At 68.0% G+C, this 57,671-nt stretch carries 49 protein-coding genes and 4 pseudogenes (2 of these 53 only partly in view); 22 read left to right on the forward strand and 31 right to left on the reverse strand.

The genetic code is table 11. The features are described from left to right. The 4 genes from AC3EO7_RS16865 to AC3EO7_RS16880 form a co-directional block, all read right to left on the reverse strand. Positions 1–662, reverse strand: the 5' end (the start) of a protein-coding gene (locus tag AC3EO7_RS16865) for a DHA2 family efflux MFS transporter permease subunit (protein ID WP_431970166.1). 943 nt of this gene lie to the left of the window's left edge; only the first 662 of its 1,605 coding nucleotides appear in the window; it begins with the start codon at positions 660–662; its stop codon lies beyond the left edge, outside the window. Then, entirely contained in the window at positions 659–1,828 is a 1,170-nt protein-coding gene (locus AC3EO7_RS16870) for an NAD(P)/FAD-dependent oxidoreductase (RefSeq protein WP_431970165.1), read from the reverse strand. Before AC3EO7_RS16870 ends, AC3EO7_RS16865 begins: the two co-directional genes overlap by 4 nt. Before the next feature lie 59 nt (positions 1,829–1,887). Beyond that, on the reverse strand, positions 1,888–2,925 hold the full coding sequence (locus AC3EO7_RS16875) for a type III polyketide synthase (RefSeq protein ID WP_431970164.1): 1,038 nt from the start codon (positions 2,923–2,925) through the stop codon (positions 1,888–1,890). Positions 2,926–3,295: 370 nt separating this feature from the next. Then, entirely contained in the window at positions 3,296–4,495 is a 1,200-nt protein-coding gene (locus AC3EO7_RS16880) for a site-specific integrase (protein WP_435591697.1), read from the reverse strand. A gap of 308 nt (positions 4,496–4,803) precedes the next feature. Between AC3EO7_RS16880 and AC3EO7_RS16885 the strand changes: the two genes are divergently transcribed. After that, complete coding sequence (locus AC3EO7_RS16885; protein ID WP_435591698.1) at positions 4,804–5,664, forward strand: TIGR03619 family F420-dependent LLM class oxidoreductase; 861 nt, start codon at positions 4,804–4,806, stop codon at positions 5,662–5,664. Between the two features lie 87 nt (positions 5,665–5,751). Here the strand turns inward: AC3EO7_RS16885 and AC3EO7_RS16890 are convergent, their stop codons facing one another. After that, a complete protein-coding gene (locus AC3EO7_RS16890; protein WP_431970161.1) occupies positions 5,752–6,963 on the reverse strand; it encodes a pyridoxal phosphate-dependent aminotransferase in 1,212 nt (403 codons plus the stop codon). Positions 6,964–7,054: 91 nt separating this feature from the next. Here AC3EO7_RS16890 and AC3EO7_RS16895 point away from each other — a divergent pair, with 91 nt between their 5' ends. After that, positions 7,055–7,630 carry a winged helix-turn-helix transcriptional regulator gene (locus AC3EO7_RS16895; RefSeq protein WP_431970160.1) on the forward strand — a complete coding sequence of 192 codons (576 nt, stop codon included), beginning with the start codon at positions 7,055–7,057 and terminating at the stop codon, positions 7,628–7,630. Here the strand turns inward: AC3EO7_RS16895 and AC3EO7_RS16900 are convergent. The 4 genes and pseudogenes from AC3EO7_RS16900 to cynR all read right to left on the reverse strand — a co-directional run. Next, a pseudogene (locus AC3EO7_RS16900) lies at positions 7,627–7,758 on the reverse strand (nucleoside deaminase); the annotation flags it as partial. The gene AC3EO7_RS16895 and the pseudogene AC3EO7_RS16900 sit on opposite strands and share 4 nt — an antisense overlap. Positions 7,759–7,838: 80 nt before the next feature. Continuing rightward, complete coding sequence (gene cynS, locus AC3EO7_RS16905; protein ID WP_431970159.1) at positions 7,839–8,309, reverse strand: cyanase; 471 nt, start codon at positions 8,307–8,309, stop codon at positions 7,839–7,841. A 67-nt stretch (positions 8,310–8,376) separates the two neighbouring features. After that, on the reverse strand, positions 8,377–8,955 hold the full coding sequence (locus AC3EO7_RS16910; protein WP_431970158.1) for a carbonic anhydrase: 579 nt from the start codon (positions 8,953–8,955) through the stop codon (positions 8,377–8,379). A gap of 198 nt (positions 8,956–9,153) precedes the next feature. Continuing rightward, complete coding sequence (cynR, locus tag AC3EO7_RS16915) at positions 9,154–10,038, reverse strand: transcriptional regulator CynR (protein ID WP_431970157.1); 885 nt, start codon at positions 10,036–10,038, stop codon at positions 9,154–9,156. A 109-nt stretch (positions 10,039–10,147) separates the two neighbouring features. On the opposite strand from cynR, the gene AC3EO7_RS16920 reads away from it, so the two are divergent. After that, positions 10,148–10,900 carry an ankyrin repeat domain-containing protein gene (locus AC3EO7_RS16920; protein WP_431970156.1) on the forward strand — a complete coding sequence of 251 codons (753 nt, stop codon included), beginning with the start codon at positions 10,148–10,150 and terminating at the stop codon, positions 10,898–10,900. Between the two features lie 151 nt (positions 10,901–11,051). Continuing rightward, positions 11,052–12,602, forward strand: a complete 1,551-nt coding sequence (locus AC3EO7_RS16925; RefSeq protein WP_435591699.1) for a hypothetical protein — start codon at positions 11,052–11,054, stop codon at positions 12,600–12,602. A 490-nt stretch (positions 12,603–13,092) separates the two neighbouring features. Here AC3EO7_RS16925 and AC3EO7_RS16930 read toward each other — a convergent pair whose 3' ends face one another. After that, the gene (locus AC3EO7_RS16930) at positions 13,093–13,569 is read right to left on the reverse strand and encodes a MarR family winged helix-turn-helix transcriptional regulator (RefSeq protein ID WP_431970154.1); all 477 of its coding nucleotides are present in this window, start codon (positions 13,567–13,569) and stop codon (positions 13,093–13,095) included. 88 nt (positions 13,570–13,657) lie between these two features. On the opposite strand from AC3EO7_RS16930, the gene AC3EO7_RS16935 reads away from it, so the two are divergent. Further along, positions 13,658–13,981: a rhodanese-like domain-containing protein gene (locus AC3EO7_RS16935; RefSeq protein WP_435591700.1), complete on the forward strand. Its 324-nt coding sequence runs from the start codon at positions 13,658–13,660 to the stop codon at positions 13,979–13,981. Positions 13,982–14,171: 190 nt separating this feature from the next. Here AC3EO7_RS16935 and AC3EO7_RS16940 read toward each other — a convergent pair whose 3' ends face one another. After that, positions 14,172–14,567, reverse strand: coding sequence for a hypothetical protein (locus tag AC3EO7_RS16940; RefSeq protein WP_435591701.1), 396 nt, complete (start codon positions 14,565–14,567; stop codon positions 14,172–14,174). 104 nt (positions 14,568–14,671) lie between these two features. Between AC3EO7_RS16940 and AC3EO7_RS16945 the strand changes: the two genes are divergently transcribed. The 3 genes and pseudogenes from AC3EO7_RS16945 to AC3EO7_RS16955 all read left to right on the forward strand — a co-directional run bounded on the left by AC3EO7_RS16945 (position 14,672) and on the right by AC3EO7_RS16955 (position 16,369). Next, the gene (locus AC3EO7_RS16945; RefSeq protein ID WP_435591702.1) at positions 14,672–15,127 is read left to right on the forward strand and encodes a MarR family winged helix-turn-helix transcriptional regulator; all 456 of its coding nucleotides are present in this window, start codon (positions 14,672–14,674) and stop codon (positions 15,125–15,127) included. A gap of 152 nt (positions 15,128–15,279) precedes the next feature. Next, positions 15,280–15,879, forward strand: a pseudogene (locus AC3EO7_RS16950) (serine hydrolase); the annotation flags it as partial. A 37-nt stretch (positions 15,880–15,916) separates the two neighbouring features. After that, complete coding sequence (locus AC3EO7_RS16955; protein ID WP_435591703.1) at positions 15,917–16,369, forward strand: winged helix-turn-helix domain-containing protein; 453 nt, start codon at positions 15,917–15,919, stop codon at positions 16,367–16,369. 36 nt (positions 16,370–16,405) lie between these two features. Here AC3EO7_RS16955 and AC3EO7_RS16960 read toward each other — a convergent pair whose 3' ends face one another. From AC3EO7_RS16960 to AC3EO7_RS16975, 4 genes are all read right to left on the reverse strand, one after another. After that, a complete protein-coding gene (locus tag AC3EO7_RS16960; protein WP_431970148.1) occupies positions 16,406–17,212 on the reverse strand; it encodes a hypothetical protein in 807 nt (268 codons plus the stop codon). Continuing rightward, entirely contained in the window at positions 17,209–17,625 is a 417-nt protein-coding gene (locus AC3EO7_RS16965; protein ID WP_435591704.1) for a hypothetical protein, read from the reverse strand. The genes AC3EO7_RS16960 and AC3EO7_RS16965 overlap by 4 nt, the downstream gene beginning before the upstream one ends. Before the next feature lie 31 nt (positions 17,626–17,656). Beyond that, positions 17,657–21,985, reverse strand: a complete 4,329-nt coding sequence (locus AC3EO7_RS16970) for a CHAT domain-containing protein (RefSeq protein WP_435591705.1) — start codon at positions 21,983–21,985, stop codon at positions 17,657–17,659. A 214-nt stretch (positions 21,986–22,199) separates the two neighbouring features. Next, entirely contained in the window at positions 22,200–22,535 is a 336-nt protein-coding gene (locus AC3EO7_RS16975; RefSeq protein WP_435591706.1) for a winged helix-turn-helix transcriptional regulator, read from the reverse strand. Between the two features lie 142 nt (positions 22,536–22,677). Here AC3EO7_RS16975 and AC3EO7_RS16980 point away from each other — a divergent pair, with 142 nt between their 5' ends. Next, positions 22,678–23,496: an NAD(P)H-binding protein gene (locus AC3EO7_RS16980; protein WP_435591707.1), complete on the forward strand. Its 819-nt coding sequence runs from the start codon at positions 22,678–22,680 to the stop codon at positions 23,494–23,496. Beyond that, entirely contained in the window at positions 23,493–23,891 is a 399-nt protein-coding gene (locus AC3EO7_RS16985) for a pyridoxamine 5'-phosphate oxidase family protein (RefSeq protein ID WP_435591708.1), read from the forward strand. The genes AC3EO7_RS16980 and AC3EO7_RS16985 overlap by 4 nt, the downstream gene beginning before the upstream one ends. A gap of 32 nt (positions 23,892–23,923) precedes the next feature. On the opposite strand, the gene AC3EO7_RS16990 is transcribed toward AC3EO7_RS16985, so the two are convergent. Further along, on the reverse strand, positions 23,924–25,168 hold the full coding sequence (locus AC3EO7_RS16990; protein ID WP_435591709.1) for a peroxiredoxin: 1,245 nt from the start codon (positions 25,166–25,168) through the stop codon (positions 23,924–23,926). Positions 25,169–25,818: 650 nt separating this feature from the next. Here AC3EO7_RS16990 and AC3EO7_RS16995 point away from each other — a divergent pair. The 4 genes from AC3EO7_RS16995 (at position 25,819) to AC3EO7_RS17010 (ending at position 29,601) form a co-directional block, all read left to right on the forward strand. Next, a complete protein-coding gene (locus AC3EO7_RS16995; RefSeq protein WP_435591710.1) occupies positions 25,819–26,763 on the forward strand; it encodes a coiled-coil domain-containing protein in 945 nt (314 codons plus the stop codon). 50 nt (positions 26,764–26,813) lie between these two features. Continuing rightward, positions 26,814–27,440 (forward strand): maltokinase N-terminal cap-like domain-containing protein, encoded by a 627-nt coding sequence (locus AC3EO7_RS17000; RefSeq protein ID WP_435591711.1) that lies wholly within the window; start codon positions 26,814–26,816, stop codon positions 27,438–27,440. Between the two features lie 69 nt (positions 27,441–27,509). Beyond that, a complete protein-coding gene (locus AC3EO7_RS17005) occupies positions 27,510–28,109 on the forward strand; it encodes a DUF308 domain-containing protein (protein WP_431970139.1) in 600 nt (199 codons plus the stop codon). A gap of 91 nt (positions 28,110–28,200) precedes the next feature. Beyond that, on the forward strand, positions 28,201–29,601 hold the full coding sequence (locus AC3EO7_RS17010; protein ID WP_435591712.1) for a S8 family peptidase: 1,401 nt from the start codon (positions 28,201–28,203) through the stop codon (positions 29,599–29,601). Between the two features lie 68 nt (positions 29,602–29,669). Here AC3EO7_RS17010 and helR read toward each other — a convergent pair whose 3' ends face one another. Then, positions 29,670–31,871, reverse strand: coding sequence for an RNA polymerase recycling motor ATPase HelR (gene helR / locus AC3EO7_RS17015; RefSeq protein WP_435591713.1), 2,202 nt, complete (start codon positions 31,869–31,871; stop codon positions 29,670–29,672). Positions 31,872–32,732: 861 nt separating this feature from the next. Between helR and AC3EO7_RS17020 the strand changes: the two genes are divergently transcribed. From AC3EO7_RS17020 to AC3EO7_RS17035, 4 genes and pseudogenes are all read left to right on the forward strand, one after another. Next, on the forward strand, positions 32,733–34,118 hold the full coding sequence (locus AC3EO7_RS17020; protein WP_435591714.1) for a three-helix bundle dimerization domain-containing protein: 1,386 nt from the start codon (positions 32,733–32,735) through the stop codon (positions 34,116–34,118). Positions 34,119–34,315: 197 nt separating this feature from the next. After that, entirely contained in the window at positions 34,316–35,071 is a 756-nt protein-coding gene (locus tag AC3EO7_RS17025) for a hypothetical protein (protein WP_435591715.1), read from the forward strand. Positions 35,072–35,184: 113 nt separating this feature from the next. Then, positions 35,185–36,408 carry a DUF418 domain-containing protein gene (locus AC3EO7_RS17030; protein WP_435591716.1) on the forward strand — a complete coding sequence of 408 codons (1,224 nt, stop codon included), beginning with the start codon at positions 35,185–35,187 and terminating at the stop codon, positions 36,406–36,408. A gap of 9 nt (positions 36,409–36,417) precedes the next feature. Further along, positions 36,418–36,604: pseudogene (locus AC3EO7_RS17035) on the forward strand (tylosin resistance protein TlrC); the annotation flags it as partial. A 166-nt stretch (positions 36,605–36,770) separates the two neighbouring features. On the opposite strand, the gene AC3EO7_RS17040 reads toward AC3EO7_RS17035, so the two are convergent. The 3 genes from AC3EO7_RS17040 to AC3EO7_RS17050 all read right to left on the reverse strand — a co-directional run bounded on the left by AC3EO7_RS17040 (position 36,771) and on the right by AC3EO7_RS17050 (position 38,607). Then, positions 36,771–37,460 (reverse strand): 2-phosphosulfolactate phosphatase, encoded by a 690-nt coding sequence (locus AC3EO7_RS17040; protein WP_435591717.1) that lies wholly within the window; start codon positions 37,458–37,460, stop codon positions 36,771–36,773. Positions 37,461–37,503: 43 nt separating this feature from the next. Next, positions 37,504–38,046 (reverse strand): SMI1/KNR4 family protein, encoded by a 543-nt coding sequence (locus tag AC3EO7_RS17045; protein WP_435591718.1) that lies wholly within the window; start codon positions 38,044–38,046, stop codon positions 37,504–37,506. A 126-nt stretch (positions 38,047–38,172) separates the two neighbouring features. Next, complete coding sequence (locus AC3EO7_RS17050) at positions 38,173–38,607, reverse strand: ester cyclase (protein ID WP_435591719.1); 435 nt, start codon at positions 38,605–38,607, stop codon at positions 38,173–38,175. A 186-nt stretch (positions 38,608–38,793) separates the two neighbouring features. On the opposite strand from AC3EO7_RS17050, the gene AC3EO7_RS17055 reads away from it, so the two are divergent. From AC3EO7_RS17055 to AC3EO7_RS17065, 3 genes are all read left to right on the forward strand, one after another. Next, complete coding sequence (locus AC3EO7_RS17055) at positions 38,794–39,621, forward strand: alpha/beta fold hydrolase (RefSeq protein ID WP_431970130.1); 828 nt, start codon at positions 38,794–38,796, stop codon at positions 39,619–39,621. A gap of 83 nt (positions 39,622–39,704) precedes the next feature. After that, complete coding sequence (locus tag AC3EO7_RS17060; protein ID WP_435591720.1) at positions 39,705–41,066, forward strand: serine hydrolase domain-containing protein; 1,362 nt, start codon at positions 39,705–39,707, stop codon at positions 41,064–41,066. A gap of 163 nt (positions 41,067–41,229) precedes the next feature. Continuing rightward, positions 41,230–41,901 (forward strand): DNA alkylation repair protein, encoded by a 672-nt coding sequence (locus tag AC3EO7_RS17065; protein WP_431970128.1) that lies wholly within the window; start codon positions 41,230–41,232, stop codon positions 41,899–41,901. Positions 41,902–42,102: 201 nt separating this feature from the next. Here the strand turns inward: AC3EO7_RS17065 and AC3EO7_RS17070 are convergent, their stop codons facing one another. Continuing rightward, entirely contained in the window at positions 42,103–43,140 is a 1,038-nt protein-coding gene (locus AC3EO7_RS17070) for a fused (3R)-hydroxyacyl-ACP dehydratase subunits HadA/HadB (protein WP_435591721.1), read from the reverse strand. Positions 43,141–43,512: 372 nt separating this feature from the next. Between AC3EO7_RS17070 and AC3EO7_RS17075 the strand changes: the two genes are divergently transcribed. Further along, positions 43,513–45,165, forward strand: coding sequence for a hypothetical protein (locus AC3EO7_RS17075; protein ID WP_435591722.1), 1,653 nt, complete (start codon positions 43,513–43,515; stop codon positions 45,163–45,165). A gap of 55 nt (positions 45,166–45,220) precedes the next feature. Here AC3EO7_RS17075 and nuoN read toward each other — a convergent pair whose 3' ends face one another. The 10 genes and pseudogenes from nuoN to nuoE all read right to left on the reverse strand — a co-directional run. Further along, entirely contained in the window at positions 45,221–46,840 is a 1,620-nt protein-coding gene (gene nuoN, locus AC3EO7_RS17080; RefSeq protein WP_435591723.1) for an NADH-quinone oxidoreductase subunit NuoN, read from the reverse strand. Next, complete coding sequence (locus tag AC3EO7_RS17085; protein WP_435591724.1) at positions 46,837–48,459, reverse strand: NADH-quinone oxidoreductase subunit M; 1,623 nt, start codon at positions 48,457–48,459, stop codon at positions 46,837–46,839. Before AC3EO7_RS17085 ends, nuoN begins: the two co-directional genes overlap by 4 nt. Beyond that, positions 48,456–50,342 (reverse strand): NADH-quinone oxidoreductase subunit L, encoded by a 1,887-nt coding sequence (gene nuoL / locus AC3EO7_RS17090; RefSeq protein WP_435591725.1) that lies wholly within the window; start codon positions 50,340–50,342, stop codon positions 48,456–48,458. Before nuoL ends, AC3EO7_RS17085 begins: the two co-directional genes overlap by 4 nt. A 1-nt stretch (position 50,343) precedes the next feature. Next, complete coding sequence (nuoK, locus tag AC3EO7_RS17095) at positions 50,344–50,643, reverse strand: NADH-quinone oxidoreductase subunit NuoK (RefSeq protein WP_036536861.1); 300 nt, start codon at positions 50,641–50,643, stop codon at positions 50,344–50,346. Further along, on the reverse strand, positions 50,640–51,461 hold the full coding sequence (locus AC3EO7_RS17100) for an NADH-quinone oxidoreductase subunit J (protein ID WP_431970227.1): 822 nt from the start codon (positions 51,459–51,461) through the stop codon (positions 50,640–50,642). Before AC3EO7_RS17100 ends, nuoK begins: the two co-directional genes overlap by 4 nt. 8 nt (positions 51,462–51,469) lie before the next feature. Beyond that, on the reverse strand, positions 51,470–52,069 hold the full coding sequence (nuoI, locus tag AC3EO7_RS17105) for an NADH-quinone oxidoreductase subunit NuoI (protein ID WP_435591775.1): 600 nt from the start codon (positions 52,067–52,069) through the stop codon (positions 51,470–51,472). Continuing rightward, a pseudogene (gene nuoH / locus AC3EO7_RS17110) lies at positions 52,064–53,359 on the reverse strand (NADH-quinone oxidoreductase subunit NuoH); the annotation flags it as partial. The gene nuoI and the pseudogene nuoH, both read right to left, overlap by 6 nt. After that, positions 53,352–55,862, reverse strand: a complete 2,511-nt coding sequence (locus AC3EO7_RS17115; protein WP_431970225.1) for an NADH-quinone oxidoreductase subunit G — start codon at positions 55,860–55,862, stop codon at positions 53,352–53,354. The gene AC3EO7_RS17115 and the pseudogene nuoH, both read right to left, overlap by 8 nt. Before the next feature lie 23 nt (positions 55,863–55,885). After that, positions 55,886–57,211 carry an NADH-quinone oxidoreductase subunit NuoF gene (nuoF, locus tag AC3EO7_RS17120; RefSeq protein ID WP_435591726.1) on the reverse strand — a complete coding sequence of 442 codons (1,326 nt, stop codon included), beginning with the start codon at positions 57,209–57,211 and terminating at the stop codon, positions 55,886–55,888. After that, a protein-coding gene (nuoE, locus tag AC3EO7_RS17125; protein WP_431970122.1) for an NADH-quinone oxidoreductase subunit NuoE crosses the window boundary here: on the reverse strand, positions 57,208–57,671 show its 3' portion. It continues 247 nt past the right edge of the window; only the last 464 of its 711 coding nucleotides appear in the window; its start codon lies off the right edge, out of view; its stop codon occupies positions 57,208–57,210. The genes nuoF and nuoE overlap by 4 nt, the downstream gene beginning before the upstream one ends.

The following is a 57,671-nucleotide window of genomic DNA, read 5'->3' on the forward strand; positions in this document are numbered from 1 at the left end:
ATCGTTGCGGTACCGACCCAATCTGCTCGACGCGGCCGCAGATCGCGCGATTCCGCCATGTAACGCCACGCAGCGACGAAGGCCAGGATTCCGATTGGCACATTGATGAGGAAGATTGCCTTCCAGCCCATCGTGTCCACGACGATTCCGCCGATCAGTGGCCCTGCGGCGGCCGCACTCGCGAGCACGGCCCCGTACACGGCGATCGCACGTGCCCGGCTTCGGGGCTCGACGAACGTGGCGGCGATAATCGGCAACGATATGCCGAACAGCATGGCCGCACCGACACCTTGAACACCGCGGGCCAGGTTCAGCGCCAAGATCGACGGGGCCATCGCACAGGCCACCGACGCGGTGGTGAAGACGACGACGCCGCCCAGATACAGCCGCTTGCGTCCGATCCGGTCACCCACCGTCGCGGCGATCAGCACCATCCCGGCGATGGGCAGGGTGTATGCATCGACCACCCATTGCAGCGACCCGAGCGTCGCGGTGAAGGTGGACTGGAGTTCCGCCAGCGCCGTCGCCACGATCGTGAGATCGAGCAGCAGCATGAACGTGCTCAAACACACCGCTGCGAGGGTGATTCGAGCGCGACGAGAGACCGGCAGGGCCGGCCGATCGACCACCGGCTCACGCAGTTCTTCTTTGAGATGGGTCACCAATGGGCTCCTCTACCCTCGTTCGGGGCCACCGCGCGTTTCATGGCGGGGTTCGGCAGTCGGGTCAACCGGGCGATCCCGCTGACCACCCAGGGCGCGCTCGCGGCGATCGCGAGAAGCTTCGATTGGTAGCGCGGCGACACCAATGCCTGAGAGAGCCAGGTTGCTTGCCGGATCCGGTATCGGACGTCGCGCGCCAGTCGTGCCTGGTACCTGTCCGCGTCGTATCCCCGGTGCCATGCCGCGACTGCCAGGCTCGCGCTGTGCAGCGCGATCGACATCCCGTCACCCGCGAACGAGGGAATCACCGCACCCTGATCGCCGAGCCGCCAGACGCCATCGGAAGTTCGCGCGATATAGCCGTACGGAATGGACGACACGGCGTGCATCTTCGGATGAACCGGATCAGCACCAGCCAACCGCTCCGCGATTGCCGGGTCGATACTTCCGAAGTCCCGATCCCATCCCGGTCCCGCCTGCGCCTTGTCGAGCAGCAGACAGACGTTCGTCTCCCCGCCCTCGACCGGGTTGATCCCGCAGTAGCCCCCTGGTACGAAGACCAGCTCGACATGGTTGCCGAGTGCGCCGGACTGTGCGGGCGTGAGCTTCCAGTGTTGTTTGAATCCCGCCAACCCGGATTGCACGCCCTTGCCGCATTCACGGGTCCATCCGCGTAGGTCGTGCTTTCCGGTAGCGAGGAAGATCTCGCGGCCATCGAAACTCTGCTTGTCGGTCTCGACGCTCCATCGGCCGACCTCACCTGTCAGCTTGCGCGCGCGGATGCCGCGGTGCACATCGACGCCCTCCTGCGCGGCGCGGCCGATCAACTCCTCGTCGAGGATGTGACGTGACAGGCCCAGCGCACGGAACGGAAGCCGTACGTCGACGTTGTGCTGGCGGCTACGCAACCGCACGCCGTCCATCGGCACCCCACCGAGCCCGTCGGGATCGACGCCGAGCCGATCGAGGTACGTCAGCGCCTCACGGCTGAGGAACTCGCCGCACACCTTGCCGAAGGTTCGGGCCTCCTTTTCCAGTAGCGCAACCCGCGCGCCGCTGCGCGCCAGTCCGATCGCGACCGCCGACCCGGCAAGGCCGCCGCCGACGACGACAGCGTCGTATCGACCGGTGGCGGCCGACCGGGAAGGCCGTGGCTGACGGACCATCTTCGGCTCGAGTGTGTCGCCAGGTGCCTGAGACAAGTAGCTATTCACAGCGTGTCCTCTCAGGCGATATGGAACAGCATGGTCTCGGCCGTGAGGCCGGGGCCGAAGGCCATCCCGCACCCGCGCTTGCCGCTATTGGCTCCGTCGCCGGCACTCATCATCTGCTGGAGGACGAAGAAAATGGTTGCGGATGACATATTCCCGTACCGATCGAGAATGTCTCGTGAGTGCCGGAGGTCGGTGGACCCGAGCTCCAGGGCCTCTTCGACCGAATCCAGGATGAGCCGTCCACCGGGATGGACTGCCCACAGATCGATCGAATCCGTCTGTGCACCATTGAGAATGATCTGGGTGTTCTCGGCGTTCAGCGCATCCTTCAGAGCTCCCGGCACACGACGGGACAGGACCATGTCGAACCCGGTGTCGCCGATATGCCAAGACATCTGATCGTGCGTATCCGGCACTACCAACGCGGTAAAGGAATCGAGGCCGATACCCTGTTCCTCGCTGGTGATCAGCGCTGCGGCGCAACCGTCGGCAAACAGCAGCGACGAGATGGACATCTCGAGGTTCTTGGGCATCTGCAGGTGAAGTGAGCAGAGTTCGAGGGAAAGCACCAGCACCTTTGCGTTGGGCTCGGAGCGAACGATGTGGTTCGCGAATTTCAAGCCGTTCACGCCGGCGAAGCACCCCATGAAACCGACGGTCGTGCGCTCCGCGTTGGGATTGATGCCGAACCGTTTGATCAACTCGAGGTCCAGACCCGGGGAGAAGAATCCCGTGCAGGTGATGACGACGATGTGCGTGATGTCGGCGGCGATGTCGTCGATCTCCAGTCCGGCCACGGCCCTGGCGGCGAGGTCGGGGGCAGCCTCCTTGTACGCGGCCATTCTGGCCGCGGTGCTGACCCCGTCCGGATCGGAGCCGTAGAACTCGGACGGCTGATCCAGCACCGAGTAGCGGCTCGAGATCTGACACTGCGGAATGACCTTTTCCAATAACAGCCTGTGACGCTTCAGCTGGGTCACCTCGAGGAGGTTGTCACACAGCAGTTGATGGACTTCGTTCGTTGGAACAGCGGTGGAAATCTTGTTCACGTACGCAGTCGTCATAATTTCCTTCAATCGAGACCGAACCCGCCGGAAGCTTTGCCGCCGGACTGGTGGCGTTCCCGTCGAACACCTGGCATGAATAATTCCTCAGATACCTGCCAGCAAACACCACCCGTAGGGGTGGAAACATGCTCACCCCGGGTGGGCGGCTTCCACGCTCGGGTAGGCGGGCCAACTAGTTGTCGGGCGCAACCAATCGGCGCGTTCTAGATGATTAGTTATCCAGTCTATCGATATTTCAACTATGCCCGCGTCGGAACGAACTCGACAATCTTTTCAAGTTCTGTGCGCTGGTTGCCGGACTGGCCGACAGGCGAACCGCACACCGCTTCGCCCGCGCCGAGTCGGTTACCTGTCACAGACCGAGTTTGGTGACGGCGTTGTCTTCCAGCGGGTTCGCCGTGCGGATGTATCCGTGCACGGTGCGGGGATTTGACCAGCGCCCCTGGCGCATGATTTCGCGGTCGCTGGCGCCGCCGAGGGCGGCTTGGGTGGCGAAGCCCGCGCGTAAAGAGTGTCCGGAGAAGAGGTTCGGGTCGAGGCCCGCGCGGGCGGCGTAGCGTTTCACGAGTTCGGCGACGGCGCGCCCCGACATCGGGCGGTCGCCGATGCCGCCGTGGCGGGTGATCGTGGGAAACAGCGGCAGGTCCGGGTGTTCGGCGAGGGGAGTGCCGGTGAAGCCGTGGCAGCGGTGGATTCCGTCATTCGCCATGGGTGTCGTGCAGTGGTCGCGGAGAGCGAGTGGTCCTGCGGCCGTGTGGATTTCGAGGAGCTCGAGCCAGGCCGCGCAGGCGCAGACGGGGCAGGTGCGCGGGCGTTGTCCGCGCGGTAGTGCCACACGCTGTTCGGCGGCGCCGGTGGGGTCGGTCTTGGTGGTCGGCAAGTGCACGAGCAGGATCGGTTCGCCGGTGGCGTGATCCGTGCTCACCCGGACGTCGGCGACCCGCAGGCTCGCGAGTTCGCTGCGGCGCAACGCGCCCGCGAAGCCGATCAGCAGGGCGAGGGCGTCGCGGCGGCGGGCAGGTTCGGTGGGCCAGCCGGGCTCGGGCAGGCCGGCGAGCAACTGGTCGAGGGTGTGCAGCAGGACGGGGCGCTTCCTGGTGGGCGGTGTGCGGCGGGTGCGCCGGATACCGCGCAGGGTCAGGCGGACCACGTCGGAGCGGGTGGGGGAGGGCAGTCCGTTGGCGGCGTGCACGGCGGCGATCGCGGCCGATTTGCGTTCCAATGTGGCGGGGCCGAACGCCCATTCGCCGTTCGGGCGTCGCGCGTCGGCCGCGGCCGCCAGATACACCGCGACATCGAGCGCGTCGGCCGGAAGCGCCTGCCGCCCTTCGGCCGCGCACCACCCCGCCCAGGCGATCCAGTCGGTGCGGTAGGCGCGCAGCGTGTTCGCCGACTGCGACGCCTCCAGGTACCGGCGCAGCGAACCGGCCTGGACGTCGTCGAATCGCTCACGCACCACATGCAAGGCGGCCGGGTCGACCAGCACGCTGCGCACGCCACGACGCAGCTCGGTGCGCACCGCTTCCGGCACGGCCACGACGCTGTCGCCCACTTCCGCTCCTCACTGCCCCGGGTCGGCAGCGCACAGAACGTAATGGCGCCGACCGCATTCGAGCCCAGACTATGCGCTGGCGGAGAGCTGGTCGCGCACCCGGACGCCATGTTGCGGTCGTGGACAGCGGTGGCGCGGTTCCTACCGCGCGACTCGGTCGGAGTCGCGACAACCCGATGTCGGGTCGGGAATTTTTCTCGAGCACGGCAAGGTTCTCCCCGCGGACGACCGCCGGACCCGGCGATATACACCGGAGCCGGTATCAGCACTGAACGGCGACACGGACATCGCGCCGGAAGGGATCGAATATGAAGTTCGCGGTCAGTTACAGCAGCGCCCATTTCGGGGCCGATCCGGACCGGATCATCGACTACGCGCGCCACGCCGAGGCCTGCGGATTCGAGGGCCTGTACCTGCCCGAACATCTGGTGCTGTTTCCCGGCGCGAAGATGCACACCTTCGAGGTCCCGCCCACGCTGCCGTTCCTCGACCCGCTCGACACCCTCGCCTACGTCGCCGCGGCGACCGAGCGGCTGCTGCTCGGCACCGGCGTGCTGCTGCTGCCGTACCGGCACCCGGTGGTGCTCGCGAAGCAGTTGGCGACCATCGACGTGCTGTCCAAGGGCCGGATGCGTTTGCTGACCGTGGGATTGGGCACCCTGCCCGAAGAAGCGGCGGCCACCGGTGTGGAATTCCGCGCCCGCGGACGACGCGCCGACGAAGCGATCGATGTGCTGCGGCTGCTGTGGGCGGGTGGCGAAGAAGGCGTCAGCTACCAAGGCGAGTTCTTCGCCTTCGATGATCTCGTCCAGTACCCGAAGCCCTACCAGGCCACGACATTGCCGATTCACGTCGGCGGATCGAGCCTGCCTGCCGCGCGCCGAGCGGGTCTGCGCGGCGACGGATACTTCGCGGGCGGCATGCTGGTCCCGCAAGAGCGCAAGGTCCAGTGGGATCTGGCGCGCTCGACGGCCGAGGAAGCCGGGCGGGACCCGGACGCGCTCGAATACACCCGCTGGAGCGGCATCGATATGACCGACGAACGGCTCGCCGCCTTCGCCGCGCAGGGCGTCACCCGTGTCGTCGTCAGCGCCACCGCGTCGGACCCGAACGAACAACTCGACGAACTGTCGTGCTTCGCCGAACAATTCGGTGTCGCCCGCGTGTGATCTCTGCGCTCGGCCGACGTCTCGTCGGGCAGGTTCGGCCGAGCATCAGGCGAATCCCGCTGCGAAACAGCGGCATTCGCCCGACGATCACTGGCGGTAGGTGGCCAGGAAGCGGCCGATGCGTTCGATGATCGCTTCGAGCTCGTCGGCGTGCGGGAGGGTGACGATGCGGAAGTGGTCGGGTCGTTTCCAGTTGAAGCCCGTGCCCTGCACGATGTGCAGCTTCTCTTGGAGCAGCAGATCCAGCACGAATTGTTCGTCGTTGTGGATCGGATACATATCGAGGTCGATGCGCGGGAAGGCGTAGATCGCGCCCTTGGGTTTGACGCAGGAGACACCGGGAATCGCGTTCAGCGCTTCCCAGGCGCGGTCGCGTTGCTCGCGCAGCCTGCCGCCGGGCAAGGTGAGGTCGGTGATGCTCTGATGCCCACCGAGCGCGGCCTGAATCGCTTGCTGCGCAGGCACATTCGCGCACAGACGCAGCCCGGCGAGCATCGTCAGACCTTCCAGGTAGTTCTCGGCGTGCTCGGTGGGACCCGACACCACCAGCCAGCCGGACCGGAATCCGGCCGCCCGGTACGACTTGGAGAGCCCGGAGAAGGTCAGACACAGCAGATCGGGGGCGAGCGCGGCGGTGGCCGTGTGGGTGAGATCGTCGTAATGGATCTTGTCGTAGATCTCGTCGGAGAACACGACGAGATTGTGGCGGCGCGCGATCTCGAGGACCTGGCGCAGCACCTCCGGCGAATAGACCGCGCCGGTCGGGTTGTTCGGGTTGATGAGCACGATCGCCCGGGTGCGGTCGGTGACTTTGGCGGCGATATCGGCCACGTCGGGAAACCAGTCCGAGGACTCGTCGCAGACGTAGTGCACCGGCCTGCCACCGTTGAGCGTGGTCGCCGCGGTCCACAGCGGAAAGTCGGGCGAGGGGACGAGCACCTCGTCGCCGTTCTCCAGCAGGGCGGTCATCGCCATCATGATCAGCTCGGAAACCCCGTTGCCGAGGAACACTTCCTCCACGTCGACATCGTCGACACCAAGGGTTTGGTAGTACTGCACGACCGCCCGCCGCGCCGACAACAGGCCTTTCGACGACGAGTAACCGCTCGAGGCGGGCAGCGTGCGGATGATGTCCTGCAAGAGCTCCGCGGGCGCTTCGAAGCCGAACGGCAGGGGATTGCCGGTGTTCAGCTTCACGACGTGGTGGCCCTCGGCCTCCAGCCGCGCGGCGTGCTCGGCCACCGGGCCACGGATCTCGTACGACACGCCCGCGAGCTTGCTCGACTGCTTGACCTGCATGAACATCCCTTCTGAGTGCGGTTGCCGCACACACTCTACTTGGTTTTTCCAAGTATGCACTTGGATTTTCCAAGCGATTCGATACAGTGGCATGGTGCCACGTCGAAGCTATGCCCACTTCTGCGCCGTCAGCCGCGCACTCGATGTCGTCGGCGACCGGTGGACGCTGCTTGTGGTCCGCGAACTGTCGTCGGGTCCGCGCCGCTACAGCGATCTGTTCGCGGACCTGCCGGGCATCAGCACCGACGTGCTGGCCGCCCGGCTCAAGGACCTCGAGCGCGACGGCATCCTCACCCGTCGCCGCGTCGGTCCCCGCGCGGCGACCGCCGTCTACGAACTCACCGAGGTCGGCCTCGGCCTGCGGCCCGTGCTCGCCGCGCTGTCGGCTTGGGGCGCACCGCTGCTCGGCGAGCGTGGCGCCACCGATGCCGTCCGCGCGCACTGGTTCGCCCTGCCGCTGGGCCGCGCGGTCGCCGACCTGCTCCCCGAGGGGGTCGTCACTGTTCACATCGGCGAGACCACGTTCCACTACGTGGTGACCGGCGCGGGCATCAGCCACCACGACGGCCCCGCCGAGGCCCCTGACCTCGAACTCCACCTCGACTTGGCCGCCGCGACCGAGGTGGTCATGGGCACGCGCTCACTGGCCGAGCCTGCGAAGCGTTAGCTGCCGGTCGGGGCGCCCGCGACGCGCCGCTCGCCGCCGTTGCGTTCCTGCCAGAGGCGATAGACGTCGACCGCTTCGTCGTGCGGCGCGTAGCGCATGGGCAGGCGGCGCTGGTCCCACGGTCGCGAAGGGCCGCCCGCCCTCGGTGACGTTGCGGCGCGCGAGACCGATGGTGCGCTGTGTGAAATCCATTGCTACTCCTCGCTTCTCAGAACGGTTTGGTGGGCAGATACTTGCCGTCGAGGGTGATCACGGCGCGTTCGCCGCCCTCCGGGTCGGCGACCTTGCGCACGTCGAGCTTGAAATTGATCGCGCTGATGATGCCGTCGCCGAACTGCTCGTGCACCAGTGCTTTGAGGGTTGTGCCGTAGACCTGCAACATCTCGTAGAAGCGGTAGATCGTCGGATCGGTCGGGATACCGCCGGGAATGGACCCGCGAGTCGGGATCGTCTGCAGCAACTTCGCCGCGTCGTCGTCCATGCCCAGCAGCTCGGCGACCGCCGTGGCGGCCTCGCGCGGAAGGGCGTGCTGGCCCAGCACCGCGGCGGTGACGAAGGCGACCGACAGCCCGGCCGCGTCGGCGAGCTGCTGCCAGGTGAGATCTTTGGTGATCTTCGCGTCCACCGCCGCGGCGGCCAAAGCTTGGCGGGCGGTGGGATCGAATTGTGCGTGCACCATAGTGGGTTGTTCCTTTCTGGTCGACCGGCCCGGCAAGTCCGGACCGCTTCGGTTTTCGCGTGGGAGGTCAGGCAGCCGGCACGTTGCCGGAATCCGAGCCGTCGAGGACGGTGATCGCGCCGGTGCCGATGTCGAATACCCATCCCTCGACGGTTAGGCCGCCCGCCGCGACCGCCCGGGCAACCTGCGGGTGACCCGCCAGGTTGGCCAGCTGTGCGAGGACATTCGCTCGCACGAGCGCTGGAACGGAGACGCCGAGGGCGGTGGAGCCCGCGTGCCGCAACCACTCGGCGAGCATCGGAGTCCTGCTCAGATCGCGACCTTCGGCCAGGGCGGTCATCGCGCCGCAGCCGGAATGGCCGCACACCACGATGCGCGAGACACCCAGCACGGCGACGGCGTACTCGATGCTCGCCGTCACCCCGTCGGTGTCCGAGTAGGCGGGAACCAGATTCCCCGCGGTGCGGATCACGAAAAGCTCGCCGGGCTCACTGTTCGTCACCAGCTCAGGAACCACACGCGCGTCGGAACAGCCGATGAACAGCGTCTCGGGACGGTGCCTCGTCGCCAAACGGGCGAACAGATCCGCCTTGGACGGGAAGACATCGCGTTGGAAACTCGCGACGCCGGCGGCGAGGTCGTGCATGGATCGCTCCCTTCGGTAGGGCCTGACGAATCCACCATGCACAACCTGCGGCTATAGCGTCCAAGACGCAGTTCCCATGCTTGCGATTGTTCACGCCAATAGTTGAAGGCTGCGCGAAGATCGACCGGCGTTCGCACCGTCCTCATTGCGCGCCGAATGGACTGCGTGGCAGATCGATTCGGAGGGAGGTCGCCGCGTTCAGTTCGACCGGGCGGCGTCCTTCATGAGCGCGGCGAACGCTCGCGCGGCGGCCGACTGATAGGCGGTCCCGCGCCGCAACAACTCCACGGTCCGGGTGGGCAACCCGGGCGCCAAGTCGATCGGAACCAGTTCGGCGTGCGCGCGAGTGATCGCATCGGGCAGCACGGTGGCCAGCGAACCGCGGCGCACGAACTCGACCAGCGCTCCGATGGAATTGGCTTCCACCGCGATGCTCGGCGTGCTGCGGCTTTCCTCGAAGTAGGCATCGATGTGCGTCCTGGTCGCGAAATCGCGCGTGAGCAGCGCCAGCGGAAACCGCGCCAGCCGCGCGACCGGCAGCGGCTTCGCGCGGCCGGCCAGGGCGTGGGTCGATCCGACCACCAAGCTGAGGCGTTCGGCGAACAACGCGACGCCCTCGACCCCGGCGGCATGGGCGCCCGCGAAGGCGATACCGAGATCGACACGGTCGGCGAGCAAGTCGGCCTCGATCCGGTCCTGGGTCGTCTCGACGACGGTGAGCGTCACACCCGGGTACGCGGCATGGAACTCGTGCACGAGCGGACCGATGAAGTAGGCGGTGAACGTCGGCGTCATCGCCACCCGGAGCTGGCCGCGGGACAGATCCTGCACATCGTGGATCGCGCGCTCACCGGCATCCAGATCGCGCAGGGCGAGCCGGGCGTGATGCGCGTACGCCTCCCCGGCCTCGGTCAGCCGCACGGCGCGACCGGAGCGATCGAGCAGCTGCACGCCGAGCGCGCGCTCGAGCTGCCTGACCTGCTGCGACAACGTCGGCTGTGACACGTGGAGGAACTCCGCCGCACGGGTGAAGTTGCCGTGATCGGCGACCGCGAGCAGATACCGGATGAGGCGCAGCTCCATGAACGAACTATAGACGCGCTCTATCGCAACCATGGGACCTCTGTATTGGGCACTATCGCGATTCCTGGGCATGGTGGGGATATCGGCAACCCGAGTCAGGAGTTCTCCATTGATCCAGCGTTCCCACCGAATCGTGCTGGCCGCGGCCGCACTGGCTTTCTCGATCGCGGCCTGCACGGCCGATCCTCCCGGCGACCGGACCGTGCAGCCGCCGGTCGACCCGAGGAGTACCTCCGCTGCGGAGCCGTCCCCCGTGCGCGCTCTCCGCGACCCCGCACTCGGACCGCAGCTGGTGCGGGCGGCCGCGGCCGACGACGCCGAGAAGGTAGGCGAGCTCATCGCCGGTGGGGCCGACATCGAGTTCCGCGGCGACCACGATCGCACTCCGCTCATCGCGGCCACGAAGAACCGGGCTTCCGCCGCGGCGCGGGCACTGATCGAGGCGGGTGCCGACGTCAACGCCAAGGACGACATGGAAGATTCGGCCTACCTCTACGCGGGCGCCGAAGGCATCGACGACATCCTCGAGCTCACCCTGCGCCACGGCGCCGACGTGCACAGCGTGAACCGCTACGGCGGCACCGCCTTGATCCCGGCCAGCGAACACGGATACCTCAGCACGGTGCGGCTGTTGATCGACGCGGGCGTCGAAGTCGACCACGTCAACGAGCCGGGCTGGACCGCGATGCACGAGGCGATCGTTTACGGAGACGGATCCGAGCGCTACCAGCGGGTCGTGACCGCCCTGCTCGACGCGGGCGCCGACCCCTCGATCCGCGACGCATCCGGACGCACCGCTCTCGACAATGCCCAGCGGCGTGGGCAAACCGGGATCGTCTCGATCCTCGAGGCCCGTCGTTGACCGATTTCGTCGACCTCGAGAACTTCTTCGCGGGCCTGCGCCATGGCAATTCACGCCGCGGGGGAGATGTGGGCGTGCACAAACCCTCCCCATTGTCGTATGGTGTCGCGGTGACTTTCTCTAACGGAAAGGGCGCCGCGCGCCCCTGCCGGTGACCCCCGGCGAGTGGCTGGTCTCCGACGACATCGATGACCAGACCACTTTTCTCGCCCACGCAATCAGTCTCGCTGCCCTGCACGGGCCAGGCCCATGGCCTGCGGAAGGCCGTCCGCTGCCGGACGATTCACCTGACGAGCGGAAGCTCCTGAACTCGACCGTCCTCGATGGTGTGCAGACCCATCACGCCACGGCCCCGGCCGAGCCGGACGTCGCCGCTGCCGCCGTCGCTACGATCACCGATATCGTTGCCGCGCCGAGTGATTCGGCACTGGCCGCATTGCACGATCAGTTGGCCGAGCGCTCAGCGCTCGCGCTGGCCGACGCATTGGTTCGTGAGCTGCGCGCTGCCACGTTGCCGCGCGACGAGGTGCGGTCGGTGGCGCGGTGGCTGACCGAACACGGCACCCGCCGCAATGCCGTGGCGCTCGGCATCGTCATCCTCGGAGTGACCGGCGACGAGCGAGACCGCGAATTGCTGCTGACATTGGGGACTCTGGGCGATCTGACGCTGTATGCGGTGGTAGCGCTGGGCAATTCGCAACCGGATCGGCATCGCGCGGTGTACCAGCTCGCTCGCCGCGTCGACGGATGGGGACGAATCCACGCCGTGGAGCGGTTGGCGAGAACCACCGATCCCGAGATCAAGGCATGGCTGCTGCGAACCGGCTTCCGCAACGGCGTGATGAACGAATACCTCGCCCATCTCGCCGCCACCACCGGCGATCTCCGCGGCGCGCTGCTCGCCTCCGAGGTCGGCGACGAACTCCTCGACGGCGCCGCCGACATTCTCGCCGCGCTGGCCCTCCACGGCGGACCAGCCGCGGACATCCGGCACTACCCCGACGCACTGCCGGTGCTGATCCGGTTCGCCGAGTTGCTCGCCACCGCTGCTCCGACCCTCACCCGCATCCGCAGTACGCGGACGATCACAGGTCTACTGAACGACCCACCCCCGGAACTGGATTGGCCCTCCGACGAGGTCACCGGTCTGGCCACCGAATACGCGGCGCTGCTCGCGCGGACCGACTGGGCCGACGAGGTCCGGGCGCGCCTGGCCCAGCCGGAAGGCGAATTCGGCTTCAACCAAGCACTGTCCTGCGCAGAAGCCGTCGGGATCCAGGCATATCCGCAGGCCCTGGCCCATCTTCGACGCAATCCACGCAACGGTTACGCGTGGCAATGGGTGTCCAAAAGGACGCCCGACCACGCGGTTGCCGCGCTGGCCGACCTGGCGCAGGATCTGCTACCGCTGGACGAGATCACCCGCGGGCCGAAGCCTGGCGGCAGGCGTCGCGCCGATGACCACATCCTGGAGATCATGGTGTCGACTGTGCGGCGCGCGGCGTCGGGAACCGGCCTGCCGCTGGTGCGCTCCGCGCTCGGCGCCAATCCAGTACGGTTGCGCCGCGCAGCTCTGCGAACCCTCGTCGAATGGTACGGCCACGACCTCCCTGACGACATCCGCAGCTGGGTAACCGCCACTGCCGCAACAGAACCCGACGACGAGCTCCGCCGCGAGCTCACCGCACTCATCGATCACTGACCCGGAAACCGGGCGTTCACCCGAACGTTCGCACCGTCTTCGCTCGGCGGCGGCCCGCCGTCGTCGGCAGTGGGGAGGTCGAAGGTTCCGTCCGGTGCTGTCGCCGCGCTGTCGTTCCGGTTTCGTGTCAGGAGGTGTCGTGGGAAGTAGCATCGGGGCATGGACGGTTTCTTGCTGTTCGTGATATCCGTCGGTCCCATCGTGCTGATCACGGGTGGATTCGCGTGGGCTACGACTCGCGCGCGTCGGCGGGGGATCGGTGGTGTTTCGGTCACCGGTCCGTTCCAGGACATGTGGGATCCGGGCGCGGCGCGAACTCAGGTCGAGATCGAGATCCAGGCCGAGCAAACAGCGCCGGCTCCCTCTCCAGGTGACCCGCCGGACTCGGGTGATCGATCGGACGACGGTGTTCTCCCATCCGCCTCGCACGACTCCGGCAGTCGTACGGACCTCAGGTCCGATATTCACTCGGGTACTCCATTTTCGGCGACTACGACCGATGACCTCTGATGGTGGGATGGGGAAGGTCGTTCTGGCCCAAGACTTTCCGGAGTGCCGATGAGATGGCGTCGAGTTCTGTGGTGTCGAGGCCGGTGAAGCGGCGTTCGATGGCGGCGAGGTAGTGCGGAGCGGCTGCCCGGAGGCGTTGTCGGCCGGTGTCGGTGATGCTGACGAAGGCGGAGCGGCCGTCGTCCGGATTGGATTCGCGGAGCACCAGGCCGTGTGACTCCAGTTCGGTGACCAGCCTGCTCACCCGGGTTCGGCTGAGCACCACCTGTTCGCCCAGGTCGCTCATGCGCAATGGCTGCGGACCATTCAGCTCCAGCAGCACGTCGTACCAGCTCAGGGGCAGTCCGGTGGTGCGACGTAGTTCCGCGTCCAGCTCGGGGACGAGTTTGGCGTGCACCTGAAGCAACGCGGCCCAGGCGCTGACGGCCGGGTGTGATCGGTTCGCATGGTTCGGCACGGTACGCATCCTAGTCGATTGCGTGCGCGCGCACGCATGTAGTAGCGTGCGCACGCACGCAAATTTGTGCTCGAGAAAGGTCCTCCTGATGACTGCCCTGATCACCCGTGACGAACTCGCAAGAGAGCTCGAGACCGGTTCGCTGACCGTGATCGATGCGCTCCCGGCCGAGTATTACGCCAGGGCGCACCTGCCCGGCGCGCTCAACCTTGTCCAAGCCGATGTGGAAGCGAAAGCGTCGCAACTGCTTCCGAACAAGGATGCGGCGATCGTCACCTACTGCTCGAACCCGGCGTGCCCCAACAGCGGGCAGGTCGCCGCCAAGCTGACGGCCCTCGGCTACACCAATGTGCGCAAATACCCTGAGGGCATTCAGGATTGGACCGAGGCGGGCTTCCCCGTCGAACACTGACGGCCGATCGTGTGGGTGTGGCAAGTGCTATGTGCAGTTGCCACACCCGGTCCGGCCTCTCCCTCTGTCGGTCGAGGAGTTGCCGCCCGCCGCCAGTCCACGCTCTCGCCTGAGGTTGTCGGGGTTGGGGCGAGCGGGCAGCTCATCTTCGGATCCACGGCACGCCCCGGGGCAAGCGCGTAATCGCGATTCAGACGGATGCGGCTGCTCTGCGGAGGGCGTCGAGACTGGTCTCCGGTGAGGTGTTGAAGCAGAACCGGATTCCCGGCGCCGCGTCGACGATGACATTGACAATGCGCTCGAACAACAGGGTGTGCTCGGGGAAGGCCCGCACCGCCCCGCCCACCATGACGAGGTCGAACTGCTGGTCCGCCAGCAGTGTGCGGATTTCGGTTTCAGCCTCCTCGGGCGACGCGCGGACCATGCACGGCATCACATCGAATTCGGTGTTCTGGAGAGCGGCATTGGTGACGTCGACCCTGGCCGTGAGCTGCGCCTCGTCCAGATCAGGAAAACGACTGTAGTCCATGGCTTGTGGATGCAATCCGATGGTCAGTGCTCGGAGGCGTGCGGTAGCTTCGGTCATCGACTCTCCTCCACGAAGGGGTGCGACCGCCCGTCCGCGTGGGACGATTGGTCTCTCGTTCACCGTTATTGCTTTGAAAGCAAAAATATTTGGGAGAGAGAGGTATGTCAACGGAGCACGGTCTATCCCTGGACGACAGCGTTCGAGCCATGGTGTTGCTCATGCCGCGGCTGGTCGGCCGCGCGAAACGCCTGCCGGTTCCCGAAGCTCTGCAATCGTTCGATTTGGCACCGCGCCATCTGTCGTTGTTGACGTACGTGCTGTTCGACGGGCCGCTCACAGTGAACGAGCTGGCGAGTCGACTGGAGGTGGCGCCCACCACCGTGAGCCTGATGATCGGCGACCTCAGCCGCCAAGGCGTACTGGACCGCCGGACCGACGAGAACGACCGGCGACGCACCCTTGTCACCATCGCCGACTCGCATCGAACGGCGGTAGCGGCCTGGCTCGGTGGCGCGGACCGCGGATGGCGCGCCGCGCTGGGCCCGCTGACGGCCGAGCAGCGCGCCCTGGTCATCACAACACTTCGCGCCTACGAGGAAGCCGTCTCTTCCAGCTGAAGTTCCACAAGTCCACCGATGCATCCGTAGTCAACGCCACCATCAGCAGCACCGAACGGCCGGAAGTCCCCGCCCGGCCTCGGCTGACCGGATGATCCGCGGCCGCACTCGACATTGCCCAGGGCCGGGGTTGAGGTCGTCAGCAACCCCTCGCCTCGGCGGTGAAGGTGGTCCCGCTGGCGGCCTATGCTCGCGCGGTCGCCACGGGAGCCCTCGACCCGCAGGAGCGGATCGCCGTCACCGACTGGGAACGCTGGTACCTGCCGGGCACCGACGGCGGCGCACACGACGCGGCGCGCACCCGGCTCCCGGGCGATACGGTCACCCTGGACCAGATGGTCAGCGCCATGATCCGCGAAAGCGACAACGCCGCACCGGATTACCTGCGCGATCGCCTGGGCGACCAGGCGCTGATCGAGGCCAGGCGGCCGGCAGTTGGACCGGCTACTCGCCGTCCACGAAGCTCGGCGATGCGATCCGCCTGCTCGATCCGGCCGTCACCGATCCGTGGGCCGCTGCGCGGCGTCATGCCGCCGACCCCGGCTATCGCACCGAGATCCAGTCGAAGACATTGCCAGCCCTTGGATACTCAGCTGGCGTGGGCCGACAGCACGCCGACGGGTTCGGCGCGCCAGCTCACCGCCCTGCACCGCGCGATCGCCACGGGCAGTTTCGGCGCGGGCGCGGATATCGCTCGCGCCCAGCTGGAATGGCAGGCTCCGCCGGAGGAGTTCGAGGCGATGGGGTCTTGACCGAACCGGACACCCTGCACCGGTTGAGGTGCGCGGTATGACCGATGTCGAGGGTAAACTCGCCGAACTCGAGGCGCGGATCGAGGCCCTGGAGGGGCGCCCGGTCATCGAGGACGCCGCCCGCGGCTTCATCGAATACCGCGGGACCGTCGATTTCGGCAGTGAGATCAGCTGGACGATCCGCTACGCCGCGTCCTCGGTCCTGAACCTGCCAGCCGCCGCCCGGGTGGAAGCGCTTGCTGCACTCGGACATCCGGTGCGGCAAGCACTGATCCAGGCGCTGCTGGACGGTCCCCGCACCGGCGCTGAACTGGCCGAGGCCGTCGGCTTGACCTCGACCGGTCAGCTCTACCATCACGTCCGCGCGCTCACCGCCCCGAAGATCATCGAGCAGCATAGCCGCGGCGCCTACCGCATCCCTCCAGCGAAGGTGGTTCCGCTGCTGGTGCTGATGACCGCGGCGGCCGATCTCGCCGAGCATTTGCACTAGCCGGGCAACGTTTCCAGCCACAAACCAGTTCGGTGATCAGGCCCGCTTGTTCAGTATGTCGTTGATCTGATTGCCGAGATCGACGGTAATGCGGCCGCTGGGCAGTTCGACGCCGAGGGCTTCGGCCAGGTCGGCCTGGTGGATGTCGAGGGTGGACTCCATCAGCGTCGCGAGTACCCGCGAACTGTCGCGGGCCCGCCAAGCCCCGGTGAGTACCGCAGCGGAGGCGAGAAGAGCTGCGGGCCACCACCATACGGCCCACGGCAGCAGGAGAACGCCCCAGGCGACGAGGAGGGCGTCGGTGAAATAGCCGCGCTGCGCCGCGACGACGAGTTCGCGACGCTCAGCGCCGATCAACAGCCACAGACGCGGCCAGGCATGCACCAGGGACAGCCCGTACTCGGCGTCGACGCGTTCACCCAGCAGGCGGAAGTGCTCACCGACCGCGGTCGCCCGGGTCGGCAGGTATCGCGCGGGTGGCGGCTCGTGACGGTCCTGCCACCGCTCTCGCGCCGCAGCCTGACGCCGATCGCGGCGCACGGGCCGCGCCACGCGAATCCACCAGCGGTGCACCAGGTTTTCCGCGACCAGTGCGGCCAGGAACCCCGCCAGGGTCGCGGCGGCCAGCAGCAGGATGGCCCAGACGGTCAGCGCCGCGAGATCGCGACCGCCTCGGGTGAGCGACTGTACCCGGCTGCTGACGAATCCCGGATCGAGCGCGTGCCGGTGGGCGGCCAGTGCCGCCCAGACCGCGAGCGCGGTGTACAGCAATCCCGGCAGGGCGATGGCAGTGAACCAGGTTTCGCTCAATCGTTTACCGAGGCCGATCAGGATGTCGGTCACGAGCGGCCACCACGCAACCCGGGCAGGCGCCGGACCATGTCGGTGTCGCCGATTGCGCAGCGCGGCCGGTGACCGGTGCGGGGATCCGCGGTCGCCCGCCGGTCACAGGCTCTGGTCGGGCACCCGTATCCGCCGCGGACCGGCACGGCGGGCACACCGAACCGGTCCAGATCGCTGGGATCGATCCCGTGCCGATCGCCGGGCGCCGGTCGCGGGGTCACGGCCTCGGCCGGATCGACCGGCAGGCCGCGATCGCGAATCGCCTCGGCCACGGCGGTTCCGGCGGCGATGTCGGCCACGGCGGCGTCGAGTGCACCGCGCCAACCGGCTTGCTCGGCGATCTCGGTGAAGGCCGGGAGGTTCTCACACCACCAAGCGCGTGCGGTGCGGTCCGAGACAGGTGGTGGTGCCAATCCTGTTGTGCTCCCTTCGAATTCGTTGCGGCTAGGGGCCGATGTGCAAGAACGGCGCCCAGTGGCGCATGGCGTGCGGTTCGGCGTCGCGCAACTCCATCGCTGCGCCGTGCAGTGCGGTCGCTGCGGCGTCGGCGCTCGGTCGACCGGAACCGAGCAGTGCGGGGTACACACATTGGGACATGCGGTGCGCCGCGACGTCCCCGATCGCCCACATGGCGCCGATCACGTGCCGCCAGCCCCGGCTCTGCAACGCGGCCGCGAGCGTGATCGACTCGTCCAGATTCCGCGCGTCGCCGACATGGGTTTCGCAGGCGGACAAGAACGCGAACTCCCCACTGCCACGGCTGGTTCCGGTGAGATCGTCGATGCCGACCACGCCCGCCTCCTGCCAGTCGTACGGATACAACCCCGCGTCCGCCGGATCGAACAGGTCCTGCGTCCCGTGACAGGCCACGTGTAACCAGGTGTGGTCCGCGAGCCCGGAGAGCAGGGCCGCCCGGGTGGCCGCTGCGCCGATCAGCGCCGTATGCGGTTGTGCGCCCAATAGTTTCACCAGATCCTCGGCCTCCTCGGCCGCGGCCGGGATCGGATCGAGTCCGGGGGTCTCCGGGACCGCGAAGATCAGCATGGCGCCCGGATACTCGGCGCGCCGGGTGCCAGGGTGGGCGTCTGTGGTGGCGCGGCGGCCATCCGAGGTGTCGAGGTGGGCGTCGACGGTGGCGGGCTCGGATTCGGTGTGGGTGCGGCGGGCGTGCGCGAGGTGCGTGAGCGAGGTGGCCCACGACGAGATCGTGCGGTCCAGCACCGTGCGGCCCGCTCCTTCGGCGTGGAATCCGGCGGCGTGCAAGGGCATGACGGTGAGGACACCGGTCGGACACCACCAGATGCGTGGGAGCGGTGCACCTGCGGCCGGGCGATCGGTGAAACCCAGTGCGCACAGCACTGGTTCGGCAATAGCGGTCCACATCCAGGCGGCAGTTCTGGCCAGGCCCGCGTCGAACACCTGAGTGTCGGTGGTGGTGCGCCGACTGGCGGCGTACCGCTTGACAGTATTCACGTGCAGCTCGGCCTGCCGGACCGCGGTGTCGGCATCGAGTCCCGGCAGCGGGACCGCGACCACGCGATCCCGGCTCACCGCGACCGCGTCGCAGCGCAGTTCACTGCAATTGATCAGCACGATCCATTCGCCGGGGGTCAGCGGGCGCAACGCCGAGAATGGTTGGGGGAGCAGAAATTCCGCCGGACGCGGGAATCCGGCGGTGGCGTCGAGGCCACGGATCCGGTCGAGCAGTCGCTCGAACCGCCGCGCGGAATCAGCCCGCTCGTACCGCGTCGTTTCCTGCTCGCCGGGCTCGCCGGTGCCATCGAGGGCGGCCGCGCAGACCTCGAATTCGTCGGCGAGTTCCGGTGCGGCGCTACGCAATCCCTCGATGTCGGCACGAACCTCCCGTCGCTGGGTCCACAGTATGCCCCGCCCTGCTTCGGTCAGTTCGATCGCGCGCTCGAATCGCCCCGCCGCGATTGCCGCCGCGGTCGCGTTCTGGGTCAACTCGCCCGCCTCGGCTTGCAGCAGCAGCCGTCGGTCCGCGTGGGCCAAGCCGCGCCAGGCCAGCGCGGGCAGCAGCGCCACGCCTCGGCCGAGGATGTCGGCTCCGCGCGCGGGATCACCCGACTGCGTGGTGGCCGTGCCCCATCCGAGCGCGATGCGCAGCAGCGGCACCAGCGGTGCGCCCGGCGTCTCCCAGGCTTGCCGCCAGGTGTCGGCGGCCCGCACCCAGTCGGCGCCGTCCCCGGTATCGGCGAATCTGCGGTGCAGGTAGACGGCGAGGTTGCACAGCATGGGGGCGCGGTTCGGCTCGCCGGGATCCCTTTCGTCGGCCGCCTGTCGCGCGGAGTCGATCGCGGCATCCAGGTCGGTGGTGTCGCGCCGAGCCAGGTATCGCTGATAGAGCGCGCCCGCGTAGTTGTACAGATTCCGCGCGTCCAGGTCGGTGTCATCGAGGCCGGTCTCGAATCGGTCGGCCACGGAATCGGCCAGCAGCGCGACACTTTCGTCCAGATCGGATTCGGTGCCCCGGCCGCTCGCGACTCGGGCCAGCAGGACGGCGGCCAGACTGGGCCCGACGATCTTGCGCCGGTTGAGGTCGTCGAGCTCCCCATCGGCGGCTGCCCGCAGCAGCGCGACGGCCTCGTCGAGCAGTGCGGGATCGCGGCTGAGACTGTGGCGTAATCGCAAGACCGCGCCGAGCTGCCAGTGACTCTCGGCGAGTTCGTCCGGGTCGGGTCCGCTCCGAATGAGATGGCGCAGCGCTGTTTCCGCGGTGTCGAGGTCCGCGGGATCGAGGAACAGGGTGGCGCGTTCCCTGGTGAGACCGGCCAGTTGCAGCAGCCATGCGTGATTGTCATTGGGTTCGGAGACGATGACCTCGACCGCGCGCCGGGTGGCGGCGATCGCCTGGTCGAAATGGCCCGCCAGCCGGGTGGCGAGCGCGATCCGGCTCCAATGCACCGCGAGACCGAGTCGGATGCGGCCGTGATCGGGCGAGCGCCGGGCGAGCGGGGCCAGTGTCGCGTCGAACAGCCCGGCCGAATCGGTGAGGGCGTTGGCCGCCGCGGTGTAGTCGCCCATCTCCACTAGGAGGCCGATCTCGTTGAGCGACACAGTGATCGCCTGCCGGTCGTCGCCGGACGCCGACGCCAGCCGGACACTCTCCGCGAGATAATCGGCGCGGCGCGCGGCATCACCGGGCGCGGAACGCAGCAGCAGGGCCGAGGCGAGATTGGACAGAAATCCCGCCCGCCGACCGCCGGGCTCGGTCGCGTACCGGACGGCTTGCTCGGCGGCGGCCACGGCGGCGTCGGGATCGTTCTCGCCATCGGTGCGCCGGTAGCGGAGCTGATGCAGCAGGCTCAGCAGGTCGAACGCGTCGCCGCGCCGGTCGTCCTCGGCTGGAAGCAGTTCGAGGGCACGCTCGGTGTAGCCGATCGCCCTGGACACGGCAGCCATGTCGTGCAGCGCGTCGGCGCGGATGTACAGGCTGCCCGCTACAGCGCACAGCCGCTCGGGATCGTCGGCGAAGTCGGGCGCGGCGACAGTGCGACCGGCATCGGTGAGCGTCGCCGCCTCCGTGCTCGCCCCCTCGTCGTTCGTGCCTTCCGGTTGGGCGCTGGAGATGAGTGCCCGGTTGGTGGTGAGATGCTCGTATTCGGCATGCGCGGAATCGATCGAATCGATCGCCCGGTTGATCGCGTCCACGGCGTGATCGAGATCGCCCGGATCACCGTAGGTGCGATAGCGCCGCAGCCGAATGGCAGCGAGGGTGTTGTGCACGATGTGGAAGAACCACACGTCCTCCGGCGTCAGCGCCGCCCCCTCCCTGGCGACGCGCACGGCCTCGTCGAGCAGCTGCGGATACCCGGCGTAGTCGTATGCCTGAATCAGAACATTCGCAAAGTTGGCCAGTCGGCCGCCGTAGTCCGGATCCTCCGGCCGTGCGGTCAGGAATTCGGCGCGCAATTGCGAAATCGAGTCCTCCACATCGAAATTCGCCGCGGCCTCCGCCGCGCGTGCGAACTCCTCGGCGTGTGAATCCCACTCCTCGGTCAATTCGGCGAGGAACTCGCGCGTGGGCGTCGCCTCACCCTCGGAGAGCTGCTCGAGGCTTTCCTGTAGCAGCTCGATCGCCTCGCGCAAGGACTCCGGATCGGCGGTTCGCTGGTAGTCGCGCCAGAGGGCTCGCGTGAGATTACCGATCGCGAGCCAGCGGATCCTGTCGTCGTCGGCGGCGGCGTCTGTGGCTCGCCGCGCGGTGTCGATCGCCTCCGCGAGGATGCCGGCTTCGGGCATCTCCTCGTCCAACAGCCCGAGCAGCCCCGACAGATTCACCAGCCGCGGCGCGTATCGGAAGCTGGTCTCGGGTGTCGCATCGATCGCCGCGCGGAGCAGTTCGATGGCGCGGACCAGCACGCCGGCGTCCTGGTGAGCCTCGTACTCGTCGATCAGTCGCTCCGCGCGGTCGGCATCGGCCCGGGCCTGCGGCGGGTCGTCCTCCTCGATGACCTCGCGCAGCGGGGCCGGGACGGCGTCCGGATCGGCCGCGTACACGGTCTGGAACCAGCTCATCACGGTGATGAGCTCCGCTTCGGTGAAGCTGGTCAGCTGCGCCTCGAACGGCAACCAGCGCAACCACCCGAGCGTGTACGCCACCTCCACGTCGTGGAGCGGATCGCTCTGCGCCACAAGCTCTTCGGCCTGGCGGAGCACTTTCTTGCCGAGCAGTGCGGAAAGATCGTCGGCGGCCAGCGCCTCGTCGAGCCGCTCGGACAGCGTGGCCAGCAATTCGTCCCGGGTCGCCATCCCCGCCCCCTCGCCCTGATTCGCTGTGGCGCTCGCTTCAGGGTACGGCGCTACCGCGGCATCGGCCGGGAAATCGGATCGGTTGAGACGATGCGACAGCCGACGAATCGGCCACGAGCCAGCAGGTCCCGCGCTGCGGTAAATCCTTAGCGCCGGATTCCGCGCGAACGTTCATTCCGGCGCCGAAACATCATGTCACTACCACTGTCTCGGATCAGGTTCGACGGTGAGGGGCCCGGTCGCGGGCGTCGTAGTCCTGTCGGGCCTGATCGACCTTGTCCAGGTTGACCGACCATTCGGCGAGTGTTGCGAAAAGTGGTGCCAGGCTGCGCCCCAGTGCGCTGATCTCGTACTCCACCCGGGGTGGGACCTCGGGGTGATAGGTGCGCACGACAAGCCCGTCACGTTCCAGTTGCCGGAGCCGCTGCGTCAGGACCTTGGGCGTGATCGTTGTGATGCGGCGTTCCAGCTCGCTGAACCGTTGCCGCCCGAACTCGTTGAGTGTCCACAGGATCGGCGTGGTCCAGCGGCTGAAGACGAGATCGACCACCGGAGCGATTGGGCAAGCCAGCTCCGGAGGGACCTGCGATGTGGCCTCGGTCACCTGAAAACCACTTTCCCCTAGGTACCTACTAGCTCTCGGATAGTAGCGTCGCCGAATGCGTTGAACAAACGCGGAACAGGAGACAGAGATGATTGTGGTGACGGGAGCGACCGGAAATGTGGGGCAGCCGCTCGTTCAGGCGCTCGTCCGGGCTGACGAGCCGGTGATCGCCGTGTCCCGGAGGGAGATCGGGGTACCGGCGGGAGTCCGGCATCACCAGGCCGACTTGGCCGAGCCGCAGAGCCTCGCGCCAGCCCTCCAGGGAGCTGCGGTGTTATTTCTGCTGACCTCCCCAGACTTCATGGCGAACGGCAATATCAATGCCGTCCTCGACGTCGTGCGCGCGGCCGATGTCCCGCGCGTGGTTCTGTTGTCGTCCCATGGCGTTGGCACGGGACGTCATCCGTCGGTGCTGGAAGACTCTGTTCAGCAGTCAGGTCTGGAATGGACGATGCTGAGGCCGGGCAACTTCGACTCCAACGCGCTGCAATGGGCCGATATGGTCCGTACACAGCGGGTGGTCGCGGCACCGTTCGGTGATGTCGCAGTCCCGGCCATCGACCCGGCCGACATCGCCGAGGTAGCCGCCATCGCGCTACGCGAGCAAGGACACCAGGGCACCATCTATACGCTGACCGGGCCGGAACCGATCTCACCCCGGCAGCAGGCCGCGGCGATCGGTGCCGCACTGGGCGAGTCGGTGCGGTTCGTCGAGCAGAGCCGTGCGGAAGCGCGGACCCAGATGCTGAGGTACATGCCCGAGCCGATCGTGGAGGCCACCCTCGACGCGCTCGGCACACCCTCCGCCACCGAGCAGGCCGTCAGCCCCGATATCGAACGACTCCTCGGACGCCCACCCCGCACCTTCGCCGAATGGGTGGCACGCACCATCACAGCGTTCAAGTGACCCGCCACAAGCCGCTGTCGGCCTCGGCCGAGACTTTCCTGGCCGAACCGCTGCCTGCCACACTGACGACCATTCGGCCGGACGGCTCACTGCACGCTGCGCCGGTTCGCTTCACCTGGGACGGTGAGGCGGGGCTGGCCCGGGTCATGACGGTCGGCTCCTCACGCAAGGCCCGCAACCTGGCGGCGAACCCGGGCAGCCGCGTCGCCCTGTGCCAGGTGGACGGCTTTCGCTGGATCACGCTCGAAGGCACGGCGACCGTGTCCAACGATTCACGCGAGGTGTCCGACGGCGTGTCCCGGTACACCAGGCGCTATCAGTCGCCGCCACCCAACCCGCCCGAGCGGGTCGTCATCACGATCGCGGTGGACAGCGTCATGACCCTCAACACCTGACCTAGGAACCTGAACGATCGGCCCGGCGGGTGTTATCGCAGGTTCTTTCGCAGCCAGGTCAAAACCTGGCTGGCGTGGTCGTTCGGCGGGTGGATTGGGTAGAAGACATTCTCGATCGCTCCATCGTTGACGATGAGGGTCAGCCGTTTGTAGAGGGTCAGACCGCTGGCCGTGAACGTTGGCAAGGTGAGCGCCTGGCCCAGGCTCCGGGTAGGGTCTGAAAGCATCTTGAAGGGGAGATGGAGTCGCTCAACCACTTCCGCCTGGTAGGCGGTGTCCTGGCTGGAGAGCCCGAACACGTTGTCGGCGCCAGCTCCGCGCAGTTCCTGGTAGTGGTCGCGGAAGCTGCATGCTTCGGGTGTGCAACCGCGTGCTCCCGGTATCGAGTCCCAGCCGTCAGGCAGGTCGGTCCCCGGTCGACCGGTCAACGGATAGATGTAGATGACTGTCCTGCCGGAACCGAGATCGTCGAGACGAATGTCGTCGCCGCTGGTTGTCTGGAGCGTGAGGGACGGAATTCTCGTGCCGGGCAGGTGAGCTGCTGCTCCGTCATCGGCGGGGGCTGGCAATTCGGCAGGCAGGCTGGTGAATTCGGGCATGGTTACCTCTTTCTCATGGACCTGTGCGGCAGTGCCGGTGCGGTGAGCGGCTTGGTCCAGTTGAGCGATCAGCGTCGTCCGGCGGGTCGTGAGCCCTTCGATTCGTCTGGTGAGATCGTCGATCGCAGACCGGTAGCCGGCTAGCGAGGCCGTGTCTCGGTGCTGGATTCGGTGCTGGTGGACCCAGCGGCGTAGTGGGTCGTTGTCGGTGTGCATGCCCGCAGCCCAGCCGCGGAGCCCGAGACGGTGGGCGAACGGTCGCTGTTCGTGGAGCTGCTCCGCGAGCCCGATCCGGCGACGCCAGGCCGGATCCATCAGGATTTCGGCGAGGATCACCGATTCGGGCAGAACGAGCAGCCAGGTCGGCAGCAGTTGCTGGGCTTGGTTGACGGCCTTGACCGCGGCGTCACGGTCGTTCCATCGTTGGCTGAGCCGCCACTGCATGAGCGGATCGGGGTTGAACCGCCGGGCGGTCATGATGTCTCGGGCTGCGTTGACGTGGCCGGAAGTCCAGTCGCGGTCCTCGTCGCTGCGAAACAGCTTGTCGCGCTGATGAATTGCCTTCGCGATCTCGGGTGCGGAGCTGAGGTCCACCGGCAGCGGTGCGGAAAACTCCCCGAGCCAGAGTTGATGCCGACGACAGTAGCTGTCGGCCGCCGACGAGCAGACCCTGATCACGGGTGGTCTCGCCGCGGACCGGCCGGACCCGGAACGGCAGCAGTGCGGCGGTCTTTCGCCAGAGCGCGAGAATGGCCATGACTACTGCCGGGTGCCCGCCCGGCGCATCACTGCGGCGACCGCGTGCGCGAGGGCTTAGGGGAGTCGTGGCGGCCGACGGGCAGTCCCAGGCACACCGCCATCTCCCCGGCTAGGGCTTTCGGGTCAGCGTCGGGTGGTGTGAGAACCCAGCAGTGGTACGGCTGTCCCAGCAATCCTAGTTTTCAGCGACTTTCGTTGACGTTACGTTTCATTTGGTGTGACCAAACGGAAACGAAACGAATGTGGCCGCATGCGGGGGAGTCTCAGATTCTGACCGCCGATAATGTTCACTTATCGGCGGTCAGAACCTCCTGTCGCGCAAAGCCCTTCCTAAGTGCCGACACGGGTTTCGTTTCGTGTCAATACGTCGAATCCAACGAAATCAACGCTACGATTCCCGGGTGTCGAGTACTTGCAGCTTTCCGGGATGCACCCGGCCCATCACGCGGGGTGGCGGCCCCGGACGTCCGTCCGAATACTGTGAACACCCCGACCACACGCGGTGGCGGGCATGGCGGGAAAGGCAACGGCTGCAACAGGAGTCGGAGACACCCGTCGCTTCTGTCACTGTGACGCCACAGGGTCCGATCACGGCCGCTCGGGCGCGGGCCGACGAACTGCTCACCCAGTTCCGTGGCCTCGCCGAACAACTGAGCAACAACCTGAATGCGGCGGTGGTGGAACTGTCCACGCTGGCCGATCCCTCGATCGCCGAGGCGCAGGTGCAGGCCGTGCAGGCCGATGCCGCCCGCCGCATCGCGGAGGCCGAGGTCGCGACGGTGGCTGCCGAGCAAGCGCGCCGGGAGGCCGAGGACGCCCGCCGGATCGCGGAATCCGCCGCCGACGACGCGGCGACCGCTGCGGAACGCGCGGAAACACTGGTCGCCGAGGCGAACACCGCGCGCGACGATGCGTTGCACGAGGTGGAGCGGATGAGCAAGCAGGCCGCCGACGATGTCTTCGCCGCCCGCGCCGACGCCGACGCCGAGATCCGCACGGTGCGACGCGAAGCCGCCGACGACATCGAACGCGCCCGCCAGCAGGCGACAGAGGACGTGGACAAGGCACGGCGTAAGGCTGCCGCCGAGATCGAGCAGGTGCGCAGGGAAGCCGCGCAGCAGGTCACCGCGGCGGGCGCCGAACGCGACCTCGCCGTGCAGCGCGCCGCCGACGCCGACCGCGCCATCGACCGCGCCGAACAGGCCACCGCCGAACGCGCCCAGGCTCTCGCCGAAGCCCGCGAGGAACTCACCCGCCTGCGCGGCGAACTGGACGCCACCCGAATCGAACTCACCGACCTGCGCCGCACCGCCTCCGCCGAAGCGGCCGCTCAGCGCTCGGCGGCAGCCGTATCGCTCGAGCAGGCGCGCGCCGAGGCCGGCGAGCGCATCGCCGCCCTCGATGACGCTCGCACCCAAACACTCGCCCGTGCCGAACGTGCCGAACGCCAACTCGACGAGCTGCTCGCGGCCGCGCGAGTCCCCGTCACGCCGGAACCGGTCGAGAGCTCCTGACCGAAAGCCCGAGCGCGGCCTACGATCCAGCCCGCGCGCTATGGTGCGGTATGGCTGTCATCCACCGCACGACCATGTCCCCGAGCAAGCGGGATCTGCTCACCGTCTGGCTGCCGAGCCGCCCGTGGTATCGCGGTGGGACCCGACCGCGGCCGACGAAAGTGGGCGGGTTCCGGCTCGACGACCCGGCAGGGGAGGTGGGCATCGAGTTCATGGTCGTCACCGACGATTCGGGTGTGCGACCGGTGACCTATCACCTGCCGATGACCTACCGCGGCGCCGAGCTGCCCGGCGGTGCGCACGCGCTGATCGGTACCTCGGAGCACGGTGTGCTCGGACTGCGCTGGATCTACGACGGATCGCACGACCCGGTGGCCGTCGCGCAGATCGCCGCGCTGATGTGCGGGAACGCGCAACCGCAGGCGCAGAGCCAGAGCGACACCCCGGATTCGTCGGTCGTCGTCGCGAGCCCGGTATCCGATTCCGCGGTGGCGGAATTCGCGGTGGCGGACGGCGTCGACGACACCGAGATCACCGTGGTCGGCGGACCGCTCCTCCGAGTTCATCGACGGCTCGATCCGGAAGCGCCGCCGCCGGGCCTCGCCACCGTCACCGCGCCGTGGCGGGGGCCGGGTGGCGAGGTGACGCGGTCGATTCTGCTGTCGGCGCACGGCTGATCTCCGGACCGCCTCCACAAATACGGCAAACATCAGGCTAACCATGTCTTCCGGTCATATCATGGTGCTATGCCCGGAAACGATGGTGAGGGGCGTGTGGAATCGCGGGTCCGTGGGGGACGGGAGGCGATTCTGGTCGTGGGTGTCTGCTCCGTCGCCCTCGGCGTGCTGATCGCGATCTGGCCGGAGAAGACCGTGCCGATCCTGGAGTTGCTGTTCGGCCTGTATCTGCTGGCCAACGGAGTGGCACAGCTGTGGCTCGCGATCGGCGCGCGGTTCGCGCTGCCGCTGCGGGTGCTGGTGCTCGTCAGCGGGCTGCTCTCGCTGGTGTTGGCCGTATTGTGTCTGCGCGGTGGGAATTCGGTGCTGCTGCTCTCGATGTGGATCGGGCTGAGCTGGACCATTCGCGGCATCACCCAGGCGACCGTCGCGGCGTGGGACGACGAGCAGCTCTCCGAAAGCCTGCGGCACGAACTGTTCGGGCTGTTCACGATGATCGTCGGCATCGTCGTGCTCGGTCTTCCGCTGGAGGAACTGAGCTCCCTCGGCGTGGTCGTCGGCAGCTGCCTCGCGATGCTCGGCGGGCTGGAGATCGCGCTGGTCGGCGTCGGTCGCGCCGGTCCGGTCCGGGCGCCCGGCGCAACGCGAGTACCCGTGCCGCGCAGTTGAACTGGCGGGTCGCCCGCGCAACCGGTTCACTGTCTTTATGGCACCAACGGATCAGCGGCGCAGTTCGGCACGGCCATCGGTACCGGGTTCGATGCGGTCTCCGGCGGAACTCATCGTCGTCACCCACGGCGCGGTGCGGCCCATCGGGCCGATCGCGTTGCGCGAGAACGCCGCCGGGCGATCGCATCTGGCGGCGTCGCTGCCCGGCGGCGCGCGGCTGTCCCCGATCTTCGGTCCGGGCGACCGGCTGCCCGGGCGGTTGCGCGGCACCGATCAGGAACCGGTCGCCGCGCACTACCTGAACTACTTCGCCGTGGTCGGCGTCGCCGAAGACCTCGAAGCGGTTGCCGAACAGTTGCGGGAGAACGACGCGGTGGCCGGCGCGTACGTCAAACCACCGGCGGAACCGCCGATCGCGCCGAGGACCACGATGATGCGATCGACGGCAGCCGCCCCGCCGGAGACGCCGGATTTCCAAGCCAGGCAGGGATATCTGGACGCCGCACCGGCCGGTATCGACGCACGCTGGGCGTGGACCCGGCCCGGCGGACGCGGAACGGGCGTGCGGGTGATCGACATCGAGGGCGCGTGGCGATTCACCCACGAGGACCTCACCCAGAACCAAGGCGGCGTGATCGGCGGCGAACCCTCCGCCGACGAAGGCTGGCGCAACCACGGCACCGCGGTCGCGGGCGAGATCAGCGGCGACGCCAACATGTTCGGCATCACCGGCATCGCACCGGAGGCCACGATCCGCGCCGTCTCGGTATTCGGCCCGGGGTCGGCGACGGCGATCCGCACCGCCGCCGACGCGTTGGGTCCGGGCGACATCATCCTCATCGAACTGCACCGGCCTGGGCCGCGCCGCAACTACCAGAACCGCGCGGACCAATTGGGCTACATCGCGATCGAGTGGTGGCCCGACGACCTCGCCGCGATCCGCTACGCCACCGCGCGCGGCGTCATCGTGGTGGAAGCGGCGGGCAACGGCGGCGAGGACCTCGACGCCGCGCTGTACGACACGCGCCCGAGCGGATTCCCGGAGTCGTGGCGCAACCCCTTCCGCGGCGACGCCGACGATTCCGGCGCGGTGCTGGTGGGCGCGGGGGCTCCGCCGCCGGGCACGCACGGCAGCGACCACGGTCCGGCGCGATCGCGGCTGGCGTTCTCCAACTACGGGTCCCGCATCGACGCGCAAGGCTGGGGCCGGGAGGTGACCACCACCGGCTACGGTGACCTGCAAGGCGGAACCGACGAAGACTACTGGTACACCGACGAATTCAGCGGCACCTCCAGTGCGTCCCCCATCGTCGTGGGTGCGCTGGCGTGCTACCTGGGCATTACCTCCACGAGTTTCGAGATGCACGATCCGGCGCAGGTGCGACGGCTGCTGCGAGCCACCGGGTCCCCGCAGACCGAAGCCGGTGGACGGCCGACCACGCAGCGGATCGGGAATCTGCCCGACATCCGCGCCATGGTGGGGGAGCAGTAGCTCGTCGTCGGAGGCTCGCTCGTGCCCGGCGTGATCGAGCACGCCGGGCGTGAGCGGCCGCACGCGAATCACGCCGACCGTTGATACCCCGTCTCCGCGGGTGTCCCGGTCTCGACGAGTCCACGCAGTGCCTGCGGCAGCGGCCTCCGGTGCAGGACGCCGAGGCGTTGGGTGGCGCGGGTGAGGGCGACGTAGAGTTCGGCCGCGCCGCGCGGACCGTCGGCGAGTATCCGTTCCGGCTCCACCACCAGGACGGCGTCGAACTCCAGGCCCTTGGTCTCCGACGCTGCCACCGTGCCCGGCACACCCGGTGGCCCGATCACGATACTGGTGCCTTCGCGACCCGCTTCGTCACGGACGAATTCCTCGATGGCAGCGGGCAATTCGTCCTCGGTGACGCGCCGGGACCACGGCTGGACGCCGCACGCGCGAACCGACTCCGGCGGCGTGACCTCGGGCGCGAACTCGGCGAGCAGCGCCGCGGCGACGGTCATGATCTCCACCGGGGTTCGGTAGTTCACCGACAGCGACCGGTAGAGCCAGCGGCCCGGCACGTACGGCTCGAGCATCGTGTCCCACGAGGTCGCCCCGGCAGCCGAGCGGCGTTGGGCGAGATCGCCGACCACCGTGCAGGACCGGCCCGGGCAACGCCGCATCAGCACCCGCCAGTCCATCTCGGACAGCTCCTGGGCCTCGTCGACCACCACATGCCGGTAGGTCCAATCCCGGTCCGCGGCAGCGCGTTCGGCGAGTTCACGGGTGTCGCGCTCGACGAAACGATCCGCGAGATCCTCGGCGTAGAGCATGTCGTGGGCGAACAGATGATCCTCGTCGTCCATCATGTCCTCGCGGCTGACCAGGATGTCCAGCACATCCGCGGCGTATTCGGCCTCGTCCTTCCGCTCCCGCTCGGCCGACCGGTCCACCGACTTGTCGGTGCCGAGCAGATCGACCAGTTCGTCGAGCAGCGGCACGTCCGATACCGTCCAGGCGTCGCCGTCGGCGCGCCACAGCGCCTCGTCGGCGCCCGCCGCTCGCAGCCGCTCGGGGGAGGCGTACAGCGATGCCAGCAGGTCTTCCGGCGTCAGTATCGGCCAGAGCTCGTCGAGCGCGGCGGTGAATTTGTCGTCACCGGCGAGCTCGGTCAGCAAGTCCGCCCGCAGTTGCTCCCACGCTTCCCGATCCTTCCGGGTCAGCCAGCCCCGGCCGATCCGCCCGATCGCCCGTTCGGTGAGCACCCACGTGACGATCTCGGTGAACGCCGCGCGAGCCTCGTTGTGCGGCAGCCCGCTCCCGCGCGCCTCCTCCCTCGCCCACTCCGCGGTCTCGGCGTCGATCCGCACCGTGACGTCGGCCAGCGCGATGGGCAGCGGATGCTCGGGCAGCCGCTGCCGATCCGCGACCGCCGCCGCGAGCACGTCCAGGATCTTCAGCGAGCCCTTGAGCCGCGCGGCTTCCGGGGTGTCCTCCGCGGTGACGCGCAGACCGGGAACGAAGTCGCCGGTGGTCATGAACACCACGTTGGACTCGCCCAGCGACGGCAGCACGCGGCCGATGTGGTTCAGGAACGCCGGGTTGGGCCCGATCACGAGCACACCGTTGCGTTCCATCTGTTCCCGCTGGGTGTAGAGCAAGTACGCGACGCGGTGCAGCGCCACCACGGTCTTCCCGGTGCCGGGGCCGCCCTCGATCACCACGACGCCCGGATGATCGAGCCGGATGATCTCGTCCTGTTCGGCCTGGATCGTCGCCACGATGTCGCGCATGCCCTCGCCGCGAGGCGCATCGACCGCCGCGAGCAAGGCCGCATCCCCGCGCTCGCCACCACCGGGGCGGCCGAGCACCTCGTCGGTGAAATCGACCACTCGACGACCGCGAGCGTGGAACTGGCGGCGCCGACGCATGTTCTCCGGGCTCGCGGCGGTGGCGACGTAGAACGCGCGCGACGCGGGCGCCCGCCAATCGAGCAACAACGGTTCGTACTCGTTCGCCTCGTCGAAAATGCCGATCCGGCCGATGTACGTATGCTCGCCCGACACAGCGTCCAACCGGCCGAAACACAGCCCCTTGTCCGCCACGTCCAACCGCTTCGCCTCCTTGGCCAGCGCGCGCACCTCGAAATCCCGTTCCATGGGTGTGCCGCCGGTGCCCCGCAACGCCGCGCTGTATCGACCCTTCACCCGCGCGCGCTCGGCATCGAGCCGTGCGTAGAGACCGGCCACGTAGCTCCGTTCGGACCGCAGTTCGTCTTCATATCCCTGAGTTGACACACACCCCTCACTTTCCCTGGCACGACGATCCCGCGCGGTCGGCGCGGGCATGGGCGGTTCAGCCGCGGATCGTGCCGCCTCTCGCTGCTCCCATTTCCGCAGGTTTCGACCTCGGCCAGCGATTGTGCGGCACGACCCGGGTCTTGCCGCAAGGCCCCCTGTGCGCTATATGTTGAAAATGGAAAGGAGTTGATGCTCCCTTTTCGTTCGTCGTCCCGTTGTTGGACGGACCTCCTTTGTGAGATCGAGATCCAAGAACTGGATCGTCTTCGCGAACCGAAGAAGTCCTGGCACCGAAGCGCGCGCGACGCTCAGGCGCGGGCCGTCGGGAGGACGCGTCCGCCCTCGAACCTGAGACGAGCTGGAGCTGACGAGTGAACCGCGGCACAAGGCCACCAAACAGGTTGCGCCGCAATCCGAACCAGTGAAGCGCCCGTGCTACGGCGCAGTCCCTCATGCGTCGTAGACCCGTCGATCAGCGAATACCAAACCGCGACAGGCGGTCTGGCTGAATCCGTGTCGATCGGTGAACCGCGGCACAACATTCGATGGCGCGCAGCCGATGTCGGATTGAACTCTGCGCGTTTGCCGAAGCCGCTGTGCGACCGGCTCCACGGCCGCGCAGTACCGAGCGCGGCGACGTCTTTCCCGCAACAGTACCCGCGCTGACCTGCGGCGAAGACGTCCGTCGGCGACCGGTGCCGCCTCACCGAAATGCGTTCACCCGCAGTCGAATCGCCCTCGCGCGGGTTTGCGCGGTGTATCGGCCGGCCGGAAATGCCGGTATGGTTTCGGCGCGCGCGAACAGATGCTCGAATGCTGTCGCGAGATCCGATCCAGCTGTGACATCGAGGAGAACTGGTGGCTGTCGACACTGTCCGCGAAGAACAGGCGATGCGCCGGTTGACCGACAGTCTGGTCGAGAATTACACCGAGACTCACTCCGCCGAGCAGATCCACTCCGCGATCGGCTCGGCCCGGCAGCGCTTCGACGGCCGTCCGGTGCGGGAATTCGTGCCGATCCTCATCGAACGGATCGTGCGCAGGGAACTCGAACCCGAGCCCGCCGACACCCCGGCCGAACGCATCGACACCGCGACGGCGCAGGCCGACGGCCCGCGCCTCGACCTCGTCGCCCGGCTGCGGCAGTCCCCGCTGAACAGCAAGCGGTCGGTCGCGCTGCTCGGCGGCGCGCTGGCCGTGGTGGCGCTGCTGGTCGTCGCGCTGGTGGCGCGACAGCCCGATCCCGCGCCCACGGCGATTCCCGGTTCCGGGCTCACCATCGTGCGCGGCGTCGTCGGATCGGAGAAGATGGCGTTCTTCGAGGACCCGCGCGTCGTGCAGGAGCTCGCCGAGCACGGGCTGAAGGCCGAGGTCGAGCCCGCGGGCTCGCGCCAGATCGCCTCGATCGACCTGACGAACCACAGCTTCGCGTTCCCGTCCAGCGCGCCCGCCGCCGAGCGGATCCAGCGGGCTCGCAATATCGCGACCAAGTACACGCCGTTCGCTTCGCCGATGGCGATCGCCACCTTCCGGCCGATTGCGGACCTGCTCACCGCGGCGGGCGTAGTACGTCCGGGTCCCGTGCCGACCTTCGATGTGGCCCGCTACCTAGACCTGGTGAGCCGCAACACCGAGTGGGCGCACCTGCCGGGCAACACCGCCTACCCGGTGCGCAAGAACATCCTCGTCTCCACCACCGACCCGCGCACCTCCAACTCGGCCGCGATGTACCTGGCCATCGCCGGGTTCGTCGCGAACGACAACGCGGTCGTGCAGGGCGCGGAGGCCGAGCAGCGGGTACTGCCGATCGTCTCGCGGCTGTTCACCGGCCAGGGGTACGCGGAGAACTCGAGCGCGGGCCCGTTCCAGGAGTACCTCACCGCAGGGATGGGGCCGACGCCGCTGGTGATGATCTACGAGGCCCAGTTCGTCGAGGCGGCCGTGCAGCGGCAGCTGAAGCCGGATATGGTGCTGACGTACCCGTCGCCGACCGTCCTGTCCACCCACACGCTGGTGCCGCTGGACGCCTCCGGCGACCGGCTGGGCCGGCTGCTGTCCACCGATGCCGAGCTGCAGCGACTAGCCGCAGAGCACGGCTTCCGCACCGGTGACGCGGCACAGTTCGCCCAGGTCAGCGCCCAGCACAAGGTGCCGGCGCCCGCCGATCTGATCGACGTCGTCGACCCGCCGACCTTCGAGACCATGGAGCATCTGCTCGACGGGGTCACCCACTCGTATAACTGAGGTGTTGCGTTCGGCGCTGTCACGACGATGATTCAGTTGTAAACGGAAGTGTGACCGAGGGCCCGAGCGCCCAGCGCGCGACGGATCGGCCCTGGCGAGTAGCCGGAACATGGGGAATCGAGTAGCCCGGCACTCGTGGCCGTGACCGGGTTTGGTGCCACTCTCCCTGTAGGGACTGGAGAGAGAGGAGCCCCCCCATGTTCGGGATCCATCCCCACGCGCTGGAGCGTTCGGGCGCCATGGCGGGCACGACCGATACGCACGCCATGCTGGTGTTCGGCACCGGGGTCGACTGCTACCTGTCGCATATGCCGACGTTCGAGGCGCCGCACAACTACCAGGTGTTGCTCGCCGTCGAGCTGGACGAGCACGGGCGGCGCGCGTTGGGCGCCGACCGCAGGATCGGATACGAGGGGTTTCACACCTTCGAACCCGACTTCTTCCCGCTCGCCGAGCTCGATCCGCGCGGTGAAGTGCCGCGCACCGAACTGCGCGGCACCCTGTTCCGCGGTCACCTGGAACGCGGTGGTCCGATCATCGCGCGCGACGTCGTCGCCACCGTTCGCAGCGTCGAGTACTTCGCCGAACTTCAGCCGTACCGCGGCGAAGAACTGCTCACGCACCTGTGCTTCGGGCGGCCGGGCCGGTTGTATCTCGCGCATCGCATCGCGCGGCGGCCCAGCTTCGATCAGATCGTGGCCGTGCGCCTGATTCCGGGCACGGTCACCGACATGCTCGGCAGGCGGCTGCCCGACGACGTGCGTGAGGTGGGTTTCGACACCGCGCAGCCGATCATCTTGGGGCAGCGTGAATTCCACGGTCAGCGCCTGCGGACCGGTGAGATCGCGGTGGCGGCGTTCCGCGCGACCGAGTCCGTCGGCGGCGAGCAGGGGTTCCTCGCGGAACTCACCGTCGAACGCCAGATCTACCTGGAGGTAGCGGATCTCGGCTGACGCCGATCCGCGGTCAATACGCCGGAGGTCGCGGCTCGCCCTGACTTCGGCCGGTGCGCGAATCGCTCGAACGGGTGACGCGCCCCGGTCGTCGCGGCGGTTAACGTCGGATCATGTCCGGTGCCACCGAATCCGTGCTGCCCGTCGCGACCACCGGTCGGCGGATCGCGGAGGTCGACATCCTGCGCGGCTTCGCGCTGTTCGGGATTCTGCTCACCAATGTGACCGTGGCGACGGTGCTGTGGTCGTTCGACGGAACCGAGCAGGACATCCGGCAGCACTACCGGGGCACCGTCGACCACATCGTCACCGGCGTGGTGGACGCGCTGTTCTCCGGACGGTTCTACCTGCTGTTCGCATTCCTCTTCGGTTACTCCTTCACCTTGCAGATCGCGGCCGCGCAGCGGGCAGGAGCGTCGGCGAACGCACGGTTGCTGCGGCGTTGCGCGGCGTTGATGGCGATCGGACTCGCGCACGTCGTGCTGCTCTGGATCGGCGACATCCTGACCCTGTACGCGCTGCTGTGCCTGATCCTGATCATGCTGCGGAACCTGCGGCCACGCACGGCGCTGATCACCGGTGTGGTCCTCTACGCTCTGTGGTCTCTGTGGGCGTTCGTACCCGGGCCCGGCGGCGACATGTACCAGGAGTTGTCGAGATTCATCGACCTGCCCGCACTGCGCGCCGGCTACACCGGCAGCTTCGCCGACACGCTCGACATGCAACTGTCCGTAGCGCCCAGCTTCATGCTGCTCACCTGGGTCGCGCAGGGGATGACCAGTCTCGGGCTGTTCCTCATCGGCATGGCGGCGGGCAAACGTGGCCTGTTCGAGGACGGCGAGACACTGGATCGGTGGGCGCCGCGCGTGCTGGCCATCGGGCTGGCGCTCGGACTGCCCATCTCGGCGGTGACGTTCGCGAACTCGGTCGGCCTGCTGCGCGCGCCGTGGTGGTGGATGGGCGTGCAGGAACTGGTGAACCCGGTGATGACCTTCGCCTACATCGCGGGCATCCTCCTGCTCGCCCGCGCACCACGCACCGCGCGAGCCGTCGGCAGACTGGCGCCCGCGGGCAGGATGGCGGCCTCGAACTACATCGGGCAGTCGATCGTTCTCATGGTGCTCTACACCGGCTACGGCTTCGCCCTCGCCGACAAGGTGCCGCCCGCCGGGGTGATCGGGTTCGCCCTGCTCACCTACGCGGCGCAACTCGCGCTGAGCGCGTGGTGGTTGCGCGACCACCGGTACGGGCCGGTGGAGTGGTTGCTGCGGGCGGTCACCTATCTGCGCTTTCCGCCGTGGCGCGATCCGGATCACGTTCCCGCGGAACGGAATTGACGCCAACGCGATTCGGCCCGTTTGCTGCTGCTCGACGCGCCGACCAACCACCTCGCCCCCGCTCTGGTGGAGGAGTTGGAGGCCGCACTGGCGGGACTATCCGGGCGCGGTCGTGATCGTGAGCCACGACCGGGCGATGCGTAGCCGTTTCGGCGGCATGCGAATGGAGATGTCGGGTGGCGGGCTCGCTTCGTGAAACCGGCTGGGGGACAGGGTCGTTCTACTCAGTGCTCATGCGACGTCGGGGGTGATCGGCCCGTGCTGGTCACTTACGACGCGTGAGGGCGGCTTCGGTAGTCGTGGCCATGAGCCTCAGCCAAGTCGACGGTCCGGCCTCGACGAGTGAGGCGCTCGCGCTGGCCTCATCTGCGTGGCCTTCTGGCGCCCAAAGTCATTCCCCACGCTCCGCTGGTTGCGGTCATAGCGAACGCGTGGACGTCGGCTTCCAGACAGAGCGGTATGTCGTCGGGATGCACTCCCCGGTATCCCTGTCGCAGGCCCTCTGCGAGGTCCTCGGCGGCGACCGAGCGACGCGCCCGTTCGATGAACGGCGACGGGTCTACCTCTTCGGCTGTCAGTAACTCGGCGATGTAGTGGGCGCATGCCAGGTCCTCGTCGGCGCGTCCGTTGTCCCCGGTGATCACGAACACCACCTCGCCGGGCGCCAGGCTCCGCAGGAAGCTCGCTGTCGCTTGTGCGACAACGAAACTCGCGCACAAGATCACATCTGCGCCCGCCACGGCCAGTGCGCCCGCCGTGCCCGCGGTTGTTCTCAGCACCAGGGTCCGGCCACGGAGATCCCGTGCCCGGATCTGCCCGGGTGAGTTCGCGAGATCGAAACCCGGCGCGGGCGCCCCGTCGCGCACAGCCAGCCAATCCGGATGGCGTGCCTTCGATTCCAAGGCAGCGTCTTCGGTTTCAGCGAAGACGATCTTGCCCGCCCCACCGGCAAAAGCGTATGCCGCGGTGGTGAACGCACGCATGACGTCGACGACGACGGCGACCCGGGGCACAGCGGTCAGCTGCGTGAGGTCGGTGAATACACATCGCATTCAGGCATCGTCCACCAGATCGACACTGGATGCGTTGCGGCCGTTACTGATCCGTCGGGCGTAATCGCCTGTGTGTGTGAACTGGAAGCGGGAAGTAGTGGGCCGATAGCAGGGTCGAGCGGATGTCTCCGGTGAGAGCCGAGGCGAGGAATTGCGTGCAGGTGTGTCCGAAGTGTTCCCAGTGGTCGCCGCGCGCCTCGTTGACCATGACGGTCCAGTCATCGGATCGCAGGCCGGGGCGGATCAGCCAGTAGAGGAGTTCACCGTTGTCGGTCGTGGCCCATGGCAGCAGCCTGGCGCCGTCTTCGTTGAGTTCGGCCGGTTTGTCCTCGAACTCCCAGAGGTCTTCCAGGACTTCGGTGTGCCAGTCCTTCCAGTCGAGAAGGTTGTAATCGTCGTTGGCACAGCCAGGTTCGAGGATGTAGAGGTAGTTGTCCCAGTAGCCGCCGCCGTAGATGCCGATCAATTCCTTGTAGTCGGCCGGAAGCTCATCACCTAGGTCCCGTTCGACGCCATCCCAGTCGACATCTCGGCGATTCGGCGGTGGCGAGACCAGTTGCCTGAGCTGCTGGACGGATTCGATCACCGGATCGGCTCCCTTGAACGTCGTCCCTGCATCACACGCCCGCCCCTGTAGATCCCGTCACTACGCGGGGAGCCTACCAATGACCGAGCGAGCGACCGGACGGTAAACAACTACTACGTCGCGGTGTCACCCAGGAAGCGCGCCGAGCTGACGCATCAGCCCCAAAGTATCGACAACGCCCCAGGTCTCGGCGACTCGGCCGTCGACGAAGCGGAAGATGAAGATCTCGTTGTAGGTGATGGGTTTGCCGGTCGGCGGGAGGCCCATGTACTCGCCTCGGTGGGTGCCGGTGACCGTGTTCCTACTGACGACCTTGTCACCCTCCGCGATCGTGTCTTCGACCCCGACGTGGAGGTCGGGGAAAGCCAGGTGGAGCCTGCGGAACACCTCTTCGAGCGCTCGCGCGCCGGTGACGCCGACCGGCGCCGGGGTGCGGATCAGTGCGTCGGGCGCGACTACCTCGTCGATCGTCGCCGTGATGCGCTCCGCATCGTGGGAGTTGAGGGCGGCATGCAGGCGTTCCAAGGTCGCCTTGTTGCTCGTTTCTTCGTCGGTCGACATGGGGCTGGTCCTTCGGGGCGAATGGTCGGATGGGCGTCGCCGGGCCGGGCTCGACGACACCCACTAGACACCACCGCAGGGCCGGTTGTGACACCCGACGCGCACCCGATTCCGAGGCCGCGATGAATTTCCCACGCCCCGGCCGTCCACACAGTCGAAGGGACGCGTTCACACCTAGGAGACCTTATGACCGTCAGCCCTGCCGCCGTCGCCGCCACCGTCGAATTCTCCGACGTCAGCCTCTACTACGAGGTCCGCGGGAATGGTCCGCTCATCGTCTTGGCGGGCGCGCCCATGGCCGCCGCGGATTTCGCGCCGCTGGCCGACCTGCTCGCCACCGACCACACCGTCCTCACCCTCGACCCGCGCGGCCACGGTGGCAGCGTGCTCACCGATCCGCACCAGGACTCCACGCCTGAACTGCGGGGTGAGGATCTCGCCCGGCTGATCGACCACCTCGGCATCGGCCCGGCCGTGGTCGTCGGGTCCAGCGGTGGCGCGGCGAGCGCGCTGGCCCTGGTCGAGGCCCATCCTGATCTGGTCACCACGGTGGTCGCGCACGAACCGCCGCTGATCGAGCTGCTCGACGACCGCGCCGAGCTGCGGGCGGGCACCGAGGACATGATCGCCACCTACGGCGCAGGCGACGTGCTCGGCGCCTTCCGGAAGTTCCTCGCGCAGGCTAACATTCAGCTGCCGGAACCGGTGCTTCAGCAGATGTTCGGCGGCGACCGCGATCCCGCCCGGGCAGCCTCCGAACGCTACTGGTTCGACCACGAGCTGCTCGGCACCGTCGGCTGGCGACCCGATCTCAACACGTTGCGCGCGACCCAGGCTCGGATCGTCATCGGTATCGGCGTCGACTCCGCCGGACAGCTCTGCGACCGCAGCAGTCGTGCGCTGGCCGCGGCGCTCGGCCTGGTACCCACACTGTTCCCCGGCGATCACACCGGATTCATCGGGGATACGTCGGCATTCGCCGCATACCTGCGCGGCGTGCTGCGCGCCGACTGACGGGCTGTCAGCCCGCCGTCGGTGCGCTGTCAGCGCCGACCGGCATCGTCATGGGCGTTCCACGAAGCGAAAGGAAACGCCCGATGTCCGATGTCACGTTGTCCGAGTTCGTCGAAGCGACCGCCACGCAGTTCGGGATTCCCGGAGTCGCGGTCGGGGTGCTGATCGACGGCCAGGACGTCTTCGCCTGCCACGGCGTCACGAGCCTGGACAACCCGCAACCGGTCGACAGCGACACGCTGTTCCAGCTCGGCTCGGTCACCAAGACCTACACCGCGACCGCGCTCATGCGCTTGGCCGCGCAGGGCCGGGTCGAGCTGGACGCCCCGGTGCGGACCTACCTTCCCGAACTCGCGCTCGCCGACGAAGACGCCGCCACCCGGATCACCGTGGCGAACCTGTTGAACCACACCGCCGGACTGGACTGGAACCTCCTCGTCGACACCGGCGACGGCGAAGACGCGCTCGCCGAATTCGTCGCCAGGCTCCCGGAACTCGGCCTGATCGCCGCGTCCGGCGCTCGTGCCTCCTACAGCCAGGCCGGATACAACCTGGCCGGACGGGTCATCGAGAAGGTCACCGGGCAGCCGTTCGAACAGGCCATCGCGGAGCTGATCTTCGCGCCGCTCGGCCTCACGCACAGCTTCTTCGCGTCGCGCGAGATCACCGCCCGCCGGTTCGCGGAGGGCCACAATGCCGAGGCTGACGGTTCGCTGACGGTTGCGCGTCTGTGGCGGCCATGGCGAGCGAACAACCCCGGCGGCGGACTGGCGTCCTCGGCGGCCGACCAATTGCGCTGGGCGCGTTTCCATCTCGGTGACGGCGGCGCGGTGTTGCCCACCGACACGCTGCGCGCGATGCGTCGTCCGACGGTCGCGCTGCGGGCGAGCACGTTCGGCGACGCCATCGGCGTCGGCTGGTTCCTGCGTGACATCGACGGCGTGCGGGCCATCGGTCACGGCGGATCCGGCAACGGGCAGTTCGCCGAACTGCTCATCGTCCCCGAACGCGATTTCGCGATCGTGGTGATGTCGAACGCGGGACCCGAGGGCATCGCCTGCAACCAGGCGATCGTGCGCTGGGCGCTCGAGCGCTACCTGCGCGTCCTCGACCGCGACCCCGAACCGATCTCCTACGACCCGTCCCGCGCCGCGGAACTGATCGGCACGTACGCCATCGACGCCATGACCCTCACCATCGCCGCCGACGAGACCGGGCTGAACCTCGCGGTCGGGGTCAAACCGGAGATCCGCGCGGCATCGGATCAGGAAGTGCCGCCGGACTACCCGGCGGCCGCCATCGGCCTGCTGCCCGGCGATGGCGACGAATACCTCGTCACCCACGGCGGTCTGCGTGGACAGCTCGGTTTCTTCTCCCGCGACGAGAGCGGCGCGGTCGTCGGCATCGACCTCGCGGGACGGTTGTTCCAGCGCGTCGCCGCGTGAGCCGGTCTCGGCAGGCCGACGAATGTTGGCCTCGGACACCACGCGCCGCCGGTAGGGAATCCGACCCGGTCGGCCGCGCGTGGTTCAGGTCGAGAGCGGCTCCGCGTGATCGACAGCGGGAAGCCATAGGCTGAATCTCCCATGTGACGGACAGGAGGTCGAGGTGGCCGAGACGACGGTGGCCGAGGTCATGGCCGAACTGGTCGCGCTCGAGGACCCGAAGATCCGCGCGGTGAACGAGAAGCACGGTGACGATCACGGTGTGAACCTCAGCAAACTGCGCGCGCTCGCCAAGCGGCTGAAAACGCAACAGGAACTCGCGCGCGGGCTGTGGGAAACGGACGACACCGCGGCGAAACTGCTGGCAACACTCCTCTGCCGCCCGAAGACGTTCGAGCGTGACGAGTTGGACGTCATGGTGCGCCAGGCGCGCACACCCAAGGTGCACGACTGGCTCGTGAACTACGTGGTGAAGAAGAACCCGCACGCCGAAGAACTGCGCCTGGCCTGGTCCGCCGATCCGGATCCGGTGGTCGCGAGCGCCGGATGGGCGCTGACCACCGAACGCGTGGCGAAGCAGCCCGAGGGCCTCGACCTGGCAGGACTGCTCGACGTCATCGAGGCGCAGATGAAAGACGCACCGGATCGCTTGCAGTGGGCGATGAACCACTGCCTCGCTCAGATCGGGATCGAGCACGCCGAGCACCGCGCCCGTGCGATCGACATCGGTGAGCGCCTGGAGGTGCTGAAGGACTACCCGACTCCACCGAACTGCACGTCTCCGTTCGCGCCCACCTGGATCACCGAAATGGTGCGCCGACAGCACGACAAGTAGGCAGGGTGTTCGCCCCTGGCCACCAACGCCGTGATCGTCTGGGCTTGTGGCTTGCCGTGAGGAAGATGCGCCGCACAGATCAGCGCATCGATGACGAGCTACGAGTCCGCGACACCCTGTTCCGATCGCGGAGCCGCCCGGCGCCGGCAGGGCAGGGCGGCCGGTCAGCCGGCGGCGGTGTCGGAGTGCGTGGGCCGAGGACTACGCGAGACGGATATCCGCGGTGGCCAGGCCGAAGATTTTGCGTCCTGCGGACTTGGCGATGATGACGACGACGGCGGTCCTGGCCTCGGGGTCGACCGACTTGATGCGCCCGGTGAACTCGACGCTCCCGACAGTGGCGGCTTCGACGACGGTGTAGTTCGACAACCGGACCCCGTACCTGGTGATCGCGCCTGGATCGCCGAGCCATCCGGTGACGAATCCTGCTCCGAGGCCCATGGTGAGCATGCCGTGCGCGATCACATCGGGAAGACCCACTAGCGCGGCGACCTCGTCGTGCCAGTGGATGGGGTTCGCGTCACCGGAGACCCCCGCGTAATTCACCAGATCACCGCGTGTCAGTCGCACGATCCGAGCAGGAAGCTCGTCGCCGACGGTGATGTCTTCGAATCGGATTGCGGTGCGCGGGACACGCGTGCGCGAGATAGGGGACAGGCGTGGGCCGGTCTCGGAAACCGGGTCCGTCGCAGTCCGCGCCGTCGCGGCCGAGGTCGCGGTTCGAGACGACACGTTGATACCGTGCATGACCACACGTTCGATCGCGTCACTGATGCCGGCGCCGACCTCGTCGCCGGTGATGCCGACGACGGTTGTATGCATGATCTGCACCACCGCACCGGTCTGGTCGAAGAAGGTATTGGTAATCGTCAGCAAATCCTTGCCCGCTATGCGACGAACCGAAGTGATTTCGACATCACTGACCAGCCGGTCACCGGTGAGCACCGGCTTGTACATCTCGAAGACCTGATCGGTCTGCACGAACACGTCATAGCCCGTGATCACCGTTTCGAAGAGCTTACGGTTGGCCAGCATCGCGGCTATCGAGATGAATGTGGTCGGCGCGACCAAACCGGCGTAGCCGAGGTCGCCGGCAGCGCACTCGCTCCAGTGCGCCGGGTGGAAATCCTGGACAGCCCGCGCATACTCGCGGATCTTCTCCCGGCCCACCTCGTAGTAGTCATCCGCACGATAGCGATGTCCCACCAGCCCAGCCACATCGAACGTTGCTTCCACCAAGCCGCTCCTCGCTCCAGATTCCTTCAAGACTCGTGATCGGGTACTCACAGAACCGAGTTCCTCGATGAACCCACCCTTCCACATCCGACTGCACCCTTGCTCCTGAGCTGCGGCTCCTACCAGCTCGCCGATCCGATTGCGGCATCGAGTGCGTAACGGCAGTGGACGCGACCTGCCTGGTTCGAGGTCCCCACGTGAGTGTGCGGAAGTGATCTTGTTGTGGCGCGCGTCGTGTTAGCGTCGCGGAAGCCCGAAGGCATCTTGTCTCAGTTCGTGTGGTTCCGCTGGTCGCCGTCGGCGGTGTTGCGGTCGACGGTTCGTTCGTCAGCTCGATTCGAACGCAGTACCCGTCGCGAGAACAGGAGCACTGCTGTGAGCAAGCATCGATCTTCCATCGGTATCGCGGTCCTGGCCGTGGCCGTGGCCTGCGCGGTACCCGGGTGTGGCGACGATTCGCCGGAATCGTCGGACCCTAGTCCGGCCGCGAACAGCACGGTACGCGGTCCGGCGAAGAACCCGTACCTGGCCGCGGACAAATACGCGGTCACCCACTTGGATTCCGGCCAGTCCGACAGCTTCGCCGACCCCGTGCCGAGGGGCACGTTCCGGGTCGACCCCCACCAGATGCCGCGCGTGCCCGCGGGCCCGGTCAACATCATCACCTTGGCCTCGACGTCGGAGAAGTACATGTGGGTCTCGTCGAGCTCCGGCGTGCGGTACGTCGACGTCTCCGACCGCGGATTCCGCGAGGTCGCCGCGATGGACGCGCCCGGGGTGCAACCCATCCCGACGCAGGCACTGGATCAAGTGCTCGATCAGACGTTCACCGATACCGCCCAGATCCAGAACGCCATCCGCGACGACTGGGGCGGCGCGACCTGGCAGCGCATCGCCAACGGCGTCTACGGCTTGGTGGACAAGGACAATCGCATCTACTACACCACCCAGAACTCCGAGCTCCTCGTTTTCGGCCTGAAGAACAACGACAAGCCCGAAGAAGGCATCGAGATCGTCGAGCGCTTCGACTTCAAGCCGCTGCTCGGGACGGGCACCACCACGCTCGGCATCCCCGAGAGCATCGTCGGCGTCAACATGACCTACGACGGCCACCTCGTCGTCGTCTCCTCGCGCGGCCTGCTCGCGATCGACCGCGAGCTGTCGGGGCCACCGCAGCAGATTCGCTTCGGTGACGACGAGACCGTCTCCAACTCCATCGCCGTCGACGAGAAGGGCGGCATCTACGTCGCCTCCGACAAGGTGATGCGCAAGGTCGTGTGGACCGGCGCCAAGCTGTCCACCGACGAGGCCGATGGCGCCTGGTCCGCGCCCTACGACTTCGGCCGCCAGCCGCCCGCGGTGAAGTTCGGCGTCGGCAGCGGCTCCACGCCCACCCTCATGGGATTCGGCGACGACAGCGACGAACTCGTGGTGATCACCGACGGCGCCGACCACATGAAGCTGGTCGCGTTCTGGCGCAATGAGATTCCCGAGGGCTTCCAGCCGAAGGCGAGTGCCGAGTCGAACCGCATCGCCGACCAGATCGAGGTGACGGCGGGCCTGCCGGAACCGAAGCCCGAGTTCATCCAGAGCGAGCAGTCCGTGGTGGTGCACGACTACGGAGCGTTCGTCGTGCAGAACATCGGCTCCGGTGGCGAACCCGACCGGCTCGTCGACGTGATGGCCAACGGCCCGGTCGACGAACCGCCGCACGGCATGCAGCGCTTCGAATGGGACCCGGCCGCGGACAAGTGGACCTCGGCGTGGGAGCGCGGCGACGTGGTGTCCACGTCCATGGTGCCCGCGGTGTCGACCACGGCCGGCGTCGTGTTCGTCAACGGCTACAGCGAGGCCGACGGCTGGGAGGTCACCGGCCTGGACTGGAAGACCGGAGAGACCGTGCACCGCACCATCTTCGGGCCGTCGAACTACGGCAACGGCGCGTACGCGATCATCGAGGCATTCCCGAACGGCGACCTGCTGTTCAACAGCATCGGCGGTCCGTTCCGGGCGAAACTCGACAAGTAGCGCACAAGAAGGGGCCCTGGCCGAACGATCGGCCGGGGCCCCTTCAGGGACGAGATCAGCGCACGAGGGTCGACGCTCGCTCGGCGAGATCGAGCAGCGACTGCGGCAACAGACCGAGCACGATGGTCGCCGCGGCGGTCAGCAGAACGATCGCCCGGGTGAGCGGGGGAGTGATCACCATCGGCGCGTCGGCCGGGGGATCGGTGAAGAACATCAGCACGATCACCCGGATGTAGAAGAACGCCGCGATGGCGCTGGAGATGACGCCGACGATCACCAGCGTGACGGCATCGCCGGACACGGCTGCCTCGAACACCGCGAACTTGCTGACGAACCCGCTGGTGAGCGGCAGACCGGCGAAGGAGAGCAGCAGCAGCGCGAACACCGCTCCCAGCCACGGGGAACGGCGGCCGAGCCCGGACCACTGCGCCAGCGCGGTCGCCTCCGCACCATCGGGCTCGCGGACCAGGCTCACCACCGCGAACGCGCCGAGGGTGCCCAGGCCGTAGGCGACCAGATAGAACAGCACCGCCGCGATGCCCGCGTCGTTGGCGGCGACCAAGCCGACGATGATGAAACCGGCATGCGCCACAGACGAATACGCCAGCATCCGCTTCACGTCGGTCTGCGTCACCGCGAGGACCGCGCCGACGACCATCGTCGCGATCGCGACCGCCGCGAGCACCGGCCGCCAGTCGTCCCGCAGCCCCGGCACCGCGATCTGCAGGATGCGCAGCATGGCGCCGACCGCCGCGATCTTGGTCGCGGCCGCCATGAACGCGGTGATCGGGGTCGGTGCGCCCTGGTAGACGTCGGGCACCCAGGACTGGAACGGGACCGCGCCGATCTTGAACAGCAGCCCGACCGCCAGCATCGCCAGGCCGAGCAGCGCGAGCATCGCCTCGGAAGGGTGCGCGGCGATCGCGTCGGCGATCCCGGCGAGCCGGACCGTCCCCGCTTGGCCGTACAGCAGCGCGACGCCGTAGAGGAAGAACGCCGACGAAAACGCCCCGAGCAGGAAGTATTTCAGCGCCGCCTCCTGCGAGAGCAGCCGCTTGCGCCGCGCGAGCCCGCACAGCAGATACAGCGGCAGCGAGAGCACCTCCAGCGCGACGAACATGGTCAGCAGATCGTTCGAGGCGGGGAAGAGCATCAGGCCGCCGACCGCGAGCAGCGTGAGCGGGAAGACCTCGGTGGTGGCGATTCCTGCGCGAATCGCGGCCTGCTCGTCGGCGCTGCCGGGGACCGCGGACGCCTGCGGTGTGAACGCGTCCGCGCCGCGCCCCACGGTGGCCGCGGCCAGGCTCCAGGTGCCCGGCCCTGATCGTGCCTCGACGCGTGGTTGCGCGCTACGTTCCGCGATGAACAGCACCCCGAGGATCGACACCACCAGGATGGTGCCCTGCAGGAACAGCGTCACCCCGTCGATGGCCACGGCGCCCGCTATCGCGGTGGACTCCGTGCCCGCCAAGCGGACGACGGCTGCCAGTGCCGCGGCGAGACCGGCCAGGCTCAGGATCACCTGGATGCCGTAGCGGTACCGGCGCGCGACGAACGCTTCCACCAGCACCGCGGCGACCGCGACACCGAACACGATGAGCATCGGGGAGAGCAAGCCGTATTCGATGCTCGGCGTGGCCACGGTCGCGGCGAGGGGGATCGGATGCGTGGTCACTTGTGCCCGCCTTCCTGAAGATTCGCCGCGCCTGCCTCGGGCGCCGGAACCGTCGGCGCGGGATCGTGGCGGCCGATGGTGGTCAGGGTCTGGCTCACCGCCGGATCGATGAAGTCCAGCACCGGTTTCGGATAGAGGCCGAGGAACAGCAGGGCCGCGATGAGCGGCACGACGACGGCAAGCTCACGAGGCACCAGATCGTAGAGGTTCTCGTTGCCCTTCCTGACCGGGCCGGTCATCATCCGCTGGTAGAGCCACAGCACGTAGACCGCGGCGAGCACCAATGCACTGGTCGCGATGATCGCGGCCAGCTGGTAGCGGCTGAAAGTGCCGATCAGCACCAGGAATTCGCTGACGAACGGAGCCAAGCCCGGCAGCGACAGCGTCGCGAGACCCGCGATGAGGAACGTTCCGGCCAGCACCGGTGCCACCTTCTGCACCCCGCCGTACTCGGCGATGATCCGGGTGCCACGCCGCGAGACGAGGAACCCGGCGATCAAGAACAGCGCGGCGGTGGAGATGCCGTGGTTGATCATGTAGAGCGCGGCCCCGGACTGGGCCTGGCTGGTCATGGCGAAGATGCCGAGGATGATGAAGCCGAAGTGCGAGATCGAGGTGTAGGCGATCAGCCGCATCAGGTCGGTCTGGCCGATCGCCAGCAGCGCACCGTAGACGATGCCGATCACCGCGAGCGTGATCACCAGCGGCGCATAGGTTCCCGACGCGTCGGGGAACAGCATCAGGCAGTAGCGGAGCATGCCGAAGGTGCCGACTTTGTCGACCACCGCCATCATCAGCACCGCGCTGGACGGTGTGGCGGCGACGGCGGCGTCGGGCAGCCAGGTGTGCAGGGGCCAGAGCGGAGCCTTCACGGCGAAGGCGAACATGAACCCGAGGAACAGCGCGTTCAGCACCGCGGGGCCCGCGCCGAGCTCACCGGAGTTGGCGGCGGCGACCACGGCACGGAAGTCGAAGGTGCCCGCACCGTCCGCGCCGAGGCCGTCGCGCGCTGTCACCACGTACAGGCCGATGACCGCGGCCAGCATGATCAGTCCGCCGAACAGGTTGTACAGCAGGAACTTCACCGCCGCCCGCGAGCGCTGCTGGCGCAGTTGCACATCCGCTGTGCGCGGGCCGAAGCCGCCGATGAGGAAGTACATCGGGATGAGCATGGCCTCGAAGAACACGTAGAACAGCAGGATGTCCAGCGCCAGGAAGGAGACCAGCACCATCGCCTCGACGAGCAAGATCAGCGCCATGTAGGTGTGCGCCACCCGCTTGCCCGAGCCGGCCGCGCGGTCGTCGTGCCAGCCCGCCAGGATCAGCAGCGGCATCAGCGCGGTGGTGAGCAGCACCAGCACCAGCGCGATGCCGTCCAGGCCGAGGGTGTATCCGGCGCCGAAAGCGGGGATCCACTCGTGTGATTCGACGAACTGGTACTGCTCCCCGCCGGGATCGAAACGCGTGGCGAGCACGACGGCGAGCACCAGCACGGCCACCGAAAACGTCAGCGCCACACTGCGTGCCAGCACGCGCCGTGTCGCGGGCAACGCCAGCACGACGACGGCGCCGACGACCGGAAGCAGCCAGAGGGTGGTCAACCAGGGATATGTAGTCACCAGATCCTCACCGCCAGCAGGGCGGCGGCCACCAGGGCCGCGCCGGTGAACATGGACAGGGCGTAGGACCGCACGAATCCGGACTGGACCCGGCGGACGCGGGCCGAGAGCCCGCCGATCAGCGCGGCCGTGCCGTTGACGATGCCGTCGATGCCGCGGTTGTCGACGAACACCAGCGACCGGGTGAGGTGCTGGCCGGGCCGCATGAACACGCCCTCGTTGACCGCGTCGCCGTAGAGATCGTTGCGGGCGGCGACGGTCAGCACGGACACGTCCTCCGGCGCGGTCTCCGGGATGTCACGCTGCGCGTACTGGTTGTAGGCGATGCCGACGCCGACCGCGACGACGGCCAGCGCGAGGGCGGTGACCACGCCCGCGGGCACGACCTCCTCGCCGTGGTGCGCGCCGACCACCGGCTCCAACCAGTTCACCAGCGCGTTGCCGAACACGAACACCAGGCCGGAGGCGAGCGAGCCGATGGCCAGCAGGATCATCGGGCCGGTCATCACGATCGGCGCCTCGTGCGGGTGCGTGTCGGGCTTCCAGCGTCGCTCGCCGAAGAACGTCATCAGCATCACGCGCGTCATGTAGAACGCGGTGAGTCCCGCACCGAGCAGGGTGGCCGTGCCGAGCGCCAGACCGGACACGCCGCCCTCGTCGAAGGCCACCTCGATGATCTTGTCCTTGGAGAAGAAACCCGCGAACGGCGGCACACCGATGATGGCGAGGTAGCCGATCCCGAAGGTGACGTAGGTGATCGGGAGCAGCTTGCGCAGTCCGCCGTAGCGGCGCATGTCGACTTCGTCGTCCATCGCGTGCATCACCGAGCCCGCACCGAGGAAGAGTCCCGCCTTGAAGAAGCCGTGGGTGAGCAGGTGCATGATCGCGAAGGCGTAACCGGCGGGGCCGAGGCCCGCGGCGAGGACCATGTACCCGATCTGGCTCATGGTGGACGCGGCCAGCGCCTTCTTGATGTCGTCCTTGGCGCAGCCGACAATCGCGCCGAAGAGCAGCGTCACCGCGCCGACGAGCACCACCGCCAGTCGAGCATTCGGCGCGAGATCGAAGATCGCGTTGGACCGGGCGATCAGGTAGACGCCTGCGGTGACCATGGTGGCCGCGTGGATGAGCGCCGACACCGGCGTCGGGCCCTCCATCGCGTCACCGAGCCAGGATTGCAGCGGCACCTGCGCGGACTTGCCGCAGGCGGCCAGCAGCAGGAACAGGCCGATCACGGTGAGCGTGCCCTCGCTCGCGCCCGGTGCGGCGGCGAACACCTCACCGAAGCCGATCGAGCCGAACGTGGCGAACATCGTGAACATGGCCAGTGCCAAGCCCATGTCGCCGACCCGGTTGACCACGAAAGCCTTCTTGGCGGCCGTCGCGGCGGACGGCTTTCCGTACCAGAAGCCGATCAGCAGGTAGGAGGCCAGACCGACCCCCTCCCAGCCGAGGTAGAGCACCAGGTAGTTGTTCGCCAGCACCAGCAGCAGCATCGCCGCGAGGAACAGGTTGAGGTAGGCGAAGAACCGCCGCCGGTCCGGGTCGTGGCTCATGTACCCGATCGAGTACAGGTGGATCAGCGAGCCGACCCCGGTGATCAACAGCGCGAAACACAGTGACAGCTGGTCGATCTGGAGACCGAAGTCCACCTGGAGACCGGTCACCGGCACCCAGCTGAACAGGTCGGCGTGCACGGCTCGCTCGGCGCCGTCGCGCCCCAGCATGACGACGAACGCCCACACGGCCACGCCGAAGGAGGCCAGCGCGGCAAGGCAGCCGAGCAGATGGCCCCACTTGTCGGCGGCGCGGCCGAGGAGCAGCAGTACGACGGCCCCGGCCAGCGGCAGCGTGGGCAGCAGCGTCAGGATCGTGGTATCCACGTCAGAACTTCAGCAGGTTGGCGTCGTCGACCGAGGTCGAGCGGCGGGCGCGGAAGATGGTCATGATGATGGCCAGGCCGACGACCACCTCGGCCGCGGCGACCACCATTGTGAAGAACGCGAACACCTGGCCGTCCAGGTTCGCGTGCATCCTCGCGAACGTGACGAACGCGAGGTTCACCGCGTTGAGCATCAGCTCGATGCACATGAACACCACGATCGCGTTGCGCCGCAACAGCACTCCGGCCGCACCGATCGTGAACAGCAGGGCGGACAGGAACAGATAGTTCTCGGGGTTCACCGGGTGCCTTCCTCGTCGGCGGTTTCGTGGCCGTTGGTCTTCGCGTCGCCGGAGCCGGAGCCGACCGAGATGACGGCCGCCTCGGTCAGCGCCCTGGTGCGGCGGTGCCGCAGGATGGTGCTGACCGACAGCTCCTCGAACGAGCCGTCCGGCAGCCGGGCGGGAATGTCCACGGCGTTGTGCCTGGCGTAGACGCCGGGCGTCGGCAGCGGGGTGGCGCGGCTCGTGCCGTCACGGAACCGCCTGCGAGACAGTTCGCGCTGATCCATCCGCGGGCCGAAACGTTCCCGGTGCGCGAGCACCATGGCGCCGATGGTGGCGGTGATGAGCAGCGCTCCGGTGAGCTCGAAGGCCCACACGTACCGGACGAAGATCAGTTCGGCGAGTCCGCCGATCACGTCGCGACCGGCGAAACCCGTGGCGGGGAACCGGATTTCGGAATTGCGAATGCCGGTCGCGATGCCGCTGACGAACAGGATGCCGAAGCCGAGCCCGACCGCGGCGGCGGCGAAACGCTGGCCGCGCAGGGTTTCCTTCAGCGATTCCGCGGAGTCGACGCCCACCAGCATGAGCACGAACAGGAACAGCATCATCACCGCGCCGGTGTAGACCACGATCTGCACCACACCGAGGAACAGCGCGTCCTGGGCGATGTAGAACACGGCCAGCGTGATCATGGTGGCGGCCAGGCAGATCGCGGAGTGCACGGCCTTGGCCGCGAACACCATGCCCAGCGCGCCGAGCACGGCGAGCGGGGCCATTATCCAGAACTGCACGGCCTCACCGGTGGATGTGCGGGTCAGTGGCTCGGCGGCCATCAGTATCGTCACCGCGTCCCTCCTTCCGCGCCTGCTGTCGCGGGCTGCTTCTCGTCGGATTCGGTGGCCGTGCCGGGGACGGTGCCGCGGTAGTAGTCGCCCTCGGTCGTCCCGGGGTACATGGCGTGCGGCGGCGGGGTCATGCCCGGTTCCATTGGCGCGAGCAACCGGTCCTTCTCGTAGATGAGGTCGGCCCGGTTGTCGTCGGCGAGCTCGTACTCGTTGGTCATGGTGAGGGCTCGGGTGGGGCAGGCCTCGATGCACAGACCGCAGCCGATGCAGCGCAGATAGTTGATCTGGTAGACGCGGCCGTACCGTTCGCCGGGGGAGAAGCGTTCGGTCTCGGTGTTGTCGGCGCCTTCGACGTAGATCGCGTCGGCGGGGCAGGCCCAGGCGCACAACTCGCAGCCGATGCACTTCTCCAGCCCGTCTGGATGGCGGTTGAGCTGGTGGCGACCGTGATAGCGGGGCGCGGTCGGCACCTTGTGCTCCGGGTAGAACTCGGTGTTCGGCTTCTTGAACATGGTGAGCGCTGTGACCGCGAAACCAGAAAGCGGTTCCAGCGGGTGGCCTTTCGTCGGGTCTATGTGGCGGACGTCGGCGGGCAGCGGCGGTGTCGGGAAGCCGAGGAAGACGCCGGTTCCGCTCGGCGCGTGCTCGTCCACCGCGTGCTCGTCCACCAGGGGCGGGGCTCCGGGGCGGCGCCCGGCCCGCAGGAACATGCCGATCATCATGCCGGTGATCAGCAGGCCCGCGACGATCATGGCGGCGGTCGCCCAGGCGAATCCCTCGGCGTCGAGCACCCGCGCCGCGGCGACGAGCATCACCCACAGCAGCGACACCGGAATGAGCAGCTTCCAGCCCAGATTCATGAACTGGTCGTAGCGCAGGCGGGGCAGCGTGCCGCGCAGCCAGATGAACACGAACAGGAACGTCCACACCTTGGCGGTGAACCAGAGCAGGCCCCACCAGCCCGAGTTCGCGCCCGGCCACATGTTGATCGGCCACGGCGCGTGCCAGCCACCCAGGAACAGCGTGGTGGCCAGTGCCGAAACCGTTGCCATGTTGACGTATTCGGCCAGCATGAACATGGCGAACTTGAGCGAGGAGTACTCGGTGTGGAAGCCGCCGACCAGTTCGCCCTCGGCCTCGGGGAGGTCGAACGGGGCTCGGTTGGTCTCGCCGACCATCGACACGCAGTAGATCAGGAACGAGGGCAGCAGCAGGAAGACGTACCAGGTGCCGTCCTGGGCGGCGACGATGCCGGAGGTGGCCATGGTGCCCGCATGCAGGAACACCGCGGCGAAGCACAGCGCCATCGCGATCTCGTAGGAGATGACCTGCGCCGTCGAACGCAGGCCGCCGAGCAGCGGATAGGTGGAGCCGGACGCCCAGCCCGCCAGCACGATGCCGTACACGCCGATCGAGGTGATGGCGAGGATGTACAGCACGCCGACCGGCATATCGGTCAGCTGCAGCGCGGTGCGTTCGCCGAGGATGGAGACCTCACCGCCGAACGGGATCACCGCGAAGGCCATGAAGGCCGGGATGGCCGCGATGATCGGCGCGAGGATGTAGATCGGCTTGTCCACGATGGCGGGGACGATGTCCTCTTTGAGCGCCATCTTCACGCCGTCGGCGATGCTCTGCAGCGAGCCTTTGGGGCCGACCCGGTTCGGCCCGATGCGCATCTGCATGCGCGCCACGATCTTTCGTTCGGCCAGCACCGCGATCATCGGGGTGAGCAGCAGGAAGACGAAGATCGCCACGGATTTCGCGATGACGAGCCACAGGGGATCGTGGCCGAAGATGGCCAGCGTGTCAGGTCCGGAGGCGGTAACTTGCGTAGCCACGGAGGGCCCCACAGTCGCCGTGACGAACAGAGCGGGATCACTCATGGCGGTGTTCCTTCATCCTCTCGTCGGCGCGGCGTACTTGCACGACGCCGCCCGGCTGGGTGGCCAGTTGTTCGGGCACCGAGCTGCCGGGCGAATTCAGCGGCAGCCACACCACCCGTTCGGGCATCTCGGTAATGAGCAGCGGCAGCGTGAGCGTGCCGCGCTCGGAGCTGACGGTGACCGGATCGTCGTCGGCCGCACCGATTTCGGCGGCGGTCGCGGGCGAGAGCCGGATCACCGGTGGCCGGGCGACACCCGCCAGATTCGGCTCGCCGTCCTGCATCCGGCCGCGGTCGAGCAGCATGCGCCAGCCCGCGAGCACCGCGGTGCCCTGCCTGGGCTGGGTGATCGGATGCGTCCGATGCGCGGGCGGCGCCACCGGCTGGCCGTCCCAGGCGCCGAGCTCCGCGAGTTCGGCGCGGGCCGCCGCGGTGTCGGGCAGGCCGAGGCGCACGCCCATCTCGTCGGCGATGGCTTGCAGCACCCGCTGATCGGAGAGCGGCGCCGCGGTGCGGCGCACGGTGGATTCGCCGAGCGCGGCGTCGAACCGGCGCGGCCTGCCCTCCCAGGTGCGGAAGGTGCCCGACTTCTCCATGGCCGTGGCCACCGGGAAGACCACGTCGGCGCGCTCGGTGACGGCGCTGTGCCGCAACTCGAGACTGACCACGAAGCGGGCCGCGTCGATGGCGGTGAGCGCGGCGTTGGGGTCCGGCAGATCGGCGATGTCGACACCGCCGACGACCAGCGCGCCGAGCGTCGGCGCGGCGTCCAGGATGGCGGCGGTGTCGCGCCCCACGGTCACCGGCAGCTCGTCGACGTTCCAAATCGTGCGAACCTGTTGCCTGGCAGACGGATCCGCCACCGGCCGCCCACCGGGCAGCAGCCCGGGAAGCGCACCCGCTTCGACCGCGCCGCGCTCGCCGGCGCGCCGCGGCACCCAGGCCAGCGCCGCCCCGGTCTCGTCGGCCAGCCGGACGGCGGCCGACAGCGCGCCCGGCACACCCGCCATGCGCTCGCCGACCATGATCACCGCGCCGGGCGTGCGCAGCAGGCGCGCCGCCGCGACCACGGTCTCGAATTCCGGGCCGCCGAACGGGATCTCGCCCGTGCGCAGGGCGTCCATGAGGTGCGGCTCGGCCCCCGGCATCGCCGAGATCAGTGTGCCCGACATGCGTTCCAGTCCGCGCGAGGCGTACGGCGCGAGCGAGTAGACGGGCAGGCCGCTCTTGCGGGCGGCCTTGCGCAGCCGCAGGTAGACGATCGGCGACTCTTCCTCGGGCTCGAAGCCGACGAGCAGCACGATCGACGCGCGCTCCAGCCCGTCGTAGTCGACGGTGACGCCCTGGCCCGCGACCCTGGCCGCGAGGAAATCGGCCTCCTCCGCCGAGTGCGGGCGGGTACGGAAGTCGATGTCGTTGGTGTCCAACGCGACTCGCGCGAACTTCGAGTAGGCGTAGGCGTCCTCCTCGGTCACCCGTCCGCCGACGAGCACACCGGCGCTGCCGTGCGCGGCGGCGAGTCCCTCGGCGGCCGCGGCGAGCGCTTCGGACCAGGACGCGGGGTGCAGGTTGCCGTCCCAGCCGCGCACCAGCGGGGTGGTGAGGCGATCGCGCTCGGTGGCGTAGGCGAAGGCCCAGCGTCCCTTGTCGCAGTTCCATTCCTCGTTCACCTGCGGGTCGTCGCCCGCGAGCCTGCGCAGCACCTTGCCGCGGCGGTGATCGGTGCGCTGCGCGCAGCCCGAGGCGCAGTGCTCGCACACGCTGGGGCTGGAGACCAGGTCGAAGGGGCGGGCGCGGAACCGGTAGCTGGTGCCGGTGAGCGCGCCGACCGGGCAGATCTGCACCGTGTTGCCGGAGAAATAGGAGTCGAACGGCTCGGCCTGGGCGGTGCCGACCTGTTCGAGCGCGCCGCGGTCCATCAGCTCGATGAACGGGTCGCCGGCGACCTGCTGGGAGAAGCGGGTGCAGCGGGCACACAGCACGCAGCGTTCCCGGTCGAGCAGGACGGCCGTGGACAGCGGAATCGGTTTGGGGTACGTGCGTTTCACGCCGTCGAACCGGGTCTCCGGCCGGCCGGAGGACATGGCCTGGTTCTGCAGCGGACACTCGCCGCCCTTGTCGCAGACGGGGCAGTCCAGGGGATGGTTGATCAGCAGCAGCTCCATCACCCCCTCCTGCGCGCGTTCGGCGGCGGGCGAGGTGAGCTGGGTGCGCACGATCATGCCATCGGCCACGGTCTGGGTGCAGGACGCGACCGGTTTGCGCTGGCCTTCTACCTCGACCAGGCATTGGCGGCAGGCGCCGACCGGGTCCAGCAGCGGATGGTCGCAGAAGCGCGGAATCTGGATGCCGATCAATTCCGCGGCGCGGATCACCAAGGTCCCGGCGGGCACGCTCACGGCCGTGCCGTCGATGACAACGGTGACGAGATCGGCGGGCGCAAGTCCGCTGGTGTTGCTGCTCACGGTCGCAGGCCCACCCGTCGCCCGGCCGCCACCCCCCATCGAATCGCTACGCGATACTGCGTTCATTGCGCCCCTTCTCCTGCCTCGGCCCAGGCCGTCGAGCGCGCGGGATCGAACGGACAGCCGCCCGAGCGCAGATGATCGATGTACTCGTCGCGGAAGTACTTCAGCGAGGAGAGAATCGGGCTGGCCGCGCCGTCGCCGAGCGCGCAGAACGATTTGCCGTTGATGCTGTCGCTGATGTCGAGCAGCTTGTCCAGATCCGATTCGGTGCCGCGGCCCTCTTCCACCCGCTTCAGCAGCTGGACCAGCCAGTAGGTGCCCTCCCGGCACGGGGTGCACTTGCCGCACGACTCGTGGGCGTAGAACTCGGTCCAGCGCAGCACCGCGCGCACCACGCAGGTGGTGTCGTCGAAGATCTGTAAAGCCTTGGTGCCCAACATGGATCCGGCGCCCATGACGCCCTCGTAGTCGAGCGGCACGTCCAGGTGTTCGTCGGTGAACAGCGGGGTGGACGAGCCGCCCGGCGTCCAGAACTTCACCCGGTGGCCCACGCGCACGCCGCCCGCGTAGTCGAGCAGCTCCCGCAGCGTGATGCCGAGCGGCGCCTCGTACTGGCCGGGCCTGGCCACGTGGCCGGACAGCGAGTACAGGGTGAAGCCGGGCGATTTCTCGCTGCCCATGGAGCGGAACCAGCCGGTGCCGTTGAGGATGGTGGGCGGCACGCTGGCGATCGACTCCACGTTGTTGACCACCGTCGGGCAGGCGTACAGGCCGGCGACGGCGGGAAACGGCGGCCGCAGCCTCGGCTGGCCGCGGCGACCCTCCAGTGAGTCCAGTAGGGCGGTCTCCTCGCCGCAGATGTAGGCGCCCGCGCCCGCGTGCACGATCAACTCCAGGTCGTAGCCGGAGCCGAGGATGTCGCGGCCCAGATAGCCCGCGTCGTACGCCTGCGCGACCGCGGCCTGCAACCGGCGCAGCACCGGCACCACTTCGCCGCGTACGTAGATGAAGGCCGTCGCGGCGCGGATGGCGTAGGCGGCGATGATCACGCCCTCGATCAGTACGTGCGGCGTGGCCAGCATGAGCGGAATGTCTTTGCAGGTACCGGGTTCCGACTCGTCGGCGTTGACCACCAGGTAGTGCGGTTTCACCGTGCCGTCGGGGCCGGGACCCTGCGGGATGAAGCTCCATTTCATGCCGGTCGGGAAGCCGGCGCCGCCGCGGCCGCGCAGTCCGGCGTCCTTGACCGTCTGGATGATCTGGTCCGGCTCCATACCCAATGCCTTGCGCAGCGCCTTGTAGCCGTCGTGCCTGCGATAGGTGGCGATGGTCCAGGACTGCGGGTCGTCCCAGTACTTGGAGAGCACCGGTGTCAGGGTGGTCATCGGAGGTCCTCCCCGTTCGGCCGCGGCGCGTGCATCTCGAGGTTCTTGGCCACCCGCAGACCGGCGACCGTCGGCTCGCCCGCCGCGCCGTCGAGCACGCCGGGACGTTCGTCGGGGAAGCCCGCCAGGATTCGCGCGGTCTGCCGGAACGTGCACAGCGGCGCGCCGCGGGTCGGGGTCACCTGCTGCCCGGCGCGCAGCGCGTCGACCAGAGCCTGGGCCGATTCCGGCGTCTGGTTGTCGAAGAACTCCCAGTTCACCATCACGACCGGCGCGAAATCGCAGGCGGCGTTGCATTCGATGTGTTCGAGGGTGATCGACCCGTCGTCGGTAGTCTCGCCGTGACGCAGGCCCAGGTGGGTCTCCAGCGCGGCCAGGATCGCGTCGCCGCCCATGACCGCGCAGAGCGTGTTGGTGCACACGCCGACGTGGTAATCGCCGGTGGGCGTGCGCCGGAACA

The sequence above is a fragment of the Nocardia sp. bgisy118 genome (assembly GCF_057708605.1).

Bases quoted from the DNA above. Each gene is read 5' to 3' on its own strand.
- AC3EO7_RS16870 (WP_431970165.1), bottom strand. From the start codon at position 1,828: ATGGTCCGTCAGCCACGGCCTTCCCGGTCGGCCGCCACCGGTCGATAC.
- AC3EO7_RS17010 (WP_435591712.1), top strand. From the start codon at position 28,201: ATGCGGTCTCCGGCGGAACTCATCGTCGTCACCCACGGCGCGGTGCGG.
- AC3EO7_RS17115 (WP_431970225.1), bottom strand. From the start codon at position 55,862: ATGGGGGGTGGCGGCCGGGCGACGGGTGGGCCTGCGACCGTGAGCAGC.
- AC3EO7_RS16945 (WP_435591702.1), top strand. From the start codon at position 14,672: ATGTCAACGGAGCACGGTCTATCCCTGGACGACAGCGTTCGAGCCATG.
- AC3EO7_RS17030 (WP_435591716.1), top strand. From the start codon at position 35,185: ATGTCCGGTGCCACCGAATCCGTGCTGCCCGTCGCGACCACCGGTCGG.
- AC3EO7_RS17050 (WP_435591719.1), bottom strand. From the start codon at position 38,607: ATGTCGACCGACGAAGAAACGAGCAACAAGGCGACCTTGGAACGCCTG.
- nuoF (WP_435591726.1), bottom strand. From the start codon at position 57,211: ATGACCACCCTGACACCGGTGCTCTCCAAGTACTGGGACGACCCGCAG.
- AC3EO7_RS16885 (WP_435591698.1), top strand. From the start codon at position 4,804: ATGAAGTTCGCGGTCAGTTACAGCAGCGCCCATTTCGGGGCCGATCCG.
- AC3EO7_RS16970 (WP_435591705.1), bottom strand. From the start codon at position 21,985: ATGGCGACCCGGGACGAATTGCTGGCCACGCTGTCCGAGCGGCTCGAC.
- AC3EO7_RS16955 (WP_435591703.1), top strand. From the start codon at position 15,917: ATGACCGATGTCGAGGGTAAACTCGCCGAACTCGAGGCGCGGATCGAG.
- AC3EO7_RS16935 (WP_435591700.1), top strand. From the start codon at position 13,658: ATGACTGCCCTGATCACCCGTGACGAACTCGCAAGAGAGCTCGAGACC.
- AC3EO7_RS16890 (WP_431970161.1), bottom strand. From the start codon at position 6,963: ATGCAGGTCAAGCAGTCGAGCAAGCTCGCGGGCGTGTCGTACGAGATC.
- AC3EO7_RS16895 (WP_431970160.1), top strand. From the start codon at position 7,055: ATGGTGCCACGTCGAAGCTATGCCCACTTCTGCGCCGTCAGCCGCGCA.
- cynR (WP_431970157.1), bottom strand. From the start codon at position 10,038: ATGGAGCTGCGCCTCATCCGGTATCTGCTCGCGGTCGCCGATCACGGC.
- AC3EO7_RS17025 (WP_435591715.1), top strand. From the start codon at position 34,316: ATGTTCGGGATCCATCCCCACGCGCTGGAGCGTTCGGGCGCCATGGCG.
- AC3EO7_RS17040 (WP_435591717.1), bottom strand. From the start codon at position 37,460: ATGCGATGTGTATTCACCGACCTCACGCAGCTGACCGCTGTGCCCCGG.
- AC3EO7_RS17100 (WP_431970227.1), bottom strand. From the start codon at position 51,461: ATGGCCGCCGAGCCACTGACCCGCACATCCACCGGTGAGGCCGTGCAG.
- AC3EO7_RS17005 (WP_431970139.1), top strand. From the start codon at position 27,510: ATGCCCGGAAACGATGGTGAGGGGCGTGTGGAATCGCGGGTCCGTGGG.
- AC3EO7_RS16980 (WP_435591707.1), top strand. From the start codon at position 22,678: ATGATTGTGGTGACGGGAGCGACCGGAAATGTGGGGCAGCCGCTCGTT.
- cynS (WP_431970159.1), bottom strand. From the start codon at position 8,309: ATGGTGCACGCACAATTCGATCCCACCGCCCGCCAAGCTTTGGCCGCC.
- AC3EO7_RS17000 (WP_435591711.1), top strand. From the start codon at position 26,814: ATGGCTGTCATCCACCGCACGACCATGTCCCCGAGCAAGCGGGATCTG.
- AC3EO7_RS17055 (WP_431970130.1), top strand. From the start codon at position 38,794: ATGACCGTCAGCCCTGCCGCCGTCGCCGCCACCGTCGAATTCTCCGAC.
- AC3EO7_RS17060 (WP_435591720.1), top strand. From the start codon at position 39,705: ATGTCCGATGTCACGTTGTCCGAGTTCGTCGAAGCGACCGCCACGCAG.
- AC3EO7_RS16940 (WP_435591701.1), bottom strand. From the start codon at position 14,567: ATGACCGAAGCTACCGCACGCCTCCGAGCACTGACCATCGGATTGCAT.
- AC3EO7_RS16910 (WP_431970158.1), bottom strand. From the start codon at position 8,955: ATGCACGACCTCGCCGCCGGCGTCGCGAGTTTCCAACGCGATGTCTTC.